Source organism: Streptomyces sp. 7N604 (genome assembly GCF_052245475.1).
Classification (GTDB): Bacteria; Actinomycetota; Actinomycetes; order Streptomycetales; family Streptomycetaceae; genus Streptomyces.
In genome coordinates this window covers 1-57,494 of sequence record NZ_JBQQBX010000041.1, presented here as the reverse complement: position 1 = coordinate 57,494, position 57,494 = coordinate 1, and the positions used below count along the sequence as shown (strand labels likewise).

At 71.9% G+C, this 57,494-nt stretch carries 52 protein-coding genes and 2 pseudogenes; 14 read left to right on the top strand and 40 right to left on the bottom strand.

All coding sequences use genetic code 11. The features are described from left to right. Positions 1–115 precede the first annotated feature (115 nt). Entirely contained in the window at positions 116–781 is a 666-nt protein-coding gene (locus ACTWP8_RS33590) for a hypothetical protein (protein WP_443325867.1), read from the top strand. Positions 782–976: 195 nt separating this feature from the next. Here ACTWP8_RS33590 and ACTWP8_RS33585 read toward each other — a convergent pair whose 3' ends face one another. After that, positions 977–1,162, bottom strand: a complete 186-nt coding sequence (locus ACTWP8_RS33585) for a hypothetical protein (RefSeq protein WP_443325866.1) — start codon at positions 1,160–1,162, stop codon at positions 977–979. 219 nt (positions 1,163–1,381) lie between these two features. Here ACTWP8_RS33585 and ACTWP8_RS33580 point away from each other — a divergent pair, with 219 nt between their 5' ends. Both ACTWP8_RS33580 and ACTWP8_RS33575 read left to right on the top strand, forming a co-directional pair. Next, on the top strand, positions 1,382–4,030 hold the full coding sequence (locus ACTWP8_RS33580) for a hypothetical protein (RefSeq protein ID WP_443325865.1): 2,649 nt from the start codon (positions 1,382–1,384) through the stop codon (positions 4,028–4,030). A gap of 741 nt (positions 4,031–4,771) precedes the next feature. After that, positions 4,772–5,365, top strand: coding sequence for a hypothetical protein (locus tag ACTWP8_RS33575; protein WP_443325864.1), 594 nt, complete (start codon positions 4,772–4,774; stop codon positions 5,363–5,365). Here the strand turns inward: ACTWP8_RS33575 and ACTWP8_RS33570 are convergent. Together ACTWP8_RS33570 and ACTWP8_RS33565 are read right to left on the bottom strand one after the other, a co-directional pair. Further along, a complete protein-coding gene (locus ACTWP8_RS33570) occupies positions 5,315–5,596 on the bottom strand; it encodes a helix-turn-helix domain-containing protein (RefSeq protein ID WP_443325863.1) in 282 nt (93 codons plus the stop codon). The genes ACTWP8_RS33575 and ACTWP8_RS33570 overlap by 51 nt on opposite strands. A gap of 153 nt (positions 5,597–5,749) precedes the next feature. Then, entirely contained in the window at positions 5,750–5,905 is a 156-nt protein-coding gene (locus ACTWP8_RS33565) for a hypothetical protein (RefSeq protein ID WP_443325862.1), read from the bottom strand. A 218-nt stretch (positions 5,906–6,123) separates the two neighbouring features. On the opposite strand from ACTWP8_RS33565, the gene ACTWP8_RS33560 reads away from it, so the two are divergent. The 5 genes from ACTWP8_RS33560 (at position 6,124) to ACTWP8_RS33540 (ending at position 12,051) form a co-directional block, all read left to right on the top strand. After that, a complete protein-coding gene (locus ACTWP8_RS33560; protein ID WP_443325861.1) occupies positions 6,124–7,161 on the top strand; it encodes a hypothetical protein in 1,038 nt (345 codons plus the stop codon). Between the two features lie 52 nt (positions 7,162–7,213). Next, the gene (locus ACTWP8_RS33555; protein ID WP_443325860.1) at positions 7,214–7,888 is read left to right on the top strand and encodes a hypothetical protein; all 675 of its coding nucleotides are present in this window, start codon (positions 7,214–7,216) and stop codon (positions 7,886–7,888) included. A 338-nt stretch (positions 7,889–8,226) separates the two neighbouring features. Then, positions 8,227–10,470: a hypothetical protein gene (locus tag ACTWP8_RS33550; protein ID WP_443325859.1), complete on the top strand. Its 2,244-nt coding sequence runs from the start codon at positions 8,227–8,229 to the stop codon at positions 10,468–10,470. After that, entirely contained in the window at positions 10,467–11,000 is a 534-nt protein-coding gene (locus ACTWP8_RS33545) for a hypothetical protein (protein ID WP_443325858.1), read from the top strand. The genes ACTWP8_RS33550 and ACTWP8_RS33545 overlap by 4 nt, the downstream gene beginning before the upstream one ends. 238 nt (positions 11,001–11,238) lie before the next feature. Next, positions 11,239–12,051 (top strand): TIGR02391 family protein, encoded by an 813-nt coding sequence (locus ACTWP8_RS33540; protein WP_443325857.1) that lies wholly within the window; start codon positions 11,239–11,241, stop codon positions 12,049–12,051. A 172-nt stretch (positions 12,052–12,223) separates the two neighbouring features. Here ACTWP8_RS33540 and ACTWP8_RS33535 read toward each other — a convergent pair whose 3' ends face one another. After that, positions 12,224–13,657, bottom strand: coding sequence for a restriction endonuclease (locus tag ACTWP8_RS33535; RefSeq protein WP_443325856.1), 1,434 nt, complete (start codon positions 13,655–13,657; stop codon positions 12,224–12,226). Positions 13,658–13,812: 155 nt separating this feature from the next. Further along, complete coding sequence (locus tag ACTWP8_RS33530; RefSeq protein ID WP_443325855.1) at positions 13,813–14,037, bottom strand: hypothetical protein; 225 nt, start codon at positions 14,035–14,037, stop codon at positions 13,813–13,815. A gap of 80 nt (positions 14,038–14,117) precedes the next feature. On the opposite strand from ACTWP8_RS33530, the gene ACTWP8_RS33525 reads away from it, so the two are divergent. After that, a complete protein-coding gene (locus tag ACTWP8_RS33525; protein WP_443325854.1) occupies positions 14,118–14,426 on the top strand; it encodes a hypothetical protein in 309 nt (102 codons plus the stop codon). Between the two features lie 345 nt (positions 14,427–14,771). Here the strand turns inward: ACTWP8_RS33525 and trpA are convergent, their stop codons facing one another. Then, on the bottom strand, positions 14,772–15,671 hold the full coding sequence (gene trpA / locus ACTWP8_RS33520) for a tryptophan synthase subunit alpha (RefSeq protein ID WP_443325853.1): 900 nt from the start codon (positions 15,669–15,671) through the stop codon (positions 14,772–14,774). Positions 15,672–16,162: 491 nt separating this feature from the next. On the opposite strand from trpA, the gene ACTWP8_RS33515 reads away from it, so the two are divergent. Next, a complete protein-coding gene (locus ACTWP8_RS33515; RefSeq protein WP_443325852.1) occupies positions 16,163–16,885 on the top strand; it encodes a BlaI/MecI/CopY family transcriptional regulator in 723 nt (240 codons plus the stop codon). A 305-nt stretch (positions 16,886–17,190) separates the two neighbouring features. Here the strand turns inward: ACTWP8_RS33515 and ACTWP8_RS33510 are convergent, their stop codons facing one another. The 3 genes from ACTWP8_RS33510 to ACTWP8_RS33500 form a co-directional block, all read right to left on the bottom strand. Then, positions 17,191–17,394, bottom strand: a complete 204-nt coding sequence (locus ACTWP8_RS33510) for a cold-shock protein (RefSeq protein ID WP_443325851.1) — start codon at positions 17,392–17,394, stop codon at positions 17,191–17,193. A gap of 274 nt (positions 17,395–17,668) precedes the next feature. After that, positions 17,669–19,552, bottom strand: a complete 1,884-nt coding sequence (locus ACTWP8_RS33505; protein WP_443325850.1) for a hypothetical protein — start codon at positions 19,550–19,552, stop codon at positions 17,669–17,671. Between the two features lie 493 nt (positions 19,553–20,045). Next, positions 20,046–20,666: a hypothetical protein gene (locus ACTWP8_RS33500; protein ID WP_443325849.1), complete on the bottom strand. Its 621-nt coding sequence runs from the start codon at positions 20,664–20,666 to the stop codon at positions 20,046–20,048. A 1,464-nt stretch (positions 20,667–22,130) separates the two neighbouring features. On the opposite strand from ACTWP8_RS33500, the gene ACTWP8_RS33495 reads away from it, so the two are divergent. Together ACTWP8_RS33495 and ACTWP8_RS33490 are read left to right on the top strand one after the other, a co-directional pair. After that, complete coding sequence (locus ACTWP8_RS33495; protein WP_443325848.1) at positions 22,131–23,330, top strand: pyridoxal-dependent decarboxylase; 1,200 nt, start codon at positions 22,131–22,133, stop codon at positions 23,328–23,330. Further along, positions 23,327–24,019, top strand: coding sequence for an NUDIX hydrolase (locus ACTWP8_RS33490; RefSeq protein ID WP_443325847.1), 693 nt, complete (start codon positions 23,327–23,329; stop codon positions 24,017–24,019). The genes ACTWP8_RS33495 and ACTWP8_RS33490 overlap by 4 nt, the downstream gene beginning before the upstream one ends. 135 nt (positions 24,020–24,154) lie before the next feature. On the opposite strand, the gene ACTWP8_RS33485 is transcribed toward ACTWP8_RS33490, so the two are convergent. Beyond that, positions 24,155–25,726: a hypothetical protein gene (locus ACTWP8_RS33485; protein ID WP_443325846.1), complete on the bottom strand. Its 1,572-nt coding sequence runs from the start codon at positions 25,724–25,726 to the stop codon at positions 24,155–24,157. Between the two features lie 462 nt (positions 25,727–26,188). Then, positions 26,189–26,779, bottom strand: a complete 591-nt coding sequence (locus ACTWP8_RS33480; RefSeq protein WP_443325845.1) for a hypothetical protein — start codon at positions 26,777–26,779, stop codon at positions 26,189–26,191. Between the two features lie 1,069 nt (positions 26,780–27,848). Here ACTWP8_RS33480 and ACTWP8_RS33475 point away from each other — a divergent pair. Further along, positions 27,849–28,202, top strand: coding sequence for a hypothetical protein (locus tag ACTWP8_RS33475; protein ID WP_443325844.1), 354 nt, complete (start codon positions 27,849–27,851; stop codon positions 28,200–28,202). Positions 28,203–28,254: 52 nt separating this feature from the next. On the opposite strand, the gene ACTWP8_RS33470 is transcribed toward ACTWP8_RS33475, so the two are convergent. Further along, positions 28,255–28,980 carry a hypothetical protein gene (locus tag ACTWP8_RS33470; RefSeq protein ID WP_443325843.1) on the bottom strand — a complete coding sequence of 242 codons (726 nt, stop codon included), beginning with the start codon at positions 28,978–28,980 and terminating at the stop codon, positions 28,255–28,257. Between the two features lie 2,452 nt (positions 28,981–31,432). Then, a pseudogene (mobF, locus tag ACTWP8_RS33465) lies at positions 31,433–33,688 on the bottom strand (MobF family relaxase); the annotation flags it as partial. A 460-nt stretch (positions 33,689–34,148) separates the two neighbouring features. Between mobF and ACTWP8_RS33460 the strand changes: the two are divergent. Next, positions 34,149–34,763: a hypothetical protein gene (locus tag ACTWP8_RS33460; RefSeq protein WP_443325842.1), complete on the top strand. Its 615-nt coding sequence runs from the start codon at positions 34,149–34,151 to the stop codon at positions 34,761–34,763. An 88-nt stretch (positions 34,764–34,851) separates the two neighbouring features. On the opposite strand, the gene ACTWP8_RS33455 is transcribed toward ACTWP8_RS33460, so the two are convergent. The 27 genes and pseudogenes from ACTWP8_RS33455 to ACTWP8_RS33325 all read right to left on the bottom strand — a co-directional run. Next, the gene (locus ACTWP8_RS33455) at positions 34,852–35,301 is read right to left on the bottom strand and encodes a hypothetical protein (RefSeq protein ID WP_443325841.1); all 450 of its coding nucleotides are present in this window, start codon (positions 35,299–35,301) and stop codon (positions 34,852–34,854) included. A gap of 351 nt (positions 35,302–35,652) precedes the next feature. Next, the gene (locus tag ACTWP8_RS33450; protein ID WP_443325840.1) at positions 35,653–36,231 is read right to left on the bottom strand and encodes a hypothetical protein; all 579 of its coding nucleotides are present in this window, start codon (positions 36,229–36,231) and stop codon (positions 35,653–35,655) included. A gap of 190 nt (positions 36,232–36,421) precedes the next feature. Continuing rightward, positions 36,422–36,712: a hypothetical protein gene (locus ACTWP8_RS33445; protein ID WP_443325839.1), complete on the bottom strand. Its 291-nt coding sequence runs from the start codon at positions 36,710–36,712 to the stop codon at positions 36,422–36,424. Positions 36,713–37,425: 713 nt separating this feature from the next. Then, on the bottom strand, positions 37,426–37,761 hold the full coding sequence (locus ACTWP8_RS33440) for a hypothetical protein (RefSeq protein WP_443325838.1): 336 nt from the start codon (positions 37,759–37,761) through the stop codon (positions 37,426–37,428). A gap of 204 nt (positions 37,762–37,965) precedes the next feature. Then, a complete protein-coding gene (locus ACTWP8_RS33435) occupies positions 37,966–38,361 on the bottom strand; it encodes a hypothetical protein (RefSeq protein ID WP_443325837.1) in 396 nt (131 codons plus the stop codon). Positions 38,362–38,598: 237 nt separating this feature from the next. Then, positions 38,599–39,261, bottom strand: a complete 663-nt coding sequence (locus tag ACTWP8_RS33430; protein ID WP_443325836.1) for a hypothetical protein — start codon at positions 39,259–39,261, stop codon at positions 38,599–38,601. A gap of 520 nt (positions 39,262–39,781) precedes the next feature. Further along, a complete protein-coding gene (locus tag ACTWP8_RS33425; protein ID WP_443325835.1) occupies positions 39,782–40,264 on the bottom strand; it encodes a hypothetical protein in 483 nt (160 codons plus the stop codon). A 167-nt stretch (positions 40,265–40,431) separates the two neighbouring features. Continuing rightward, a complete protein-coding gene (locus tag ACTWP8_RS33420) occupies positions 40,432–41,070 on the bottom strand; it encodes a DUF6927 domain-containing protein (RefSeq protein WP_443325834.1) in 639 nt (212 codons plus the stop codon). Positions 41,071–41,462: 392 nt separating this feature from the next. Then, complete coding sequence (locus ACTWP8_RS33415; protein ID WP_443325833.1) at positions 41,463–41,723, bottom strand: hypothetical protein; 261 nt, start codon at positions 41,721–41,723, stop codon at positions 41,463–41,465. 151 nt (positions 41,724–41,874) lie between these two features. Continuing rightward, positions 41,875–42,144: a hypothetical protein gene (locus tag ACTWP8_RS33410; protein WP_443325832.1), complete on the bottom strand. Its 270-nt coding sequence runs from the start codon at positions 42,142–42,144 to the stop codon at positions 41,875–41,877. 276 nt (positions 42,145–42,420) lie between these two features. Continuing rightward, positions 42,421–42,588: a hypothetical protein gene (locus ACTWP8_RS33405; RefSeq protein ID WP_443325831.1), complete on the bottom strand. Its 168-nt coding sequence runs from the start codon at positions 42,586–42,588 to the stop codon at positions 42,421–42,423. A gap of 16 nt (positions 42,589–42,604) precedes the next feature. Beyond that, a complete protein-coding gene (locus ACTWP8_RS33400; protein ID WP_443325830.1) occupies positions 42,605–42,781 on the bottom strand; it encodes a hypothetical protein in 177 nt (58 codons plus the stop codon). A gap of 333 nt (positions 42,782–43,114) precedes the next feature. Then, entirely contained in the window at positions 43,115–43,360 is a 246-nt protein-coding gene (locus tag ACTWP8_RS33395) for a hypothetical protein (protein ID WP_443325829.1), read from the bottom strand. A 348-nt stretch (positions 43,361–43,708) separates the two neighbouring features. Further along, entirely contained in the window at positions 43,709–44,071 is a 363-nt protein-coding gene (locus ACTWP8_RS33390) for a hypothetical protein (RefSeq protein WP_443325828.1), read from the bottom strand. A gap of 536 nt (positions 44,072–44,607) precedes the next feature. Continuing rightward, a complete protein-coding gene (locus ACTWP8_RS33385) occupies positions 44,608–45,663 on the bottom strand; it encodes a hypothetical protein (RefSeq protein WP_443325827.1) in 1,056 nt (351 codons plus the stop codon). A 409-nt stretch (positions 45,664–46,072) separates the two neighbouring features. After that, a complete protein-coding gene (locus ACTWP8_RS33380) occupies positions 46,073–46,987 on the bottom strand; it encodes a DUF4097 family beta strand repeat-containing protein (RefSeq protein ID WP_443325826.1) in 915 nt (304 codons plus the stop codon). 409 nt (positions 46,988–47,396) lie between these two features. Further along, on the bottom strand, positions 47,397–47,906 hold the full coding sequence (locus ACTWP8_RS33375) for a hypothetical protein (protein WP_443325825.1): 510 nt from the start codon (positions 47,904–47,906) through the stop codon (positions 47,397–47,399). A gap of 349 nt (positions 47,907–48,255) precedes the next feature. After that, positions 48,256–48,762 carry a hypothetical protein gene (locus ACTWP8_RS33370; protein ID WP_443325824.1) on the bottom strand — a complete coding sequence of 169 codons (507 nt, stop codon included), beginning with the start codon at positions 48,760–48,762 and terminating at the stop codon, positions 48,256–48,258. A 308-nt stretch (positions 48,763–49,070) separates the two neighbouring features. Next, on the bottom strand, positions 49,071–50,015 hold the full coding sequence (locus ACTWP8_RS33365; protein ID WP_443325823.1) for a hypothetical protein: 945 nt from the start codon (positions 50,013–50,015) through the stop codon (positions 49,071–49,073). 235 nt (positions 50,016–50,250) lie between these two features. Further along, the gene (locus tag ACTWP8_RS33360) at positions 50,251–50,439 is read right to left on the bottom strand and encodes a hypothetical protein (protein WP_443325822.1); all 189 of its coding nucleotides are present in this window, start codon (positions 50,437–50,439) and stop codon (positions 50,251–50,253) included. A 586-nt stretch (positions 50,440–51,025) separates the two neighbouring features. Further along, the gene (locus tag ACTWP8_RS33355; RefSeq protein ID WP_443325821.1) at positions 51,026–51,943 is read right to left on the bottom strand and encodes a DUF6197 family protein; all 918 of its coding nucleotides are present in this window, start codon (positions 51,941–51,943) and stop codon (positions 51,026–51,028) included. Positions 51,944–52,467: 524 nt separating this feature from the next. Further along, positions 52,468–53,109 carry a hypothetical protein gene (locus ACTWP8_RS33350; RefSeq protein ID WP_443325820.1) on the bottom strand — a complete coding sequence of 214 codons (642 nt, stop codon included), beginning with the start codon at positions 53,107–53,109 and terminating at the stop codon, positions 52,468–52,470. Between the two features lie 460 nt (positions 53,110–53,569). Next, positions 53,570–54,043, bottom strand: a pseudogene (locus ACTWP8_RS33345) (HU family DNA-binding protein); the annotation flags it as partial. A 344-nt stretch (positions 54,044–54,387) separates the two neighbouring features. Next, a complete protein-coding gene (locus ACTWP8_RS33340) occupies positions 54,388–54,732 on the bottom strand; it encodes a hypothetical protein (protein WP_443325819.1) in 345 nt (114 codons plus the stop codon). 119 nt (positions 54,733–54,851) lie between these two features. After that, a complete protein-coding gene (locus tag ACTWP8_RS33335; protein WP_443325818.1) occupies positions 54,852–55,319 on the bottom strand; it encodes a hypothetical protein in 468 nt (155 codons plus the stop codon). Positions 55,320–55,597: 278 nt separating this feature from the next. Continuing rightward, positions 55,598–56,338 carry a GP88 family protein gene (locus tag ACTWP8_RS33330; protein WP_443325817.1) on the bottom strand — a complete coding sequence of 247 codons (741 nt, stop codon included), beginning with the start codon at positions 56,336–56,338 and terminating at the stop codon, positions 55,598–55,600. Between the two features lie 410 nt (positions 56,339–56,748). Further along, positions 56,749–57,494 (bottom strand): hypothetical protein (locus tag ACTWP8_RS33325; RefSeq protein ID WP_443325816.1); only part of this gene is annotated, 746 nt, incomplete at its 5' end.

Genomic DNA, 57,494 nt, shown 5'->3' with positions numbered 1-57,494 from the left:
CTACCAGAGCTCCCCCGAAGAAGCGTCGCCCACCGCCTGATCCCCTATACCCCGTGGTGGCACGGCTTCGTTCGTACGGTGCAGGGAGCGCCCGTGGCGGCCCTAGAATCCGGGCATGACTTCCGATACCGCCCACGCCATCAGCCCAACGGCCGAGGAGGGGTGGCGGTTGGTCGGCCATTACCTGCACCGGCTGTCGCATGAGCTCCCCGAGCAGTGGCGATTGCGCGATCATGAGGCGTCGCAGTGCCGTGAGCGGGTGTGGTCGTTGCCCACCGAGAACGGGCAGGACGTGCAGGTGGCGTTGTGGCTGCGGTTGGCCGACACCGAGGTGTCCTGTGACGATCCCGGGTGCGCGGCGCGCGAGATGTACTTGACGAGTGACGGCAGCGGCAGGGTGCCGGCGTCCGGCCCGCTGCCCGCGTTCGCCCGGCGCGACGGCTTCGGCTACTTCGAGTACCGGACGCATCCGCACCACGACGGGTGGGCCTGCGACGTCGACCCGGTGTCGGTGCAGTGGATGTCGACGGCGCTGGCCTTGTACGGCGGCTGGATGCGGATCAACTGGTTCGACATGGGCGGCGCGGACTCGATGGGGGCGGGTCACTCGCTGTGGGAGGTCTCCGCGCACCAGGTCCGTGAGGTCAGCCGCTGGTCGGCCGTCGCCGGGCCCGACGGCGTCCGTGACGAGGGACCGACCAACCCGGGCGCCGCGCCGGTTCTCCCGCTTCCGCCCGAGGTCGAGGCCAAGCGCAAGGCGGCCGCGGAAGCCCGCCGCTGACGGACGAGCGCGGCGGGCGGCTTCGAGTGCGCGGGGCACAGATGGCCGTCGCCGCCTGAGTGCTCCGTCCAACTGGTCGCTTCCAGCTCCTCCTCCGCGTGCTCGACCGTGGGCTCGATGGCCTTAGGGCATCCGCGGCGGCGGCAGATTAGTCGTGGAGTTCGAGGACGACGCGCAGCGCGGTGGCCACTCGGGTCATGAAGGTGTTGTCGGCGGTGCCGAGGAGGTACCGGCGGTGATGCGCTTGGTGGTCAGCGCGGTGACGTCCACCGCAACCGCGGCGCCGGTCACCGGGGCGCTAAGCGAGACAGTGACGACGGTGTCGGGTGCCCCTCCGGTCTCGTAGATCATCATGCACAGGGCGGTGTTCGGAGCGGACACAGCCCTCTGCAGGGAGGCGTTCCGGATATCATCGGGCGAACGCACTTCACCGTGAAGCGTGCCTTGCCCGGACCCACCTCCGGGCTCTGGTGAATCCAGCTGCCGCTGGGAGGTGACGCAGCGGTGATGCCCGGCGTTTTTGTCGTCCTTTGACCGCCCTTGCGCACTCTGGCGTTTGTCGTGGTGGGACGGCATGACGCAGAGCGTGCAGGAGCCGTCTTGTCACCGAAGAACACCACCAACCGCCAGCAGATCGCCAGGGCACTCAACAAGGCGACGGGCTGCGGATATCAGCGGGCTCTGGAGCGCGTCGTCGACGCCGCCGAGCGCAACCTGCTGCCCCCGGTCCTGGACGCGGCCGGTCGTGCCGAAGCCGTCCGGATCCTCACTGACCCGACTGCGGCCGAACCAGCCCCGGGCCCCATGCTCGCGAAGGACTACCTACAGGCCCTCATTGCGGAGTTCCGTCTCCTGGGGTGGGGTGCCGGTCACCATGAGCCAGACGTGGACTGCTTCGGCCTCACGGCTTACGCAGGACCCGTCGCCGGACTGAGCTTGTCCGTGGGACGTGCAGACCACGACGCCAGCGATGAACTCGATCCGGACGACCCGGAGCAATCCGACCTGACCAAGCCGCTGTACCTGACGTCGATGTGCCCGTCGGGCAACGCCACCGTCGAGGACTTCGAGGACGGCCTCGCGGACTGTTCCACCGAAGCCGTCCGCGTCACCGCGCGCCGCATGGACTCCAAACTCGGAAAGACCCGGCTCCGCAGGGTCCGGGACGCGGAAGTGCGATCCACCATGCCGTGTCCGATCTGCGGAGACCGGTACCCCGAGCACCATCTGCTGAAGAACGCGCACGGCGCCGTCCCTGTGTGCCCCGCGTGCATCTTCGACGGCGACCAGGCCTACCGCACCGATCTCCCGTACCTCGCAGTGGAACTCGACCGGCTCCTCAACGACGACCTGGCTGCTCCGGCGGGATGGGACGCTGTCGCGGCCGTCCTCGCACTGACCTGCGGGCCCAACCTGGGTGCCCGGCTCGACCGCGCACTGAAGGAGCGCGGCGGCTGGCCGTTTGTCATGGAACGCTGGGGTGAGCCGCTCCATCGTTCCTGGATCTGGCTCCCGCCCCCCGCTCACCGGCACGAGGCGTTCAAGCACCTGGGCGCCGGCGCGACCCTGGCCGCGCTCGTCGACGCCGTCGACCGCCACGACCCCACCGCCCGCGCCGCGGCGAAGGCCCTGTGCCGGGCATCTGAAGTGCGCTGGAGGGACGCCCTGTGGCCCGCCGCCATCGCCTACGCCGTGGCCTTCACGACCCAAGGCTATGAGCGCGACCGCCACCGCATTCCCTTCCACGTCGTCCAGTCCCTCAGCGACGGACTCGAACAGACCATGAAGCCGTTCGCCGTCACCGGGGACGCCTCGAACGTCGAGTACGGGCTCGAAGCGCTCCTCAAGCACCAGCTGTTCCCGATGCTCCTCGGGCACAGCCTGGACGAAGCACCCGGCGACCCCCGCCGCCGGTACGGAGCGCAGCCCGACGACGACCGATCCGCCCGGAGCCGGGCCGACGCTCACCTCACCCACAGCATCGACCGCGCGAACCAGGTCGCTGTCGTCCTGGGCAAGATCCCCTTCACTCCGCCCGGCGTCCCGGTCTGGGACGGAGCAGCAGTAGCCGGAGCCGATGCTCAGGGCCTGGGCAGCACCGCGCCCGCGAACGACCTGTGCCGTGCGGTCCGGGACGAAGCCCGCCAACAGGCGGCTGAAGCCCTCTACGACCTCGACGGATGCGACGCGGTCGACGCCGATCAGGCGTGGGCCCGCAACGGCTGGTGGATTCCCTCTGACCACGCCCCCCACGCGGTGCGTCAGGCGCAGCAGTTCCTCGGCACGAAGACCAGGGTGCACGTGCTGTGGTTCGGGCCCGACGCGCAGCTCCCCGACCCCGTGCAGATCTGCGTCGACACCACCAGCGTCCACCCGCACAGCACCGGCCCCCAGGATCTGCCGTGGCTGGAAGCATGGGACGGCCGTTCCGTGTTCGGGCTGACGCTATCCGACATCGCCCTGGTCCGCCGAGCCGACCCCGGAGACGACCTCACCCAGGTCTGGCCCTCCCCCAGCTCCTCTGACCGCGAGAACGACGAGCCGGAGAAGGAGACGGGCCCTGGCACGACGGACGGGCCGCTCCCCACGCTCGACGAACTGTCCCTGCTGACCAACCAGTTCCTGCATCTGGCAGGACACCGGCTCGGCGAGGGCTGGAAGAGCGTCGATGAGAAGGCATACGCCGCCCACCAGCGCCTTGAGAAGGCTCTGGAAGCCGAATACACAGGCTTCGCGGCCACGCGCGTCAAGGTGTGGATCAACCTGTTCGACACCGCCCACCCCTGCCCGAGCGGACGCACCCAGGCCCTGCCCGCCTACGCCCTGATCGGCAAGCCCTACGAGGTGGAATTCGACGTCCACGCCCATGACCCGTCCTGCGGCTGCGGCCAGGAGTACGGCTTCGGCGAGTTCTCCGACCGCGTCTGCCAGCTCCTTATCGTCCTGTGCCTGTACGGCGGACTGATCGAGGCCCATCCCATGATCGAGACCGCCACCGCGACCGACCCGAACGAGCACCAGGTCGCGCTGCGCGACATCACCTGGGAGGTCGACGGACCCGACGGCTACAACTTCCGGGAGGTCCAGCGCCGAGTGATCCGGGACGTCACCGACCCCGACTCGAGCCTGAACACCGACACCAACCCGACCTACATTCCGCCGTACATGGCCGCGGACGGCTGGTACCTGCCCGAAGGTGGAACCTCCATGATGTTCCACGGACGCCGCCCCGAAGATGAGACGGACTGACCACACCTGTGGGTAGGAACGGACCAGGAAAACGGTGTCGCTGTCAGAAGTTCTGACACCTCGTGGTCCGCCCGACGCGCGGGAGCGAAGACGACGCTGCCCGGGATGCCTCAGCTTCCCGGGCAGCGTGCATGAGTGGCCGCCTCCTGTATGGAGGTACGCAGAACGTACTGAAACGAGGCCGAGGCCTCGGTGCCGCCGTGTACTGGGGTTGTGTCGCGCAGCCGGTAGAGGGTGCGGGTGTCCGGGCATAGCGGGAGGTCGGGGCGTACCCGGGAGCGGGGGATGGCACCCCGCCCGCCTACCGCCTCAACATCGACGTCGGCCACTGGCGCGACCTGGTGACCGCCCACCGCACCGGGGCACAGGCGCAGGTTGGCGGTGACGCTACGCAACGCCGTGGGGAAAGCAAATCCTGAACGATGTACGGAATTTCCCGCGGCGCCGAGCCGCAAAAACCAGCCCCACACCAACGACGACAGCACCCGTCCCGAGCACACCTCAGGAACGGCAGACGGGGCACCGAGAACGGCTCCCGGCGAGCCAGTGCGGTGGACGCCATACTCGAGCAGGCGCCTGAAGATCCCTGCGCCGCCCCTGCCAACAGCCGCATGGGCGGGGTGGCCGACATCCGGCGGACTGACACACCGGCGGCGAGCAGCAGGCCAACACAGAACAAGATCCGGTGAGTTCACGGCGTTCAAGTCAGCGCTGTCAGTGCCCGACGCCATGATGGGCACCATGACCAGCCTTCCCCCGCCGACCAACCACGCCACCTTCGATCTCACCGCCTCGCCCGAGACCGGCCAAGCCATCCCGGTCGTGATGTCCTGGTGGAGCCACCCCGAGCCCGAGCACCCCCAGGTGCGCGCGAACGCCGACGCGATGCGGGGCTTCGTCCGCCACTACCGCATGCACGAGCACATGCGGCACTACCTGCAGGACCGGGACCGCGAGCGCACCGTACTGAACCTGACCGGCGAGTCGGCCCAGGTCCTGCATCATCCGCTGGCCCGGGAGTTCGGCGACTTCCCAGTGCCGCACCCGTTCCCGGACGACATCGGCAACGCTGTGGTGACCGCCGGCATGGGCATGTGCGTAGTGGTGGCCGTCCCCCTGCCCAGCCAGCCGTCGGTGAGGGAGCTGGGCCGTCTGCCGGCCGGGGACTTCGGTACGGCCCGGATCGATCTCCGCTTCGACGACGCCGCACACGAGCGATACGCAGAGCACCCCGACGACCGGATCGAGCGGATGGTCTGGGAAGAGACCGACCCCGAGCTGGGCTCAGCACTGCGGTTCCTCTACGGGCTGCCGCCGGAGGGCCGCCCGCTGTAACCCGCGATCCGCTCGCCCTCGCACGCATTCTGTGCGGCGGCGGGCGTACGAGCCGCCGCGCGTGCGCATGGCGGTGCCGGCCTCGGTGAGCACGCGGTGCACGAACCCGTACGAGCGCCCGCAGCCGTGCGCGAGAGTCCGGATCGAGGCCCCCCTGCTGTACGCCTTCTTCAGCTCGGCCCCGAGCTTCTGTCTGGCCGGCCCTTTGATGTGGACGCGGCTTCCCAGCATGTCGGCTCCCTCTCCGTCGCATCGCCGGACTTGTGAAAGTTACTGGTGCCGCTCGGCGCCAACGTCTGCCGGGCGCGACGCCGGGCGGCGTCAATGTCGCTGGCGTCCCACCAGTGCCGTCCTCAACTCCCCAAGTACGGCCGGGCGTTCGTCCTAGGGCGGGCCATGGAACTCCTCGGGCTTCAGCCCCGGCACCTGGCCGACCTCGCACACGGTCTGGCCGAACGAAGCCGTGAGCGCCCCGCCCGCCACCATCGGCACGGCCGCCGCCGCGTCGGTGGCAAGGACCTTGGCGTGGACATCACTCACACGTGGCATGCCGCCCGGTTGACGGCCCCGCTAGGCTGTGCGCATCGCGCCGTAGGGGGCGCGCTCTTGCTGGCCATCCCACCGTTGGTCAGGCGGGTGAACCCATTGCCGACGCTGGGCCCCGAGATCGACATGCTGTGTACGCGCCCCGGCCAACGGCCCTGACGGCGCGCCGAGGTGGGCGGCGCGGACCGCAGGGTCGCGACCAGGAGAGCGCCATGCCGGCCACCGTCTCGCGGACCAATGAAACCCACCGCTCCGCCATCGCGCGCCGTCTCGACAGGGAGACCGGCGTGGGCTATCAGAAGGCCCTCAACACCGTGCGGGAGCAGGCGGATGACCTGCTACGGCAGTTGCCGTTGGAGCGGCTGGACGGACCGGGATGTGATCTGCTGCTGCGCGCCCTGATGCAGCAGGACATCGAATTCTGGGGGCCGGGAATCGGCGCCCACATGTGGCCTGAGTCCTACCACGGGCTGTTCATGCTGTTGCCCGGCCCCATGAGCGATGCGGCGTCGCAGGCGGGCAATCAGGTCGCGCGGATCTTCCCCGAGCAGGCCCGCAGCAGCGGCACGTTCGACCCGTCCTGGCTCGCGACGGAAGGCGTGGAACCCACCACCCCCTACGCCGCACCCGACGACTACGAGGATGAGGACGGTGGCGGGGCCTCGCCCGCGGAGTGTGAGGCGCTGGACGAGCCAGACCGGTGGAAGCGTCACGTCCTGGCCGCCGGTCCGCGGCCCGCGTTCACGATGCCCCCGCAGCATCTGCTGACGCCCGGCGAGCGCGACGCGCTCGGCCAGCCGGGCGACGCGCCCGCGGCGGCCCGCAAGGCGCTGTTGGAGCAGATCACGCAGGAGCGGCCGATGGCGGTGGAGGCCTACGTCCTGCGCGCCGGACTCGTCTTTCCCGGTCCGGGCATCATCGACCCCCAGTGCGACGACGCGGCCGGCCCCGCTCCGTCCGCCCGCGAACTCGCCGAGGCTCGGGATTGGTTCGAGTGCGCGGTCGTGGTCGGCGAGCAGGCCCTGCATTTCTTCAGCGGCGCGCTGCTGTGGCGCGAGAAGAACAACCGGCCCTTCCTACACGCCCTGTATGGGCTGGCCCAGGTCCACTTCTTGCGGGGCAGTTGGAACACCAGCGAGCAGATCCTGCTCAACCTGCTCTCCCTCAACCCGCACGATGAGCAGCTGGCAGACGCCCTGCTGGCCAGAGTCCGCAAGGCGGCCGGCCTGCCCGCGCCTGGTGGCGGGTGAGCGGATCGCCTCCCCCGTTCGCCTGCCCGCACTGTGCAAGGAGACCCCGCTCGTGATCGCCCTCCACGCCCACGCCCGCCCCGTCGTCATGGTCATCGGTGCCGACCGTCCGCTCGCGGCGCGGGTGTGCCAGGAGCTGGCCGGTGCCCACCACTACACGGTCATCGCGACGGCCGCCGACGCGCGGAAGATTCCCCAGCGGCTGAAGGGCCACGGGGTGCAGCGCGTGCGCCTCGATGTGAAGGACGAGGCGCGGCTGCGGCGGTTCTTCATCGAGCACGCGAACGCCTGCCAGCGTCTGGACGCTGTGGTCTACTGCCCGGACCCCGTCGTTGACGCTCCCGCGGGCCTCCTCGACCTCCCGCACCAGCTGCCGGCCCTGCTGGCCGCGAATCTCATCGCCCCGTGGGCCTGCCTGGCCCACGCCGTCCAGTGGCTCACTGAATTCGGCGGCCGCGCTCTCGTGCTGGCGACCACCGACTGCTCCAGATTGCGCCGACAGGCTCCGGGCCTGCAGATGTCCCAGGCCGCCCTGGCCCGATACGCCGAGCTCCTCACCGCCGAGCTGACCTGCACCGCCGACGGCGGGGCGCCGATCGGCTTCACCACCGTGCCCGTCGACCCCTGGCAGGAGAAGGAGCCCGAAGGACTGGAGCACCTGGCCACGCAGCTCGTCCAGGCGGTGCTGCAACCTCAGCAGGCCGGGGTGTGTCACCCGGCTCCCTAGCCCGTTGCCCCGGTTCGGGCCTCGCGCCCTGCGGCAGCGTCACTGCCTGCTCGGTCCGGCCGGCTGCGACCACATCGCACGATCTGGGCGTTTTGTCCGCTTAAATGAACTCGATGTGGTTCGGTGCGCGTTGGCGTACACTCGGGGGTTGCCGGTTCAGCGTTGCTGTGCCGGCCGCGCACCGCTCTGGCTACACGGAAACTGCATGCCACAGAGTTCGAACTGAGGCATGAGAGCAGCTGGCACCCGTCATCGACGGGCGTTCGGTCCTCGGACCGGCTGACCAGCAGCTCGCCGGTGACCGTAGAACGCCAGTCGGCACGGGACATCACGGAGACATGAGCCGCTGGTGGAGCGTGACGGCGCTCGCCGCCCCCTTCGGACGGCGCGCAGTGGAGGCAGGGACGACCCTGCCCGCGGGTTTTCCTGCTGCGTGCTACGCCCGGGAGGGCGAGACCATGACCTCGATCGACGCATTCGACGGCCGGGACGTGCAGGAGCCCGACGACGGCCTTCCTCCCCTGCTGCGCCGCCCCTCGCCGGTGGCGGACCCGCAGCCGGTCACCAGGCTCCGCGGTGCACGCAAGGCACTCCTGGCGAACCCCGACACCTCGCTGGACGAGGCCTCGGCGAACGCCGTCACCTCGGGCGCGGTGGATCCCGCGCGGCTGCGTGCTCTGGTGGACGGTGAGCCGGTCAGCCTGCTGACGGCCAAGCCGGTCGTCGGCGGCACGCTGTACGCGACCGCGCCGCACGACCGCTACCTCGACCTCGACGTCCTGCCCGACTTCATCAACCAGCGGTGGGCGGACCAGCTGCGCACGGCCATGGACGCGGCACCGCCCACGTCGCTGGTGACCTCGTACGAGACGCTGACCGATCCGGAGACCGGCGAGCCGATCGCGGTCTTCACGGTGCGCATGCGCGACCGCAAGGCCCTGGCCAGTGCAGTCTCCGAGAGCATGTTCAACACGTTCTACGCCCAGAAGGGCGAGAACGACTACACCCAGAGCGTGCTCCAGCAGGGCGTGAAGGAACCGCTGACGCTGTTCGTGATGCGCGTCGTGTACGACGACGGCAGCGAGGACACCTTCCTGATCGCGGGCGACGGCAACAGCCGGCTGGTGAGCATGTGGCTGGCGCGCACCGGCGGCGACATCTACCAGGCGATCTCCGCCTGCATCAGCACCGTCATCGGCTCGACCGACCAGCCCGGCGGGCGCAGCCGTGCCGAGCAGGGGGCCGTGCGCCGGCGGGTGACCGAGCTGACCGCGCGCACCCGCAAGAACCTGGCCGCGCCCACGCTGACGGAGGCGACCCGGCGGGAGGGCCACACGCTCGCCTTCCCGGCCACCGTCGTCGTCGGCGCGCGGTCCGACAGCGGCGGGCCGCTGGCGGACCTGGTGTCGGCCCGGGACGACCTGCTGGCCAATCTGCACGTGCACGTCACAGCCTGGACCCCGGGGGCGCAGAACACTCAGGGCATGCAGCGGGTCTACCGGCACGCCCACCGTGAGGGCCTGATCACCCCGGACGTGCACTGGGTGCTGTCGGGCACCGTGGGCGCGCAGGCCATGCACGAACTGCTCGGGGTTCCGGCGCACCGGCTGTGGTCGGCCGCGGTCCATCAGCACGCGGTGCTCGCCGGGCCGCACACGGACGCCATGAACCGGCTGATCAAGCAGGAATTCGGGATGGGCAAGGCCGACCGGCAGCGGGTCAGCGAACGGCTGGCGCCCATGGCGCTGTCGGACTACCGCAGCCAGGAGGGCATCGAGCAGCCGCTGCGCGCTTTCGGCAACGGCGGCACGATCACCGACACGGTGTGGAAGCAGCCGTGGGAACTGACCAAGGGCGAGGACACGTTCGAAGTGCTCGACGACATCCTCGAGCGCGCTCTGGCCGGCGAGATGGGCGCCGTGGCGGAGCTGACCGTCCTGGGCGGCACCGCGGCGATCCTCGACAGCTACATCACCCGCGACCGCGGCTCGAAGGAGGGCACCGACCGCGAGGCCCGCAAGGCGCCCTTCCGGGCGACGCCGGTGAAGCTGCTGGATCTGCTGGCGCGGACCGACGGAGGGCTGCGGATGCTGCACTCCATCGCCCGAGCCCACGTCGCCGCCGACCCGGCCGTGCTGCCCAAGCAGTTCCACACCCAGGAGCGCGAGGTCGACGGCGTCCTGGTCCGCGACGGCGAGCCCATGCTCGACAAGGCCGGCCAGCAGATGATCATCGACTACGAGTGGGACCTCGTCCACGCCGCCGACCCGGCCCAGGCCCTGGACACCATCGCCAAGAACCGCGCGGAGGCCAAGGCCAAGACGGGCGGCAAGCAGCAGGAGCCCGAGGCGGAGGACGTGCGCCTGCGCCGGACGCTCGAGCAGGGCATCACCTCGGCCGCCAAGGCCGCGCGGGCGCTGGCCCGCATGAGCCAGAAGCGCGGCAACCAGGTGTTCGGCACCTTCGATGCCGTCCAGGGCCAGCGCGAGCAGCTGGGCCAACTCTCCGAGATCCTCACGAAGTTCGGGCCGGCCGACACCTCCCTCTTCGTGTTCGACGAGGACGAGGAGGACAACGAGTGAGTGCCGGTCTCACACTGCCCGCGCAGATCGGCCGGGCGCTGCGGCCGGTGCTGCGGCTGGTGGGCCCGGTGCTCGACGACAGCGTGGTCCGGGGCGACGACAGCCATTCGCCGGTCGTGGTGTGCCCGGCCCGGCCAGGTGCTGTACGCCGCCGGGTGGGGGCGAGCTGCGCGGTCTATGTCGCGTGGGACAGCCGCCGCGGCTGCCGGTACGTGGGCAGCGTGTGCCGCCAGGGCGCCGGCGCGGTCGGCGACCGGTTGGCCGAGCACTACGCGCACCCCAGGACCGGCGTGGTCCGGCGAGGGGCCTGGTTGCTGCTGACCGTCCTGCCCCTGGCCGACCAGACCGCCCTGGAGGTGGTGCGCAACGCCGAGGGGTGGACAGCCCGGCTGCTGAACCCGCTGGACGGATCCGCTCACCCGCGCGTCGACCTCACGCAGACACCCGCCGCGCTGGCCCTGTACGCCGTCCGGCAGACGCCGTTCACGGGCCCCGGCGCGGGGGCGGTGACGGGCGCCGGGGCGGCGTAGCCGCCGTCGGGGCACGTAAGCGGCCCCCGGGTGTCCACGGCGCCCGGGGGCCGCTATGCGGTGCAGGGCGAGCACGGGACATCAATCCCTGGCCGGGCCGAAGCTGAGGTCGACCGCGGCTCCCAGGCGAGCGTGCCGGGGTCGCGGACTTTCGTAGGCGCGGAAATGGGGCAGCCGCCTACCCGCGCCCGTGTCATCCTGACCGGTTGGCCATATAACGAGGGGAAGTTGAGAAGGCGTGGCAGCGCGTAGACACGAGCCCTGGCCTGCACCGGTCGTCACTGCGGTGGCGGGTGTGCTCGGCGACACCGCGCAGGGGCTGACCGGGCGGGAGATCGGACAGCTGCTGACGGCCGTGAAGGTGCCGGACGTGGAGGGCGGCAACAAGCGGGACCGGCTGGCCGGGGCGCTGCTGGCGCACCAGGCGCGCCAGCAGGCGTCGAACTGCGTGATCGCGTTCATCAGCGCAGCGATGGCCCCGGTGCGCTACGCGCAGCAACCGCACACGTTCTCGCGCCGGCAGGACGACCTCAACGAGGTCCTCGTCCATGTCGGGCTGCGGGTGAACGACGAGGGGCGTCTTGCCAAGGGGCCGGCCGCGGCCACGCTGAGCGAGGCCGCCCGGCACGCCAGTTCGCTGCGGTCGGAGCTGCGCCGCCGCTCCACGCATCCGGAGGTGCTGCGCTACTGCACGCTGGAGATCTTGGCCAAGAACCCTTTCCACGCCAGCCTGGAGGCGGTCAAGTCGGTGGCCGACCGGCTGCGGCAGCTCACCGGCCAGGGCCTGGACGGAGCGCGCCTGGTCGACTCGGTGCTCATGCCCGGCCAGGGCACGGCCCGGGTGGCCATCAACGCGAACGTCACCGGTCCGGAGCTGGATGAACAGAAGGGTCTGGCAAACCTGGTCAAGGGACTGTTCAGCATGTACCGCAACCCTGCCGCGCACGAGCCGCGGCTTCACCGCACGGTCACCGACGAGGAGTTGCTGGAGCTGCTCACCACGCTGTCGATGGTGCACCGACGGCTCGACGGCGCGCACGTCACCCCCTGAAGCCGCTCGCGGGCCGCCTCAGCTGGCGCCTACGCGGAGTCGCCGTCGGCCGGGCTGCGTGGCTGGCACGCTGCCCGAGGAGGAACGCCGCGGTGTCGTGGTCCATCGTCGAGAGGGCGGCAACCGTGTCAACCGGCTCCCAGCCCACTTGACCGGCGAGGGCTCCAGCTCGCTACCAGTCGGCCACGGGTCGCAGGGCCAGGGCATCGGAGGTACGCGCGTACTCCCACCAGTGCAGGTGGTACGCCTCCTTGGGCTCATGGAGCTGATGGTGCGACCGCAGGGCACAGACGAGCAGTTCGCTCTCTGCGACCCGGCCCGGCCACTCGTCCGGGAGATGCCGGGCCTCGCCTCGGTGCGGATATCTCACCACAAGGCCAGTGACCCACTCTGCAGGCGCACCATCGGAGTCCGGCAGGTCCAGCTCGCTGTGCGAGACGACGTAACCGACGACCTCCAGCGGCACCCTCTGCTCAGGGTGGTGCCGAACGACTGCCGGGCTGTTCAGCGGACGGAAGTAGCTGAATGTTGCGGCGTCGAACTGTTCGAACAGGTGCCGGATCGGCTGGAAGTCCACGGGTACGCCGGGCAGCTGGAACGACAGGTGACAGTCGTAGACCGCCCGAGAACGGTGGCTGGCGATGCTCGCGGTGAGGGTGTAGAAGCCTCCGCCCTGGCACGTGTCGAAGTAGGTGACCTGCTCGGTGTGGTGGGCGTCCTCCAGGCTCTCTTCGCGCTTCTTCCAGGCACGCAGCGCCTCAACGAACTCCCGGGCGCCGACGCCGTGCCAGTTCGCGCCTGACTGCTGGATGTTCCACTGCGGTTCGGCACTGGTCCAGCCCATCGAGTCCAGCCCGTACAGCAACTCCACGATGCCGTCCTCGTTGTACGGCCTGACCGGCACATCGAGAGAGACACCGCTGCCGCTGCCGAACGCCCAGTCCACGTCCGGCAGCTCCGGCACGAAGACGAACTCCCCGAACCCGCCCCCGGACGTGACGTACGGCAGCGGCTGCAGGTCGAGGTCGAGCAGCCGCGCCTCACCACCCGGCAGGCCGGTGGCCGGCCGGCGCCGACGCCGGGGCTTCGGGCCAGCAGCGAGATGCACGCGGCCGTGGGTGATCAGTTCCTCCCGCTTCACCTGCAGGAGGTTGACCAGTGACCTCGGTGTGCTCAGGACCTGCGTCAGCTCGTCTTCACCGAACAGCAGGATCGGCCCCCGATCCCGGCGCACCCGCAGGTCCTCCACCGCCGAGTCGGTGAAGCCGTTCACGCTGATGATGACGCCGATGACAGCGGATGAGGCGGCCCGCTCCATCCGTGACCGGACGGAATCGAAGACGTTGATGTCGGCTGGCTCGTTGTGCCACTTGGCCTCGATCAGGTACCAGGTGTCGCCGTAGCGGGCCACCAGGTCCGTCTGCCGCGGTTTCGCGACGGATGCGTTGCGGTCGACCCGAAAGTGGGCCCGCCTGAACAACTGCTCCAGCAGCACCTCCAGCTGGTAGCCCCGCTTGTGCGCGGACGGCAGTGCCCCAAGCTGCTTGAAGTCCGCCAGCAGCGAAGACCCTCCCGCTCTGACGCGTTTCCCCTCACCGGCAGCCATGGGCTCCCTCCCTGTCTTGATCCTCGACGATGGACTCTCTCAGCTCCACCACGGGGTCGGGAGCCGCTTTCGACCGGAGAGGAACCCCCGGGGTGCGCACCGTGCGAAGGCCTTCACGCTCCTCAGTGCAGGACCGTGGCCGCTTCGGCCCGGCATCAATCGCCGAGCACGCCGACCAAGGCCGTGCCCTGTGCGGTCGCCTCCGCCACCACCGCGTCTTCGGCACGGCAGCTCATCCACACCAGGGTCGTGCTGTAGACGCTCTGGGGGTGGACGTACGTCCCCGCCGAGGAGGGAATCACCAGTGCCGGGCCGACCGCGGGCTCGTATCCATGGGCGGCGAAGAAGGCGCGGGCGCGGGGACGCACTTCGGCGACCATGACGCGCGCGCCTCGGACGGCGCGAAGCCGCCATCGACCGGCTGGCCGCTCTGACCGGCTGCGAGCGCCGCGGGGCAGCCGTGAGCAGGGCTCAGGGAATCCTCCGCGAGCACGACGCCCCAGCGTCCTGGGCCGACAGCGCCCGCGACAAGCCCGCGCTGAAGAGCAGCCGGAAGAAGCAAGCTGCCAGCCGCGCTCCACGTGGCCCGAAGTATCCGGACGTGGGCGAGGTCCTCAACGAACTCGAAGCATACGAGCGCCAGCACACTGCCGACCGGCATGTCCGCGCGCTGGCGGGCATGAGCGGCACCACACCACGGCCGTTCGACGCCGGCCGCGTCAACGGCACGGTCACCGTCGCCTTCGAGACCGACCGCCACCGCCACTAACCGCGTGTTCCTCCCCCCGGAGCAAGCCTGACCAGGCAGCCGTGGCGTACCGGCTGCCTCCAACCGCCGAGGTGCGGTGCATGTACCTCGCCGGGCTCGCCGACAGCGGCCCCGGCCCCGACACCACCGTCCACCGGCACGCGGCCGCCATGCGTGCCGTTCTGGCACCGCAGCAGATACCCGGCAGTTGGCGGCTGCGGGCTAGGGAAACCATTAACCCGGCCTCGCTCGATGAGCCGGACACCGAGCACGCGGCGTTGGGGCACAGCCCGGTTGCAGGCGGCAACGCCAGCCCTGGCCGGGCTGCCGGGGTCAGCGGCCCGTGGGCGGGTCGGCATGGCTGCCTCACGCGGCTGATGGCGTGCTCGCTGTCGGCTCCGGTGCGCGGTCGAGCGCCGGGCGGCGGACTTCTGCGGCGAGGCGGGCGGTGAGGGCACCCGCCGCGTCGATCTGCTCCGATGGGCCTTCGGCGGCGTCCACGCCGCGGATGAGGGCGGATCCCACGATGACAGCGTCGGCGATGCGGCTAGCGGTCGCGGCGTGTGCGGCGCTGGATACCCCGATGCCTACCCCGATTGGCAGGTCGGTGACCGTGCGCAGCCGGTTGACGAAGGCGGGCAGGCCGGTGTGCAACGGTCCGGTGGATCCGGTGACGCCGGGGACCGCGGGGGCGTAGAGCATGCCGCCGGCGGCCGCGCAGATGCGGGTCAGGCGGGCGTCGGTGGTGGTGGGTGCGACGACGAACACTGTGTGCAGGCCGGTACGGTGTGCGGCGGCCAGCCAGGCGTCGGCTTCCTCGATGGGAAGGTCGGGGAGGATCACCCCGGCGGCGCCCGCTGCGGCGATGTCGTCGGCTGCTCGCTCAAGCCCATAGCGGGCCAGCGGGCCGTAGTAGCTCATCACCAGCAGGCTGGCGGGCGCGGAGGCAAGGTCGCGGATAGCCGCGATGAGGTGGCGGGCGCGGAACCCGGCGGCGAGTGCCTGGGTGGCGGCCCGCTGGATGACAGGGCCATCCATCATGGGGTCGGAGTATGGCCAGCCGAGCTCGATGACGTCCGCAGTTTCGGCGAGGCGGTGGAGAATCCGCAGACTCTGGGACGGGGTGGGGTAGCCGACCGGCAGATACGTGGCGAGAGCTGCCCGGCCCTCGCCGCGGGCCGCCGCGAACGTGCGGTCCAGGCGGGCGGCCGGCCAGGCACCCGGAGGGGATGGAGGTGTGCTGCCCCCACGCCAAGTCGAGATCATGAGGTGAGGCAAACAGGTCCAGCTTCACTTCGGGGTCGTGGTCGGCCGTTCATCCCGTCTGCGGAGCCCGCGGTCGCGTGCTCTCTCCCGTCGGGTGGGAGCAGGCAGTTGACCGCGGGCTCGCCCTCCGTCACGGCGGCAGCGATGGCTACTCCTCCCATCAGCTGAGTCTGCCAGCTGTCATGGTCTCCCCGAGGGCGGGAGAGCGACGTACGGTGCCAGGCAGGTTGGACGGCTCACAGTGCCGGTTCAACCGGTAGGGACTGGGACCAGAAGCCCGGCTCCCGGCGCCGCAGACCGCTGGGAGAGGGGAGTCGGTGCCCATGGCCGAGTGCTGGGTCCTGGCCGACCGTGATGCCCCAACATTGGGCACGAATGGGGTCACCCGTTGGTGCCCAAGGGGGTTACTGCTAAGCGCAACGGCAACTGCCGCCTGTCCAGTGTGAGTAGCATCCGGCAGCAACACCAAGTACGAGGAGAGCGAGCTGTTCGTGTCCAACGAGCCGGACAACACCAACATCCAGGATCGGTATGCGGCGCGGCTTGCGGCCGACCTTGAGAGCAACGAGAAGGAGCGGGAGGCTATTCACTCGAAGATCGCGGACCTGCAGGCCCGTCTCGAGCAGCTCGACAACGAGCACGCGTGGCTGTCCACCATGCGGGGCACGGTGGTCGGGGCACCCGCCGCACGGGAAAGGGCGGCCCAATCGCCCGACGGCAATGCGGAAGCCGTCTTGGCGGAGCCAGCCGTGCAGGCCATTCCGCAGCCGCGGCGGGCGAAGAAGGCGGCCAGCGAGCCACGCGGGCGCCGGAAGAAGGCGGCGCAGGCCAAGCCCGCGGGTGAAGCGAAGGCGCCCAAGGCGGCAGCCAAGAAGAAGAGTGAGGGGCCCCCGCTGCGTGAGCTGATCCTGGACCTCCTCGCCCAGCACCACCAGCCGCGTATGGTCGGCGAGGTCGTCAACGAGCTGGCGGAGGCCCACCCGGAACGCGCTGCGAGCAACCAGGTGGTACGCAACACGCTGGAGGCGCTTGTCGCCAAGAACTACGTAGAGCGCGAGCGGAAGCAGGGCTCGGTGTTCTACACGGCGCGCGAGAACGACGCCGCCGCAGCTGAAACGGCACCCGAGACGGCCAGCGAGGCCGCGGCGCCCGAGGCGGCTGAGGAAAAGGCCGCCCCCGAGGCCGCCGAGGAGAAGGTCGCAGCTGAGGTCTAGCCGGGTGGTAGCTGGCGCCGGGGCGCGGCCTCCGGCGTCAGCCTGCGCAGTGTGCTCAACCGCTGCGCAGGGGCCCACGGTGCGCCCCGGTGGCCTGTTCGCCAAGGGGGCCCGAGACCGGGGCGGAGCACCGCTGGCGACCCCACCGCCCGCAGGGACCCGCGTCGCCGCCGAAGCTCGGCCACCCACCGCTGTGCCCACCGGCCCACGCCCGAGCGGTGGACAACGCCCCCCGATCCGCCGCCGGTCTGGACGCGCCGGTGCCCGCCCCCGGGCCGAGCGGGGACGGGCACCCGAGGTTCGGTTCAGGCGGGGGTGATGTTCTCCGCCTGGGGGCCCTTCTGCCCCTGGGTGACGTCGAACGTCACCTTCTGGCCCTCGGTCAGCTCACGGAATCCGCGACCAGCGATGTTGGAGTAGTGGGCGAAGACATCCGGGCCTCCCCCGTCCTGCTCGATGAAGCCGAAGCCCTTCTCCGAGTTGAACCACTTCACGGTTCCGCTGGCCATGCATGCCCTCCAAAGGCACTCGAGGTTGGCTCCCACACCGCGCGGGAACCGGAGGTGATCGCCCTGGTCCTCAAAGACGCTGAACAGCAAAACCGCCCGTGCATGTGCTCACGGGCGGAAGGTACTTCGGAACCACGACAGCTGGAGACGACGCTACACGGGCGGCGCTGCGGAAACCATGAAAACCCCCACGTCGGGCTCCCTCGCGGTGGGCGCGGTCATGGCCCGGGGCACGGCCTGCGGCGGCACGGTGGCGGGGGCAGGTCAGGTCACGTCAGGGCAGGTGGGCGATCTGCCCTGTGCCTGGCTGCTGGAGGTGGTGCGTGTGCTGGGTGTCGTCGGCGCGCAGTGGCTCGGTGGCGGCTGCCGGGGGCTGGACGGCGCGTTCGCGGGAGGGGGTCTTGATGCGCGCGGCGCGCGCGGCCAGGCTGCCGGAGGCGGAGGGTTCCATCCCCGCCACGCCGTCCAGCACCTTCACGGCGCGCAGGGTGGGCGGACGGCTCGCGCGCAGGTCGGCGAAGCGCTGCTCGGCGTTTTCGACGTCGGCGCGCGCCTGCTCGACCTGCTCGCCGGTTACCGGCTGGCGGCCGAACTCCACGTAGCCGCTTTGGTGGTTGGCCTCCAGTTCCCTGAGGCGCCGCCCGGCCTGGCCGATGGCATCGTAAGCGCGGGTGTATGCGTCGATGCCGAGACCGGAGTGCTCGATCAGCTGGGTGCGCAGCGTGTGCAGGCCCTGGCGGCCGGTCAGTTTGGGGAACAGGTTGTGCAGGGCGTCCCGGGTCAGCTGCCGCTGCTCGGCGAGGACATCGGCGATCCGGCGCTCTCCGGCCTCCACCTCGGCCATGAACGCCTGGTGGGTCTGCCGAGGGTGCTCACCGGGCTGGGCGCTGCGTTCGGTGGCCTGCGAGGCGGCGATGATGAGCTCGTGCGTGGCGGGTGTGGCGGCTTCCTCGGCGTCGGCCAGGATGCTCGCGTGCATCAGCATCGCATGCTGGGCATCGAGTTCGGCCAGCCGGTCCTGGTAGTAGTTGCGCCACGAGGCGGCGTGATCCTGTGCCGCGCGCTCGTCGCTGGTCGGAGGCTGGGCGAGGTCGCGGTGGGCGGTGACTTCGGCCAGGCGCCCAGTGGCATGGGTCAGGTCTTCCATGATCCGTTCAGCGGCGCGGCGGGCAGCGGGCGAACGCAGTCGCCATGCTGCGGCGGCCTGCAGATCGTCCAGGAGCGGTTTCGGGTAACCGGGGATGGCCGGGGGCTGCTGCTCGGGGTCGGTGGGTGTGGCCGCGGTGGCTGGGGCCGGGGCCGGGATGGCGTCGGCTTCCTGCAGGGCGTCATCGAAGGCGGCGCGGGCGTCGGCCAGCAGGCTCTCTTCCCCGGCTCCGATCTGGGCCAGGGGTCGTAGATAGAAGCGGGCGGCCTGGTGAGCGGGGTGGGCCGGGTCGGCGTACGCGACGATGACGGGTGCGGTGTCCGGGTGGTGGGAGATCAGGTGGCCCATCAGTGTCTGCTGCGCGGCACGGGCGCGGCCGTCGACTTGGCCGGCCTCGGAGCCGAAGGTGAGCCGTTCCAGCAGGCGCCAGGCGCGTATGAGTTCACCGAGCTGGGCCCCTTGCGGGTCGTCGGCCAGGGCGAGGGCGGTGAGGGTATCGCGGGCGGCCGCCTGCATCAGCCCCGGCCCCTCGGGCTGCGGATCGGTGTAGAGCGAGGCGAGGTGGGCCATGACGGCGGTGTCGGGGACGGTGCCCAGGGCGAGTGCCCAGATCTGGCCACCGCGCTGCCATGAGGACAACTCGGGTGTCTCGGGCAGCCATGGGCGGGGGCCGTCGGGCTGGAAGAACCGGATCCGGGCGTCGATCCATTCGGCGGCCTCGGCCTGCAGCGCGCGGTGCAGCAGCTGGGTGGCGCCGGTGGCGGTCTGCGCGGCGGAGCCGAGGTGCTGTTCGGCGTCGGCCAGCAGCTGGTGGGGGGCCAGCGGCTGCCAGGTGGCGCCGGCATCGTGGCTGACGTGGCCGGTGACGGCCAGGTATTGCTCGCGCTCGTGGGTGAGGTACCAGCGCATCGCCAGGACCGGATCGTTGATCAGCAGGCCGGGCCCGTCCGCGTCGAGCCAGGGGTGGGTGTATGTGCTGGACAGGGCGTACAGCCGGTCGGTGTCGGACACGCGGAGTCTCTCCCCTTTTCCCCGGGCGGTTGTGCCGCTGGGTGCTGTGGGGTTCAGGCTGACGGTCGCTCGGCGGCGGCAGCCGCTCGACGGGGTGCGGCTCCCGTGGGGCGGGAGCAAAGTTGGCCTGCGGGAGGCAGGGGACGGGAGGCAACCCGCCGCGCGCCTGCGGGCTACGCGACGCAGCCAGTCGGGTGGTGCCTCGGATCCGGTGGCACGTCATGACAGCGGGTTGCGCGGCGACCGCGGCGGTCTGGCCAGCGTTCCGGAACAGCGATGGCATGATGCAGCGCCTGCGCACCTCTCGGTTCCCTCTTCCACCAGACCGGAGTCCGGAATCGCGCGGGCAGTCGTCACCACCGGGCCAACGGAGTTTTGAAGATCAGTTCGGTACGGTCGCCGGGAAGCTCGACGATTTCGCTCAGTTCAACACCGATCGTGAAGAGCTGAGCCTGCGTTCCGCCTGGCCATGGCTTGCTCGGGAGTGGCTGGGTCAGTGGTGCCGGGTATCGGACTCGGATGCGCGTCGGCGGCGGCCGCCGACCCACACCGCGGTGCCCCCCAGGGCCACCAGCCCTACGACCGCGCCGATCCTCCAGGTGGCGTTGTCCGATCCGGCGTGGGCGAGCTGCGCCGACGGCGCGGGTGGCCGGGGCTGGTGCGGTGTCGGCGGCGGAGTGTCGGCGGGCGGTGTGCTCGGGGTCCTGGTGTCAGCGAGGGTGACCGTGACCTGGGCTGCGGGCTGGGCGGTGAAGCGCGGGGGTGCGGCATCCGCCTGATTTCCGGCCGGGTCCGTCGTCTGACCCGCCCAGGAGTCGGTGCCGTCCTTGAGCGCCACCTCCAGCTTGAGTTTGGCGGTTCCGTCCCTGCCGGTGGTGAGCTGGGCAACCTTCCTGCAGGGGCGGTGTTTGCCGACGGCGTCGCCGGTGTCGGTGTTGATGGTGATGACCGCTGCGGCGAGCGGCCGACCGGTGGTCTTCGGGTAAGCGGTGCCGTACGTGTCCGCCTGCCCGGTGGTCGCCTGCGCGGGCGACCAGGTCAGGGTGCCGACCACTCCGGCGGTGACGGCGATCGAGGCCAGAGGTGACGCCGCGCGGACGATGCGTGCGTGCATGGAGGGAAGGACCTCCTCGGTCGGGGAGGGTGTGGTGGAAGGCGCACAGGGCCGGGCACGGCAGCGCCCGCCCGGGAGGAGGGAGGAAGTGCCCGGGCGGGCGCTGGGGGAGGTTCCGGTGTCCGCTACGGGCGACAGGCGCGTGCGGCGAACGGACGGGACGGGCGTGGGCGCTGGGTCATGAGGCTCCTGGAGAACTCGAAGGCTGTCGGACTGGAGGGATCTCAGCAGGCTCAGCCCCTCCACGCCAGAGACAAACTGGGGTGAAGTTCGCTGATCCCTGGAGGTGGGAGACGGACTGCGATGGCGGTCTGGTGTGCGGGAGAAAACCGGCCCGGGCCATCGCATCCGGTCCGCCCGACGAACCCTCCCGGACGCGGCGGAGAACAGCGATGAGGGCCGCCCCGAGGACAATCGACGATGCCGGGTACAACGGCCGCAGAGCGAACCCGCCGCGGCCTGCGCCGGGGCCTGGGCGAACGGGGACGGGGCCGCACCCACGGGGAGCGCGGCGGACGCGGCGAGCGCCCGGGCGGAACGGTGCGGCGGAGCGAGAGACGAAACGGCACGGGCGATCCCCCTGGTATGTCGACGACTGGTGCGAGGAGCCTGCGTGCGCTGCCGGCGGCTGACCGTGATGACGGCGGTGCGGTACCAGGCGCCGGAACGGCAACCTGGATCGGCGTTGGGGGAAGTGGGAACAACGGGCCACCGCCTGTCGCGGGCGCCCGGAACACCTCACGTGGTGGGCGGGGCCGCCGGTGAGCTGGAACGCCATCCACGGGCGGGCGGTGCGCCGGTCCGGGCCCGGGCGGGGCCCGGGAATGTCGCGAACCTGCGCATGGGCCATCGCCTGCCTGCCTCTTCTGAAGGATCCGAGCCGGGGGGAAGCGCCGCCCGTACGCCTTGGCCCCGTAGGAGCGCGCACCGTACGGGCGGCACAACAGCGGCGCGGGGGCGGACCGCTGTTTGACGAGAAGCCCAACAGGGCGGGAACAAGGGCTTCAACGCCGCTTCCCCGTCGACGGGCGGGCTCGGCGTCATCTCCCACCAGGTGAGGCGACAACCCGGTGCGGCGGACCGTTGGCTGAGGCGGGCCCGCGCCGGTCAAAGCAGCCATGCGCCGACCAGGATGGATCCGCCTCGAGACCACTGCACGCGGACACGACGCAGCGGCGGCACCTCGCCCCATCGGTGCCGCCGCTGTGCTGTATGTAGTGCCGGATGCGTGGGATACGACTATGGTGCGGCGCGCCTCTCGCGGTCGTAACGGATCGGCACGCGGCGGTGAGCCCGCTGCTGTGGGCCGTCCGCGCAGTCCACCAGACGGGAGGCGCGGCGTTGTTGTGAGCCGCTTCCTCCCGTCCGGCGGTGCCGAGGAGGTTGGTGCGGCCCACACGGGCAGCAGGCGCGCGTAGATGGGCTGGCACCTGTCGTGACACCGACGCCCGTGGAGCCCATGTCATGAGCGCGAGCCCTGCCCCGATCCTGCCCGATGCGGGCCTGGCCATCGGGGCGCAGCCGTTCGATCCGGCGGCCGACACCGAGCACCTGCTGAAGCTCGCCCATGCCATGCGTGAGGAGGAGCGCCGTGTCCTGGGCTTCCCCGGGAACTTGGACTTCTCGCTGGAGGACCTCGCACCGCTGCTGGGGGTGTTCTTCAACTCTGTTGGCGACCCGGAGTCCTCCGATGCCTCCAATGTCGGTGCCAAGCCGTACGAGCAGGCGGTGCTGCAGTTCCTCGCCACCACCGCCGGAGCGGACTTGGTCGACACCTACGGGTATGTGGCCTCCTCCTCCAGCGAGGCGCTCCTGCACGCCCTGGCCGCCGCCCGCAGAGTGCTGCCCACGGCCTGCGTGTATGCCTCCGACCAGGCGCACTACAGCATCGCGCGGGCATGTGAGCTGCTGCGGATGGAGCTGGTGACCATCTCCTCGCTTCCCGAGGGCACCATGGATGCCGAGGATCTGCGCATCCAGGCATTCATCCGGCGCCGCCTCAAGCCGATGGTCGGCCGCGGCCCGGGCGCGATCGTGGTGGCCACCTGCGGCACCACCATGCGCGGCGCGGTCGATGACATCGTTGCGCTGCGCAAGGCCGCCTCGGCCGCCGGACCGGTGTATATGCACGTCGACGCCGCGAGCGGCGGCCTCATCGCCGCGCACAGCGATCCCGCGCCGAACTGGTCCTTCGCGCATGGCGCCGACTCGCTGAACATCTCCGGACACAAGATCCTCGGTCTGCCGGTGCCGGCCGGCGTGAGCCTGGTGCGGCGCGAGCTGTTGCCCGAGACGAATGCTGCGGAGTACCTGGCCGCCACCGACCGCACCCTGGCCTGCTCGCGCAGCGGGCTCGCCACGCTGCTGCTGTGGGCGCGGCTGCGCTCCCTGGGGCAGACCGGGCTGGCCGCGCTGGTCCGGCGGTGCCAGGACACCGCCGCCTACGCGGCCGGGCGGCTCGAAGACGCGGGGGCGAACCCGGGGCGCTTCCCCGGCTCGCTGACGGTCACTTTCGACCGGCCGCCCGCCTGGATGGTCGACAAGTGGCATCTGGCGTGCACCGGGCGGCTGGCGCACATCGTCACCGTCGGGCACGTCACGCCCGCGGCCGTCGATGAGCTCGTCGCCGACCTGGCCACCGCCCGCCGGGCGGTGGCCGCATGACGCTCGCTGTGCCGCTCCCCCGCTCGCTGTTCGTTCTTCCTGCCGAAGTCGGTGATCTGATGGACCACACGCCGCAGTCCGCGTACGCGCATCTGCGCGACCAGCGCCCCGAGTTGTTCACCAGCCCCACGGGCGACGGCGCGATCGAGCTCCTGGGGTGGCCGATGACACCAGGTGAGGTCGCCTACCAGGATGCCTGGCGGATGCTGGTGAAGGACCAGGTGCGCTTTCCCAACGGGCAGCAGGGCACCTACATACGTCTGCTCACCTCCCAGCGGGAGCCCGGCGTCGCCGTGCTGCCGCTGCTGGGCAGCGATGTGGTACTCATCGAGCACTTCCGGCATGCCACCCGCACCTGGCACTGGGAGATTCCCCGCGGCGGAGGCGCGGCTGGTCTGGCCGGTGCGGACAACGCGGCCAAGGAGCTCGAAGAAGAGATCGGAGCGACCGCCCGGGAGCTGATCCCGCTCGGGACGCTCCATCCCGACACCGGGATTTTGGCGGAAGCGGTGCTGCTGTACGCGGCGCGGATCGACACGGTCGGCGAGGTCGCACACGGCGAGGGCATCCGTCGGGCCCGCACCGTCTCCTTCACCACGGCGGAAGAGCTGGCCGGGGAAGGTGAGATCACCGACGCCTTCACCATCGCCGCGCTCTTGCGCGCGCGCCTGGCCGGGCTGGGCAAGTGAATCAATTTCCCCATCCTGCGGCCGAGGGCCTCCCCCACGATGAAGACCGGCCCCAGCACCTGCCGCGCCGGTGGATCGTTGGAACTCCTGGCGTGGGCGATACACGCCTGCTTCTCACAGAGCCGAGCACGTGAGTTACGGCTGCACCCCGGGCGTGAGTGAGCCCGCCGTGAGCGCCTGGGCCTGGCCCTGCTCGGCTGCGGATACCGCGTGCCTCGAGGCGGGGGCCGCAGGAATCACCGCGGCGGGGCGCGCCATAGCCGCCTCGAGGCGTTCGCGGATGCGGTCCTCGTCCAGGGGCAGCAGCTGATCCAGTTGCTGCCGTACGGCCTGGAGGCGCTCGATCTCTTCCGGTGTCGCTTCGCGCCGGTGTGGCGGCACGGGTTCCTGCTGCAGGTAGGTGATCTGGCCGTCCAGGATCTGGCGGGCGCGATCGATGCTGCCGAAGGCCTCCTCGACGCGGCGTGTTGTCTGCCCGGCCGCGACATCGGCGAGTTCCTGGGGAAGGAGTTCGGGCGGGGGGCCGGGGGCAGCGAGCCTGCCCAGCGCGTCATGCAGGATCTGTAGGTGCGCCTCGCGTGCGTGCAGGTAGGCGGAGGTTGCGTGGAGCAGGTCGGGGTCGGCGAAATAGTCCGGGCCGTCCTCGGCGAAGGATGTCTCACGCTGCAGGGCCAGCTGGTTCACCGCGTCGTCCGCGGTGAACGACTGACCGCGCCAGGCGGTGGCCGGACCGCTGGGCTGAAGGGCACGCACCGGGATCGGAAGCGCGTCCAGGAGCTGCTGGGCGGCCCGCGTCCGCCCGCCGTGGGCGGCAGCGGTGTAGGCGCGGACGGTCTCGCGCGCCTGCCCCAGTTGCGCGGCTCGCTGCGGATCCAGGCCGGGTCGGGATGGGCCAAGCAGGCGGCCTGCGGTGCCGCGCTGGTCGATGTGGTGGTCGGTGATGTCCGGCTCGAGGACGGCCCGCAGCTGTTGCGCGTGCGCGTCGCGCAGCGCGATCTGGTCCAGCAGCCAGTCGGAAGTCTCCTGCAGCACGGGGACGTCCGCGGTCAGCGCTACCAGGGTGCGCCAGTCCTCGACGAGTTCATCGCGGCTGCGGTACTCGCGCTCCAAGCGGTCGATGAGGCCCGTCACCTTCAGCCCCGTGTCGGTGATCAGGGCTTCGGTGGCGTCGTCCTGCTCCCCCGCATTCGCCAGTGCCTGGGCCGTCACAGCCGGGGGTGGGTAGCTGGTGAACTCGCGCATGTGGCAGGCCCAGGCGGTGGCCGCCGCGATCCAGCCGAGTTCGAGTCCCTGCGGGGCCTCGGCGTTGCGCCGGTACAGCCAGCTGCTCAGCAGGGAGGTCACTCGTGCCTCATTGGTCGCCGGGTCGCGCAGCAGGGCTGCGGTCAGCTCGCCCGGGGTGTACTCGCGCAGTCCACCGAAAGTGTTGAGGTCGGCGCCGATGATGGCCAGCTGCCGCTGCCTGTCCTCGAGCTGTATCCAGCGGCGCAGTGCCGCCTGCGGGCCGCCGCGCACGAGCTCCTCGAGGGCCAGTCGCCCGAGGTCGAAGTCCGGCCGGGCGACACCGGCTTGTCCCGTCACCGGGGCACGGTGCTGCTGGAGCGGATCCGTGCCCGGGCCTACCCAGGCCAGTGCGTACGCGTCCGTCCCCAGGTCAGACAGCCAGGCGGGAAGGTCTTCGGTGATGGGGATGGGCTGCTCGCTCATTACGGGGCGGCCTCTCTTTCGGCGGTCGGGCGCCACGCGGTCCGAGGACGGCGGCTGGCGGCAGCTTGCCTGCGGGTGTGACGGCGGGCGGCATGAGCTCGCGGGGAGTTCCGTGCGGCGGGAGGAGGGCTCGAACCATCAGCGCCAACGTCCCGCCGCGCGGGACGCCGGGGGCGGCACCGGCGTGCGCCGCGCCTTGGCAATCAGGGTGGCGACGAGAGCGCCCGTGGTCCGGCTCGCGGCGCCCGCCGCTGTCCGTAGCCGCCCGCCATTCGGCGGCCCTGGCGTCGGCGCCGCGGCACACCCGCCCCGATACAGCCTGAGAGAGGAACGTGTCTGGTGAATCTACGCCTGCTGCCGCGCCCGTATGGGCGGCGCACTCCGGCCCGAGAGGGACCGGCGACGGATACCGCGGAGGCCAACCCACCCGAGAGAAACGACGTGGCCCCCGCCGCAGCCGCCTTAGTGTCCCTGCCCGTTGCGCGGACGGCGCGGGCGCCGCGGCCCGGAGCGGGGACGGCGGCGGCGCGGAGGGTCGCCGGCGGCCGGGTCGGAGGGGGAGGAGAAACCGGTCGGCACGCTGGAACGCGCGGGCGTCGGAACCTTCTTGGCGGGCTTCGTGGTCGCGGCGGACCGGGCTCGGTCGGCACGGCCGACGATCGTGGCGTGGGCGATCAAAGGGGCGCAGCTCTCGCAGACTTCTTCCACGGTCCACTCCCGGCCGACCGTCGGGTCATGGCGCAGGATCATCACCACCCCACCAGCACAGCGCACCTTGGCCTGGTGGGCGGCGCAGTGCTGGGCGCGGCAGTGGCAGGAGGCGTTGGGCCGGATCGTGGCCGCCCGGGCATGGGCGGCCGCGTGTTGGGCGGCGAACGTGCGCAGAGCGGCGAGGTTCCTGGAGCGGGGCGGCATCCGGCACGCGACGGTGCTGCAACTGACGGAGGCAGTGCGGTCGCTGTGGCCGGTCAAGCGGACCGTCCAGGACCGTCCAGGGATGCGCTCGGTAGAGGATTCGTTGTACGCAGTCGTCACGGGCAGCCGTCCGTTCATGGTTGATCGCTGCGATGTCCGGTCCACTATGTGCTACCCGCGGCGTGCTTGGGCAGTAGGTATCCGGCGCGACGCGGCACGGTTCCAGGCGCTGAGTCGGATGGATGCCGTGGTGTCCCATCAGGCGGCCGGGGGGCCTGATGCCCAGTGCGGTGCGGACCCCGGCTCGAGGGCGGCTGTGACGAGGAGCGCTGAGATGACCTGGATGAAGCGGTCAAGCTGCTGACAGGGGACAGCGATGAGGTGCGCCTGGGCACTCTCGCCGTGTCGAGGCCACCGAACATGGCGCGTACGGCGAGGATGCTGTGGGAGCCAGCGGGTCGACTTTGCCGGAGCTGACCGCGGCCGCCGAGCAGCTGGTGGGCTCGCCACAGGACATTCCGGCAGGCGGTTCGCCGCCCGAGGAGATACCCCGGCGCGCGCCCGCGCCGGGCCGGACCGGTCCGCTGAGCACCCACTGGTTCCCGGCGCGTACGCGCTTCAGGAGACGTGCGGTCTGGCCTGTCAGGAGGCTCGTGGGGGCCGACATTCGTGGCCGCGGCCATCGGGCAAGGAGGCGTCGTGAGGCTGAAGTTCACGTGGGGGGCGACTCTTCGAGCCTGTTTCCAATCCCAGCGACCCAGCCGCGTCCTCTACACGCCGATACTGTGGCTGCTCAAGCCGAAGGAGGGACTTCATTGGAGGACCGATCAGAGATCCCGTCGGAAGCCGGTACGCCGTCTGACCTTCCGGGCATCCTTGACACGCTGGCTCGCGCAGGCCGGAGTACCTACCTCAGCGAAGACGATCACCCCGACTCGCGCCCACAGTTCATCCCGCATCGTCTTGAGGACTTCGACTGCGGATGAGGAGACCCGTTCGATTGGCGTCCTTGTGATGGCAACAACGAAACGGCGGCCTCCTCAGCAGAGGGCAGCAAAGAGCGGTTGACCTGTAGCAACTACTTCAAAAACAGGCACTTCGTGGTGGTGCGGACCGGGCTACACCGGCGGGCTTACGTCCGGGGCGTCGCGGTCGATGGCCGGGCCGCCGTGCTGGTCGCAGACCTCACCGAGGGGCTCGGCACCCGGTGCTGCTGGCCCGGCGTGGCGATGCAACGAACGTTTATCTCCTTGATGCCGCGGGCGAGCCGCTGGCCAACCACGATGGCGGGCCGGAGTCGGCGCCGCCGGTCTGGCCCATCGCGGTGGCCTCGGTGCCGGATGATCCAAAGGCGCTGATGGACATCTCCCTGGAGCCGGTGCCGGGCACCAGTGTGGGTATGGCCGGGAACCGCCGCGACACGGTGGAGGCCGCGGCCGAGTATCTGATTCGCCACTATCGGCCCGCGCTCGACCCCCGCCGCTCCGCCGTGGGAGTGGGACACCCCGTGGCGGCCGGCCCCGCCCGCGGACTGAGGTGCCCGCTGGCGAGCGGAGGTTGAAATGCCGCCTGTGGTGGAGAGAGTCGGGCCGTGGCAGCGCGACCGGCGCCTGTCACCGGGCCTGGGCTGTAGTGGTGCTGGTGGCTGCGCGGGGGTGGCGGATGAGGACACGCGGGTTGAGCGGGCCAGGGATGAACCCGCGGCGTACGTAGGCCCGGTGGGTCTCCGCGCTGCCGGGCACGACGACCAGGCCGACCTGCTGGGCATCGGCGCATGCGAGCGCGGCGCGCACGAGGCGGCCCGCTGAGAGCTGGTCGTCTTCGTGTGCGAGGAGCGTTCCGGCCTCCCACCAGGTCGATCCGGTCTTGCGCAAGTGGTGGACGGTGATGGCGGCGGGGACGGCGGCGCGCCCGCGCAGCAGCACGTTGCCCGTCTCCAGGAGCAGCGGGGCGATCGCGGCCAGCGCTATGCCGTAGGCAATGGCCGGCGGGATGTGATGGGTGACGGCGTATGCGGCAGCCTCCAACGGCAGCCAGAGCCAGAGGGAGGTGACCGCGGTGCCGAGGAGGAAGACGGCCGTATAGGCGGTGCGGCGCGGCCAGGACATGCGGGGCCCGGTGACGGACAGGGTGGCGCTGCCGTAGCCGAGCAGGCGCCCGCCTGCGTGCATGACCGCGAGTCCGAACAGCCATAGCCACCCGGCGGCGGGCCGGGTGAGCGGGTGCACGGGGCGCGGGCCCAGGCGACGCAGGGCGAGGGCGGCCAGGCGGGGCAGGTGACGCCAGTGGGCGTGCAGGTGGGCAGGGATCTGGGGGCTAGCGGGGCGGGTGGCGGTCATCGTGGGGCCTTTCTCAGCGGGTTGGGGGCCGGTGGCCGGGTCGGGTGATGTCTGGTTCGGACTGCGGGCGCATGGCCGTCGAGGGCGGCAGAAGGTCGGCGCGGGCCTGTGCGGTGCGCTGCCGTATCTCCTCCAGGCGGCGCTCGATGCGGGCCCGGGTGTACAGGTCGAGGGCGTCGGTGAGGTGGTCCCATTCCTCGCCGTCTGGGCCTGGTGGGCGCGGGCCGAGGATGTCGTGGCCGGCGCGGTGGTGGCGGCGCCGGTAGTCGCTGACGGCGGTGATGAGGCGGGTGTAGGTGCGCTGCTCGTCCTCGTCGTCCTCGCCTGGGGCGGTGATCTCTTCCATCCACGACTCGGGGGCGCGCTCTCCGGCGAGCGCGGCGGCCAGTGCGTTCTGGGCCATGCGGGCGTCCGCCGCGGCGTGGGTGAGTGGTGCGATGCCGTACGGGTCGCGCAGGGCGGGGTGGTCGGGCAGAGCGCCGGAGGACGGCGGCGCGTCTAGGTGGGCGAGTGCCGCGGCCAGTACCACCGAGGCGGGCGCATCGGGGGGCGGCAGATGGACCGGGCGGCGGTGGCCGGTCAGGGCGCGGATGCGTGCGTTCAGGTCGTCCCAGGCGGCGGCGGTGTCGGGGTCGGCGGGGCGGGGGCCCAGGCCGGGCACGGAGGTGATGGCGTGGCGGGTGCGCCACAGTTCCATCAGGGCGCAGGTGTTGGCCCAGGCTGCGCGCCGCTTCGGGGAGCGGGTGGAGGGGGGCGGGCCCAGTGGCCGGGCCCAGGCGGGCGGGCTGGAGGCTAGGGTCTGGCCGCGTTCGGCCAGTGAGCGGGCCAGGATGCGGTGGCGCTCGGCCAGGTGCATGCGCCAGTGCTCGGGGGTGTCGGGATGGGCCAGTGCGGTGCGGTCGGCGACCCAGTCGGGGACGTCGCCGCGGTGGTTGGGCCGGTGCGGCAGATGGTCGGGGAGCCTCTCGCGCAGCCGCAGCTCGGCGGCGATCTTCTCGGTGACGGCTTCGGCGCGGGCCAGTGCGGCCTTGGCCTGGTGCTGGCGCTGCGCGGTCGTCGTACGCCGGGCCTGGCTCTGCCGGCGGGTGGCGGCCATTGATTGGGTGGCGGTGGCCGGGCGGCTGGGGGCCTGTTCGCGTTGCCAGTCCTCGCGGGCCGCGTCACGCCAGTTCAGGGCCCGGCGCAGCGCGGCTTCGCCGGTGAGGTCGGCGATGGTGTGGCGGGCGGTGGCTGACAGGGGGGTGTTGGTGCGCTGGGCGCGGCGGATCTGGGCGCGGATGGTGGCCATCTGGGCGGCCAGTTCGCTGCGGGTGAGCGGGCCGAGCAGGCGGTCGGGCCAGGCCGGGTGGGTGTGGCCGGCGCGGGTGGTGACGGGGGTGGGCAAGGCGGTGTACGCGGCGTCGGCGGCCTTGAGTGCGTCGCGGGCGGCGGCGCGGTGGGCGGCGGCGAGGCGGGTGAGGGTGGCCAGCTGGCGCAGGGAGAGGGCTGCCAGTGGCCGTTGGCGGTCGTTGTGTTGGGCTTCGGCGGCATCGGCGAGGCGTTCGCGCAGCCGCCAGGTGAGCACCGCTGCGACGTCGTCGGCGTCGTGAAAGCCGCGGCGCCCGGCGGTCTTGGTCAGCAGCCGCGGAAGGTCGAACCCGGCGCGTTCGGCGTCGCTCATGGCCCGGATGAGGGCGGGGAAGGCGTCGGCGGCCAGGAAGGAGGCGGCCCGGTCCAGGCCGAGGGTGTGCTCCAGGACGCCGGTCAGGCGTGCGGCGGTGGCGCGCTCACTGACGTCGGCGTACTCCGCGGCCAGCTGTCCGGGCGCGGTGATCTCCCGCTGCAGCGCGGAGATCGACTCGGTCGCTGACAGCTGCGCGCGGCGCCGGGCGGCGATGGAAGCGAGGACGTCATCGAGGACATCGCCGTCCTCGATCGCGACGTAGAGGCGGTTGGTGCGAGCGCCTCGGGTCAGCTGGACGTAGACGCCTTCGCGGTTGGAGCGTGCGGAGGCCAGCGCGTGGGAGGTGTCCACCGTCATGCCCTGGGCGCGGTGGATGGTGGAGGCGTATCCGAGCTCGCAGTGTTCGGCCACATAGGGGGCGGGCAGCCGGATCCGGCCGCGGTGGGCGGTGTGCCGGGCGATCACATCGCCGCTGCGGGTGAGGCGCTGGATGGTCCACGTGTCGCCGTTTTTTACGAAATCCTTTCCGCCGCGTACGGTCATGCGGCGCCGGTTGAGGCGGGTGACGATGACGTCGCCGACGTGGGCCTGCTGCCCGGCGCGCAGCGCGACGGCACGGCTGGTGTCAACCTCGCCGGCGGCGATGTGCCAGTCCTGGGCGCGGACGTTGAGGGCGGTGACGGTCGCGGTGTCGGCGGCTGTCATCAGCGAGGTGACGCCCCGGGCGGTGTCCTTGGACCAGGAGGCGAAGACCGCGTCGCACATCGCTTCGTGGGAGCCGGCGATGATCCGGCCCTTGTTCCGGTACCAGGTGAAGACGGCCCGGTTGTCTTCGGAGTCGCGCAAGGCCAGGGACGCGTCGGCCTCGCCGGGGGTGCGGAAGCGGTGCAGGCGGTCCAGCTCGACTGCGCCGCCCGCCCGGGCGATCAGGCGCAGCGCGCCTCCGGCCTCGACGGCGGCCAGCTGGTGGGTGTCTCCCAGCAGCCGCACCACCGCCCCGGCCGCTGTGGCATCGGCCAGGATCCGGTCCAGCAGACCGGTGCCTGCCATCCCGGCCTCATCGATGAGGACGACGTCGCCGCGGCCGAGCCGGAACTCCTTGTCGACCGGTTTTCCCTGGGCGGCGCGACCGCGTTGGTGGATCCAGGAGTGCAGGGTGTGGGCCTGGCGTTTCAGGTCGCCGCCGAGCACCTTGGCGGCGCGGGAGGACGGCGCGAGGGGGATCAGCCGCCCTCCGGCGGCGTCCATGGCCCGGGCCACCAGGCGCATCGCCGTGGTCTTGCCGGAGCCTGCGGGACCCAGACCGGCGAGCAGGAGCCGCTCGGAGAGGACGAAGGACCGGGCCAGTTCGCGCTGCGCGGCATCGAGCGGGCCCCGGTTGAGGGCGGCGACGCGGTTGAAGGTGCTGCGCCCGGCGGGGGGAATGACCCGGGTGCGGGCGGCGGCCAGCAGCCGGTTCTCGGCGGCCAGCAGGGAGCCGGTGGTGTAGGTGGCGGAGCCGATGGGCCGGTAGATGCTGGTGCCGTCCGGCCGGAGGAGGTCGGGGTGGCTGGGGTTGATCTCGGGTGGGGTGATGTCCAGGCAGTCCTCATCGGCCAGGACCTGTCCGGTGATGGCGTCGGCGAGGTGCGGTGGAGCGGTGACGCCGCCGAGGGTGCGCATCAGGTAGCGGCGTGCCTCTGCCAGGACGTGGCGGCGGCGGAAGGTGGTGCGGCGTTCGGTGACGGCGGCGAGCACTTCACCGGCCGCCTTGGTGAGGTCGATGTCGGTTTTGGTGGGCCCCATGCGGGCGGCTGCGGCCTGCGCGGAGGCGAGCAGGTTGTCGACCGCGGGGCGGCTGGTCGCTGCGATCGCCCGGCTTCGCCAGGACTGAAGCAACTCATCCAGGCAGCGGGCCTTGCGCTTGGCCGGGCGGGTGGCAGAGCGTGCCCACTCCAGTAGTGCGTAGCGGGCCGTGGCATCCGGCTGCCGCCCGTGGCGGCGCCGGTAGTCGTCGAACAGGGCGTCGCCGGTGCTGCGTACGGCAGCTCCGCGCTGGGCGAAGACGGCGCGCAGCCGGCCGTCGATGCCCGCGATCCGCATCACCGGCCGCTGCCCGGGCGTGACCTCGACCGCTTCGGTGCGCAGGCCCAGCCGGGCACAGGCCAGCTCCAGCGCCCGCTGGTTGAACAACTCGCTGGCAGTGACCACTTCGCGGAACAGCAGACGGCTGTCGAGGTTGCGCCACCGGCCGTCGGGTCCCTTGACCCGCGGGCTGATGACCACGTGCTCATGCAGCATCGGGTCCCCGGCCCGCGATTCGTAGTGGAGGAAGACGGTCGCGAGCAGCCCGCCGACTGCCCGCTGCTGGGCGATGCCTCCCGGACCGGTGCGCACCGCGAGCGCGTGGTCCTCCAGCCACCGCACCGCCTCGCTTCTGGCTTGGGCCAGCACCTCAAGGACGATCCGCCGCACGGTTGCGTCGCCCAGGGCGAACAGCAGCGACAGCTCTTCGCAGGAGAACGTCAGGTCGAAGCCGGTGCGGGCCTGACGCTGCGGCCCGGTGCGCGCGGCCAGGAACCGGCCGAGCTCGGCGCCATCAGCTGGCTTGCGGTGGTACTCGACTTCGAAGGCGTGTGCGGCGGTGCGCAGCCGCAAGTGTTGTGTCTCGGCCTTCGTCAGCGGGCGGCACAGCTGCTCGGCGGCGAACTGCGTGACCCGGGCGATCTCCTGGTCCAGCGGCGAGATCTCGGACAGTTGCGGCACCGCCGGACCGAGCTTGGCCGCTTGTACCGCCTGCTTGAGGGTGGCGCCGGCGGCCTGCTGCTCGATGAGGATCCGTTCCGCCTCCGGGTGCATGCCGAGCCCGAACAAGGCCCGCATCTGCGGGTCCGTCACCGTTCCGGACAGGCCCAGGGCGCGCGCAGCCTGCCCGTGCCACTCCCCCGGCGGAACGCCGGGGACGCTCGAGGACACCGTGACCTCACTGCCTTGGGCACCGTCCCCGGCCGCGATGTTGCGCCGGTAGTAGCGGTAGCCCTTGGCGGTGATCCCCTTCGCCGTCATGCCCACAGGGCCAGTCGAATCGTCCGCGCGGGCCGAACGGCGGCCAGCCCCGGAACCTCCCGAGGCCTCGGAAACAATCTCCAACAGCGTCCCGTCACCAGGGAAAACCGGCTCCGGGGCCAGGTGCCGAGCAAAAGTGCCAGAGGTGCGCGGCGCACCAGGCTCCGCAGACCGGGGAACACTCCCACCCCCACCACGGCACCCGGCATCACCGACGACACCACGTCCACCACCTGGCACCCACGAGCGGGAGACCACCAGCTCTCCATACGGCGTTGCCTGGTGACACTCCCCCTCGTCAGGGCCCGCCTTGTCCCGTGAGCGGGACCGGGCGCAGCGACGGGTGTGCTACGGCGTGGGACGGAGGCGGCCGGGCCGGTTCGGGCCGGGGGCGGGCGGCTGAGACTGGCACGACATGGTCCGCGCAGGGCGGGCCCTTTTCGGTGAGGAGGTGGCCGCTGTGGCGAGGAGCAGGAGCAAGGGCCGGGGCGGGAAGGAGCTGGCGCGGCGCAGGCAGGCGCTGGAGCGGGTGGCTGCTCGGGTGGCCGACGACCGGCGGGCGGCGGAGGAGGCCGAGGCGGAGCGGCTGCGGCGGGAGGCTCAGTTTGATGAGCTGGCGGCCGACTTCGAGCTGGCGCGGGAGGACGAGGAGGTGATCGTCGCCGAGGTGGAGGACGAAGTCCGGCGGGTGCGGGAGCGGGGAGCTGCGCGGATCCAGAGCGCGCGGGTGGCGGCGGCGCGGGTGGTCGCGGCGATGGGTGAGGCCGGGGAGACGGTCGCGGGGTGCGGGCGTCGTCTGGGCGTAGGGGTGGATCGCATCAAGGAGCTGCGGCGGCTGGCCCGGGAGAGCGCGGAGGCTGAGGCGGCGGATGCGGGCAAGGCGGGCAAGGGCGGTTCGGGGAGCCAGGAGGCAGGGGGGTCGGGAACGGCGGAGGCGGCGCAGCGGCGGGAGGCTCCATCCGGCGCGGGCGCGGCGGCAGGGGCAGCTACGGGCTCGGGGCTCCCCGCGGTGCCGTCGGTCGTGCCGTCGGCTTCGGGCGGTGGTGGGCGTACGGGGGCGTGGCCGTCCCGTTGAAAGGGCCGGGTCCTGGCGGCGGATGAGCGGCGGCCCCGGTCGCTGCGGCACGGGGTGGCGCAGCGGCCGGGGCCGTCTGTGGTACGGGTCAGCCGCGGGGCTGTTGGGTCCAGGGGGCGGCGGGCCGCTGAGGGGCAGCGGGCCGCTGAACGGGCTGTTGTACGGGCTGCTGCGTGGGGTAGTGGGCGGGTGCGGGAGCCTGCTGGGCGGGTGCGGCCTGCCAGTTCGCCGCGGCGTGCTGAGGTGCGGCCTGGGCCTGGGAGACGTGGCCGGTGAAGCGGCCGGGGTCGACGTCCTTGTAGGAGACGGTGACGGGGGCCTGGTCGGCGACGAAGATGCGTTCGTGGATGCCGGGGGCCTGGAGTATCCACACGACGGTGCCGTCGCGGCGGGTGGAGCGGCGGATGAGCGGCGGGGGGAGAACGATCTCCTCGGTGATGTCGGTGTTGGGGTCGGTCTCGGGGACCTTGATGTGGTCGACGGCGCTGAAAAGGCCCTGCATCTCGAAGAGTTCGTTGATCGTGGTCTGGTGCTGCACGGTGCGGCGTCCCCCCTCCTTCGTCGTGTGGCGGCCGGTGGCGGCGAGTTCGATGGAACGGTAGAGGCGCGGCGGGGTGTGGGAGGGCCGGGGCGGGGCCGGGTGCCAGGAGGCGGGACGCGGGTTGCGGTGGAGGGTGCCGGAGGCGGGATACGGCGACGGCCCCGCGCCGCCGGACGGAGGGTCCGGGACGCAGGGCCGCGCGGGGTGAGTGGTGCGTCGGCCGGGAGCTGCTGCTCCGGCCCAGGGGAACGACGGTGGCGGGGCAGGGGCTTAGCGCCGTAAGCCCGTCGTGAGGGGTATGCGCAGCGGGCCTGTGCCCCCGTAGGCCGCGGGGCGCGGCGGGGCTGGCTAGGGCTCTTGTGCCGCGGGAGTGCCGGTGGCCAGCACGTGGAAGAAGCCGACGGCGAGGGCCCAGGCGGCGGGGCACGCGTCGCGGTTGTCGGGGGCCACAGCGAGAAGGGCGTTGACATCGCCGATGGTGTCCGGGAGTTCGGTGAGGGTCTTGGCCTGTACGTGGTCGGCGGGCTGGAGGCTGCCGGAGAGGATGCGGTCCTTCACGTGGGGGCGCAACGACCAGAGGGGGGTAGCGGGGTCGGTGGGCGCGGTGGTGTCTGCGCCGGGGCGGATGGAGTGGAGGGCACCGAGGTACCGGAGGGCGGTGAGCCAGCGGCTGCCGGGGGTCGTGTAAGCGCGCACGGTGAGGGTGCCGTCGGCAGTGATGACGAGGGTGCCCCTGGTGCGGGCCTGACCGGAGTGCGGCATGTCCTCGGCGAAACGCAGACCGGCCACCGGCTCGCTGCCCTGGTTGCGGTCTTCGTGGGCCTGGGGAGTCAGGCGCGGGGTGGAGGCGTGCACGGCGGCGTACAGGGCGCCGAAGGTACCGGAAGCAGTCAGTGCCTCGTGAAGCTCGTGGTCGGTGGAAAACACCAGCGTCCCTCTCGATGGGTTGGGGGGAGTGGCCCGCCGGGTGCGGGCCGGACGGGAGGGACGGTGTCGGGAGCGAGGGCAAGCCGCGCAATAGGCGGAAACGACGCGCGGCCCCGCCCCCGCGGGTGCAGGAGGGCGGGGCCGGTGCCGCCCGGCGGCCGCGCGCTCGGTGCGCGGCCGCCGGGCGGGGTTAGAGCCAGGGGCGGGAGTCGCCGGGGCGGACGCCGATGACGCCGACCTGAGCGAGGCGGGCGGCCTCGATCGCGTCGTCGCAGTAGTCCCAGCCCTGCGCGTGGCGGTGTTCGGCGTAGGTGTGGGAGTGGCCGCGCTCGCAGCACCATCCGGTGTCGGTGTGGTGGACGCGTGCGCCGCAGTCGCGGGTGGTGGGGCCGTCCTCGTCGTAGTCCTCGACGAGCCAGTCGCAGGCCTCGTCGGGCTCGTCGGTGGCGGTGGCGGTTTGGGGGGCGCGGAGCTCGGTCACGGGCGGTGCCTTGTCCTTCAGGCGAGGGCGGGCGGTCATGGTGGCCGGGCCGGAGCGCGGGAGGGGGCCGGTGCTCCGGCCCGGCGTGATGACCATGGCGAGGGCGGGGGCTAGCGGCTCAACCCTGGGTGGAACGGCGGCGGCCCGCGCCGTTTCTGGCGCGGGCCGTGGTGAGGCTGTAGTGGCGGTGGCTGTGGTGATCGGTTCGCTAGGTGTGGTTGCTGTTTGCTGAGTTGCCAAAGGGGTGGCGCAGGTGGTGGGGCAAGGATGCGCGGAATTGCCAGTAGTGGCGCATGGTGGTGACGGTGCGGTGGAGGCCAGAGGGGGTCGGGGGGGTCGGGGGGTGCGGGTGCGGCGGATAGGCGGGGTCGCATCCGTCGGTGCCGCGGCGGCCGCAGGTCTCGCAGCGTGCGGAGTGCTCGTCGATCCACTGGTTGGATTCGATGGTCTGCCTGTAGCTGGCCAGGCCCCGGCGCAGGCGGGTCCAGGGCGAGGGGGAAGCTGTGGAGGCGATGATGGGCTCCTTTGGTGGGTGCTGGTCGGGGTGCCGGGCCGCAGCAAGCGGGACGGGTCTCACCGCTGCTGCGGTCCGGGGTCGTGGACAGCGGCGACCGAGGGCCCGCGCAACCGTGGTGGTCGTCTGCCGAGAGTGCGGCTCTCGCGGCGGGGGTGGCATGGGCCCGGTCGGCAAGGCGGCTGCGGGGCGCGGAGGGTCATGTGGTGTCGTAGGTGCGCGGGTTGGAGAAGGCGGGCCGGAGGACGACGGGGACCGGTTCACCGGTGAGCAGCGCGCGGCTGATCAGGGCGAGCACGCGGCGGCGCGTCTGCACCGGAACGGTCGGGAGGTCGTAGATCATCTGGGCGAGTGACTCGGTGGCGTCGATGATCGCGCTGCACAGGTCGGGGTCTTTGTGCTCCGCGGTGGTGGCGAGCGTGAAGAGTTCGTCGGAAAGTGAGCGGAGCGCTTGCAGCATGGGCGCTCTGGGCCTGTCGGCGGTGACGGCCCACGCGGCTTTCCAGGCATCGTTGGCTGCGGTCTTGTCGGGCACGGTGTTCCCTTCCGTGGCGGAGTTCGGGCTGCGGTGATGACGTGGCGGTGGCGCGGCGGGTGCGGCCGTGCTGTGGGTTCACGGTCGGGGACCGGCGGGCTAGGGCGGCAAGACGACGGCCGGGCGTGCGTCAGCCCCCAGTGCGCTGGTACGGCGCCGGGGGCTGGCGGGGTGACGGGTCGGGCCGACTAGTGGCAGGGCGGGTCAGGCGGCGGGCCGGTCGATCGCGTTAGCGCCGGCGGCGAGTTGGCTGAGCGCGTTGTGGACCTCGGCCGGGGTACGCCTGGCTTCGAAGAGCCACGCGGCGTCGGATGCGGTCAGGCCGAGTTCAGCACGTGCGACGTGATCGACCAGGGTTGCCGAATGGCCGGGCTTGTGGGCGACGACGAGTAGGTCGGCGTCGAATACGACGGTGTAGTCGGTGAGATGGGCGGCGAACCCGGCGACACAGAGCGTGGTGCCGCAGTCGAGGGTGCCGGTGGTGAGGTCATCGGTGGGCAGCAGCACGTCGACTCCGTCGATCCAGTAGGACTGGTCGTGGTGCTGGGGGCGTTCGGTGATCTCGTGCAGGATGCGGGCGGCGAGTTCGGCGTTGGGCATGGCGTCTCCGTTCAGGGGTGGGCCGGGCTGGGTGCTGGGCGTTGGGTGCACGGTCGGGGCGGAGCGGGTTAGCACAGCAACCGGCTGGCGCGGGTAGCGGCTGGGGTGCGGGACGCGGTCATGGGGCGGCCCCCGGCACCGCGCACGGAGCGGGTGCCGGGGGGCGGGGTGTGCGGCGGACATGGCGCGGCCCCCGACACGTGGGGTACGGGATCGGGGGCCGAGGCGGTCGGGCGCTCAGGCTGTGGTGGGGCGGCCCGGCTGTGCGGCGGCGTCTGCGGCCTTCTTCCATCCCTGCTGGATGGCGGCGGCCTGGCGGAAGTAGTCGGTGGTGCTGATGCGGCTCTCGGTGTCGTAGTAGCCGCGGAGGCCGAAGTGCTCCGGGGGGCTGTAGATCGGGACGCGGTCGATGACGAGCATGGCGACGACGGTCCCGGCGGGCACAGTGCGCCGGGTGCCGTCGATGAAGACGCAGCGGGTGCCCTCCTGCTCGAAGAGGTACTCGCCGAAGTCGAAGCCGGGCAGCAGCAGATCGACGTGATCGTCTCCGTAGGCGGCGCGTCGTGGGGCGTCAGCGGCCAGGAGCGTGTGCCAGGAGCGCAGCCCTTCGGCCGCCACGGTGGCGAACAGCTCGGGGGTGTCGATCAGGGGGGTCAGCGAGGGGCCGACGATGCCGCCGTTGATGAAGCGGATGGCGCCGAGGGTCGCCTGGGTGGGGTCGGTGTACTGCCACCACAGAGCACCGATCTCCTCCACGTGGCGGATCATCTCGGACAGGGTGCAGATCGTCCCGGCCCGGCCCATGTTGTGCTCGCGCAGGTAGGAGTTCAGCGGGCTGTCCCACATCTCCTGGTCGGTCTCGGAGGGCTTCGTACGGTCGCGGTAGAGGATGTAGCCCACGAGGCTGCCTTTCAGTCGGACGACAGGGGGTGTGATGCGGGCGAGGCCGCCAAGGGGAGCGGCCCCGGCGCCAAAGGACGGTGGCCGAAGCCGGTGTTAGTCCCGCAACGGCGGGGCTTTCCGGTGTTCGGGGACGGCTGGGGTGGGCCGGTGCGCTGTGGCCCTGGCACTGCGACCCGCTGCCCATGTGCGCGTCCAGCCAGCACGCGATGGCCGTGTCCGTCGCACCAGCGGGGCGGGTGTGGCGTGCCTGGCCTGGGGGCCGGCGAACTGGAGGGTGGCAGGTGACGGCATGAAGGACGCAACGCCTCGGCACCAGAGCCCGGGGGAACCGCTTTTTCCCTCGGGGGGCGGCCGGGCGTGGATGATACGGGCTGGGCCCGCCCAGCGAGAGGTACGGCGGGGCGGGCCCTGGTCGAGCAAGGCGGTCACATGTCTGGGGCGGAAGTGAGCTTGTGGCGGCTGAAGGCGTGACGGATGCAGGCGGCGATGGCATCGCGTCGCGCAACGATGCGCGGGGCTACTTCCGGAAGGAGGGGCACGCGACGGTGTAGCTGCGCCTGTGGTGCAGGAACGGCTGATGGCACGCGGAGCACCGGGGGTTCGACGGGGTGTCTGGGCGCGGCTCGACGTCGAACGTGTCGCACGCCGTGCCGTTGGGGTTGCGGTGCTCGCTCTCCCACTGGCCGCACTCACCGCATGCCGGTGTACGGGGCGTGGGGAGCGGCCGGGCCTCCTGCACCATCACGTGGAACGTCCCGGAGGCGTAGGTGAAGCCCACGGTCTTGCTCAGGTCGTCCAGGGCGAGCGCGCCGCCGCACTCCACGGCGTTGATCAGCATGGCCCGCAGCAGCGCGCCGGAGACCGGGCGCGGGTTGGGGGCGTCCGGGTTCAGGTGCCGGGCGGCCGACGCGGTCACGGAGTACGCCGCGAACGTCACCTCCGACGGGTCGAGCAGCGGCCGGAACATCGCGGGACGCTCGTCATCACGGACAGCAGACATAAGTGAACTCCCAAGAGGAGGAAGGGTCTGAAGAGAGGCCGGAGACCCGGGAAGGCGCTGATGGCTCGGGGCCGGTGACGGCACACTGCTGGGGCGTAGGGCAAGCCGTGCAAGTGGCGGTGTGCGCCGTATCCCGCCCCTGCGGGTGCAGGAGCGGGATACGGGGGTCAGCGGGCGTCGGCCGTCGGCTGCGGCTCGGCGGCGGCCTGGAGCTGGGGTTCGTTGGTGTTGGCCTGGTGGTGCTCGCCGACGGGCGTGAGGGACTCGCTGCCGTCAGGGCGGATGATTGCGGCGACGCTGTCGCGCCAGTGCCGGACCTGGTAGCGGCAGCCGTTGTGGGCGAGGTAGCCGCGGCCGCGAGACCGGGTGTAGGTGAAGGTGTCGCGGGTGGTGTCGTTGCTGAAGCGCAGCGGGTGGGTGAGTCGGAGCCGCGTGCCCGGCTTCAGCTGCTTGCGGAGGAACGCGCGCTGGTCGTGGTGTCGGCGGCAGTTCGCCCGCCACTGAAGCGCGTACTTGTGAGTCGTCGGGGTCAGCGCGTCCAGCACGGCCTCGGGGGCCTTGCAGTCGCCGGGGCCCATGTTCTCGTCCATGTCCTTGTAGCCGAAGTTGTAATTGGCGTCGCGCCTCCAGTGAGTCAGGGCGACGTAGGCGAAGACCTTGCCGGTCTCGCGGTCGCGGACGGCGGCGTAGAAGACGTGGTCGACGGTGCCGTGCGCGATGATCTCGTACCGGTCGTCGAGTTCCTTCGCGAAGTGCTCAGCGTTGCTCTCGACGCCTTTGTCGCGGTGGTAGAACGTCCAGCCCATGCCGGGCCACCTTTCGGGTCGGGGATGCGGGGAGGGCCAGGCCCGTGCTCCCCACTCCCCCGCGGCCCGCAGATGGCGAGGGGACGGAGGGGTGGGGGCGGGCGGCCGCGGCTGAGACCTTGGCCGTGACGGGCACAAGCCGCGCAAGCACGACGGCATGGGCAGCGGAGCCGGCGCGCGGCCGACCGGAACGGCAACGGTGGCAGGGGGCGGCGGCGCGGAGCGGTCAGGGCCGGGGAAAGACCCACGGACGATGGCGAGGAGCGGGACAGGGCCCGCAACACGGCGCCGCCCCGTCCCGAGGATGCGGGGCGGGGCGGCGGCGTGGGGGCTCGTCCTCTTCGGCGGGGCGGGCGGCCCGGTGTCGGTTCGGGGCTCCCGCGCGGGCTGTGTCAGATGGCGGTCAGGTCGGCTTCGCGGGCATGGGTGGCGGCAGCTTCGACGTAGGCGCCTGCCATGTCGGCGGTGGCGGCCCGTTCTTCGCCGGTGTCGTCGTCGGCGCGTGCGAGGGTTTGAGCGGCCTGCCGCAGGTGGTGGGCGCACTGCCGGTACTGGGAGGCGGCCGACTTGCCGCCGTGTGCGTCTTGCGTCTCGGCGCGCAGGTCGGCGACGGTTGCGAGTACTTCGAGGGGGAGGGTGACGCCTTCTCCCATGAGCAGCTCGGCAATCTCCCGGAGCCGGGGGCGTGGGTGGGGTGTTGGTCAGTCGGCGCCCGGCACGGCCTCGTGCGGGTGAGCCCCCGGACAGCCGCCGAAAGGGGGTGTCAGGGGGCTCACGAACAGATCGGGCGGGAAGCCGCAGGGCCTACTTGCGCGACGCGGAATCCTGAGAGGGCTTCGCATCCGGCTGCCGTCGGGCGGCCCGGTACTGGCCGGCCGCGATGCCTGCGTGCAGGGCGGCGAGCAGCAGAACCAAGCCCACCACCCAGTAGAAGTGCGCCAGGCCGTACAGCAGGGCACTGGGCAGCAGCAGCACGGCGGCGGCAACCCTCCGCCGAGGCGTGGGGCTGCGGCGGCTGACCAGCATGAGGACGCTGGAGGCCAACAGCAGCAGCATCGCGAACAGATCGAGCACAAGGTCTCCTCGTGATGTGGGCGGGCGGGCTGCCCGCCGTAGGAATCCGCCCGCTTGTGGCGGCCGGGGATGGCCGGTGCAGGGCGTGCCGCCGACAGTGGTGGGGGGCGGAGCAAGCCACGCAACAGCGGCTGACCGGGCCGGATACGGCGGCGGTGTCGGACGCGGACGCGGCGGCGGGGGCGGGAACGCGAGGCGGCCCCGGGCCGGGACGGGTGTCCGGGCACGGGGCCGGTCGGCGCGGCGAGCTGGCGGGGGCGGTTGCCGCGTGCGGGGTTACAGGACGGGGATGTTGTAGCGGTCGGCGGCTTCGCCGGGGGTGAGTACCTCACCGTCGGGCATCCGGACGATCATGCGGCCCTCGGCGGGGCTGTAGACGTAGTCGCCGGGGCATCCGGCTTCCCTGAGGCGGTCGGACAGGGGCTTGCGTTCGAAGATGTGCATGACCGGTTCTCCTCGGTCAGTAGCTGCGGCCGGTCAGTTCCTTGTCGGCCTCGTCGGAGCAGATGGGGCAGAGCCCAGGCCAATCCGGTTCGGCCTTCTCGATGAAGGTCCGGGGGCAGTCGCGGCATTCGACGGGGACCACGCGGTGATGCGGGGCCTCGCGGGCGGGAATGTACGGGTCGCGGTTCGCCATGCGTATTGCCTTCCTTGGTCAAGTGCCGCCAGGGGTGGTCAGCTGGTGGTGAGTGATGTGCGGGTGACGCGGCGCGGGCGGCCGGGGGCGGGGTGGTGGTCACCGCGCCCCGGGCCGGTGTGCTGACCATGGCCGGGTGGGCGCCAACGGCCGCAACCCGTCGGGCCGGGCGGCGCGCGTTGCGCGGGGGGCGGTCTACGCAGTGGTGTCGGGGGCGGCGTGGCTGCCTGCCGGGAGGCTGCCGGAGGCCACTTGCGCGTCGAGCGTGTCCTGTGCGCGGCGGGTCCGGGGCCAGATCGTCACCCCGGCAGTGGGCGAGACGGTCTCACTGGGTCAGGGCGTGTCGGGGTTCATCTGACGGTAGATGTGGGCGATTCCGGCTTCGCCGTAGGTGATGGGCGCGCTGTAGGGGCCGCCGTCGGTGTCGAGGAGCTGGACCATGTGCTGGTGCAGGCGGGCCTGCATGGTCTTGCCCGCGGCGCGGATGGCGCAGGCGGCTTCGGAGTAGCCGACGGTGATCGTGATGACGTCGCCGGCCTTGTGGCCGGAACCGGCGGCGGTGGGTGTGGTGGTGCTCATGGCGGGTGCTCCTCCTGGCACGTGAGGCGGTACAGCGGTGACGGGGTCGATGCGGGAGCCGGGTCGCGCGGGGCGGTAGAGGGCCCGTGCACGGCCCGGCTGGCCGGTCGCTCTCAGCGCACGAGAGGGGATCTCGTGCGGGGCGCTCCCGGCTGAACGCACCGTCGTCCAAGGCAGGGTTAGCCGAGCAACCCCGCTCGAACGAGGGCGCGGGGCGCGGGAGGGCGGAGGCGGCCGGAGGGGCAGGGGCAAAAGGGGCTCCTGCTCGCCAGTCGGCGGGCAGGAGCCCCAAGAAGCATCGGTGGGGGCAGCTCACGGATGCTTCCGCGAGATCAAGGCAGTACGGACTCAGGCACAGCGCAGTACACGACCCAGCAGGGACCGGAGCGACCGGACGCGGCCGCGCCGCTCATACACCCGCACCATCGCGGCGATATCCGCCGGGTCCGGCGAGTCGTACCACGACATCTTGATGACCAGGGCCTCGCGCCGCTCCCCCTGCGGCCGGTCCAGCACGAGGATCGCCCCGCCCACGTCGGACTTCCATCGCAGCCAGACATGATCAGTCTCGGAGCTGAGCTCGAACTCCTCAGTGCGCAGGGCCGGGGGCAGACTCATCAGGCGGGCCACCTCGTCAGCGAACGACTCGAAGGTGTACGGCGACGGCGCGGCGGCGGGCAGGTGGGACTGGAGCCAGGACGACAGGGGCATGAGACTACGGGTCCTTCCTCTAAGCGGCGAACAAACCACAGGCGGGTGGTGGGTTCGCCGTCGGGTGTTGAGTGGTGCCGGGGCCGCGCGTGCGGCGGAGGCCGGGCCGGGCGCTCGCAGCGCACGTGAGGGGATTTCCGTGCGGGGCGTTCCCGGCCGACCTGAATGTCATGGATGGCGGGGTAAGCGTTGCAACTGTGCCCGCAGGGCTGGGACGCCCAGGTCTGGTGGATGTCCCGGTTCGGGAACGCGGCAGGGCCCGTCCCGGCAGGTGGCGGGACGGGCCCTGCCCGTAGGCCCCGTCCCGGCAGGTGGCGGGACGGGCCCTGCCCGTAGGCGAGAAGGCCGGGGGGTGCGTAGTGCGTGCGGGGCCGGGCAGCGAGACGAGCCGGGGTGGCCAGCGCGGGCCGCACACGGTTGTTCAGCGGCGGCAGTCGGCCGAGGAAGGAGCGTCGCAGCCGGGCTGGCAGGTGGACCGGCGGACGCCGTTCAGCAGGATGCGGACGGCGTTGGTGCCTTGGGCGCGGCGGGTTGTGTCAGATGGCGGCCAGGTCGGCTTCGCGGGCATGGGTGGCGGCGGCTTCGGTGTAGGCGCCTGCCATGTCGGCGGTGGCGGCCCGTTCTTCGTCGGTGTCGTCGTCGGCGCGTGCGAGGGTTTGGGCGGCCTGCCGCAGGTGGTGGGCGCACTGCCGGTACTGGGAGGCGGCCGACTTGCCGCCGCGTGCGTCTTGCGTCTCGGCGCGCAGGTCGGCGACGGTGGCGAGGACGTTCAGGGGGAGGGTGACGCCTTCTCCCACGAGCAGCGCGGCAATCTCCTGGATCTGGACGGTGGTTGGGCCCTGGTACTTGCGGGCCCCGGTTTCCGGCGCGGTCGGCACGGTCGCCGGGATTGCGGCCGGGGCGGGCTTCTTGCGGCTGGTGAGGGCGCGGGCGGCCTGCTGGCGGGTGTCCCATAGCGGCCCGGACATGCCGCCCTGGCCATCGGCCCACCCGTACCGGGAGACTCCTGCCTGGAGCGTGGTGAACGTCCAGCCGTGCACGGTGCTGGCGTCATCGCCGGTGACGGGCTGGAAGTGGTGGGCGGCGGGGTAGATGTCCCACGCGGTACGGCGAGCGTTGTCCGCGCGCCACACCAGGTCGGTCGCCTCGATATCCAGGGCCCGGCCACCACGGCGCACGATCCACCCGGCGGCGTGGAGCGTGTCCGCGACGCTGCGCAGGCCGACACTGTCACGCGTCCATTCCGGCTTGCCGCCTTCGAGGAACCACACCTGGGCGTGGCCGTCGTGGCCGGTGCGGGGGGCAACGAGGATGCCGCGCACGCTGGCGGCGTCATCGTCTTCGGGGTCGAAGGTGTCGCTGATGCGGGCCTTGACGATGGTCCCGGCGTCCGCGAGGGCGGCGCGCACCGTGTGGTTGGCGGCGTGCTCGGGGGCGCTGCCCTCGGCGGTTGCCGGGTGTCCGGCACGCTCGGCCAGCTTGCGCTCTTCCGTGCGGTCGGCTGCGTCCAGCACGGGGCCGCCGTCGGCTTCCTCCTGGGCCCTGTCGGTGTCCTGGGTGCCGGTGAAGCGGGTGATCTTGCTGATGGTCACGGTGGGTTCCCTTCCCGAAGGGTTATTGGTGGCCTGGCCGTTGGTGGCCTGGCCGGGCAGGACGATGGCCGGCCGCGGGGCTACCCGCGCAACCGCAACGGTGGGCAGAAGGGCGGCGGCGGGGAGGGTTGGAGCCGGGCCTGCGTTCGGCCCGCGCCCTTGAAGGGCGCGGGCCGAGGCGGGGGTATGTCAGTTGCGGGGCCTTGTGAAGGGGGTGCTGCCGCGCCCGGGTGCAGGTGCCGTCGGCGCGCCAGAGGCGGAGATAGCGACGCAACGCGCGGGCGGCGAGGAACGGCGGCGGGCCCGCCCGGCCGGGACGTGGCGGCGGGGCGGGCCTGGTGAGGTGGCAGGGGACTGGTGCGGGCTGGTGCGGTCGGCGGGGATCTCCGCAGAGCAACGCCCATGGCGGTCAGGGGCGGCGGACGGTTCCGGCAGACGCCTTGGCGGTGATGGTCATGTCCTGCCGGTGCGAGCCGTGCACGGTGACCGATCCGGCCGAGGAGCGGACGTCGACGGTGCCGGTGGCTTCGGCGGCGATGGTGAAAGTGACGGACCCGCCCGCCGCGCGCACGCGGGCGGTGTGGCCGGCGTGGTGGGTGACGGTGACTGATCCGGCGGCGGTGTCGATGTCGGTCCACTCGGTGACGGTGCCGATCCGCACCGATCCGGCGGCTGCCTCGATCTCGGCGCGGCCCACGCTGGCCAGGCGCACCGACCCGGCCGTTGCGTCGATCTTGGCGGCGGCCAGGTGGCCGAAGGTGTGGACGCTGCCGGAGTCGGTGTCAGTCTTCAGACCGGAGCCGGGCGGCAGCAGCAGTTCGATCTCGATGCCCTGGTGGCCGTTCACGGTCGTGCCGCCGGAGACGAACGTGGCGCCGTTGACCGAGCCGAACGTGATGCCGTCGGTGATGTGCATGTCGCCGACAGAGCTGAAGGAGTAGGTGCTGCCCGACCCGGAGACGTACGTGCCGCCCATGCTGGACCTGTGGCGGACGGTCCTCGGCGGTGCGGTCACGGCAGGCACGGTGACGGTGAGCTGCTGGCCGGTGTGCTGGATGCGGGTGTCGCGGGCGGCTTGGGCGTAGGGGCTGTCCGCGTCGGTGCAGTACACGCGCACCATCGGCACGGTGACGGAGGCGTCGACGGCGGCCCACACCGTGGCGGCGGACGCGGTGACGGTGGCCAGGACCGGGCCGGGCTGCTGCTCGTCGCCGGTGAAGGTGCGCAGCGGCTCGCTCCCGGCTTTGGCCGCCTCGGCGAGCAGGATGGGCTCGGCGGGCGCGGGCTGGCCGCTGGGGCGCTTGACGATCTCGAAGTTGCTCATCTCGGTTGCCTCCCGTGGGCGTTAGGGGCTACGGCCGCCGGGGCCGCGGGCCCCTGGTGGCGGGGCCGGGAGGACGGTCGCGGGGCAGGCGGTTAGCGCCGCAACCGTGGCGGCCCGCAGCCTCACCAGCGCCGCGAGTCCGCTCTGCGGCTGGGCGGCGCCCCGTGAAGTCTGGGCAGGCAGGCACGGGGGAATGTGACGGGGCGCCGTGCTGTCCCGGGGCGCGGGAGCACACTCCCGATCCGTCGCTTGGCGGCTCCGCCCCACGGGACCCGCCCAGCGGGGGAACAGCGGGCGAGCGCCGAGCGCGCGGGGCGGCAGAGCGGGCGGCGCAGGGCCGGACGTTCGGCGGGCCCGCCTCTCGGCCGGTGGCGGCAGGGAGGGGGCCCGCGTGGGTGCGTGCTCGTCGTCAGAGCGAGGGCTCGCCGTTGGGGTGGAAGAGCGGCTCGCGCAGGCGGCGGGTCTGGTCCTGGTGGCTGGTGAAGGTGGCGTTGTCGTCGGCGGGCCAGACGGGCGTGATCGACCGGATGACGCACAGGCCGTCGAGGTCGCTGTCCGGCTCGGCGGGCAGGACGAGGACGTTGCGCGTATGGGCGGGAAGGAACCGGGCCAGATCGGCGAGCGTGCCGATCGCGTACCACACGCCCGCTGCCCATCCGTTCTCGCGCTGCAACGTGGCGCAGGTGACCACGAGTTGGGAGGCGGTGGCGTCGAACAGCTCCACCACCAACTGGTCTTTGGAGCCTGCGGGCCGGATGAGGTAGCTGGTGATCTCGTGCCCGTGCTGCTGGAGGGATCGTGCGTAGCGCGCCAGCAGCTCGCGCCGGTCCTGTTCGTACGGGGTCACGGGCCGGTCGGCGAGGTAGTCGAAGTGCTCGCCGAATGGGGCTTGCTCGATGACCGGTTCCTGCGTGGCCATGGGGGCCATCCTTCCTGGGTGGAGGTGCACGGGGTTGTTCACGGTCGGTGCGGCCGGAGGGGACCGTGGGCACCGGGACAGGGACCGCCCCGGGCGGAGGGTGGAGTGCGCGGTGCACGTGCCGACCGGGTGCGGCGGGCACATCCGGCGTGCCCGGGGCGCACCGTGGCCGGGACGGGGGCTAGCCACGCCACCCGATACGCGGACGGGCAGGGTGGGCGGGCGGGAAACGGACAGCAAGCGCGGGCGCGGCGGCCGAGGGCCGTCGGCGGGCGGACAACTGGGCCGGGCATGGGTGAACCCCCGGCGGGGCCGGGGGTTCTGGGATGCCTGGGGGCCGCGACGGCCCTCACAGGTACGGGTTGCGGGCGGCCTGCTGGTCCCAGTACGCGGCGTCTTCCTCCTCCCGGCGTCGGATCAGCGCTTCGAAGACCGGCCAGCCGCCCAGAGCGTCGGCCGCGCCGAGGTAGCCACGTGCCCAGAGCGCGACAGCGGCGGTGTCCTCGGGGAAGTAGACGGGGGCGATCGCCCCATGCCCGGTGACCTGGAACCTCTCGCGCTCGGGTGTCGACTCGTCCTGGGACCACACCAGGCGGGCGATGACGAACTCGGCCTCGGGGAACCGGGCAGTGACCTCGGCGGTGGCCACGCCCCGGGCCTGGTCGTACTCGCTCGGCTCGCTCCACGCGATGGTGATGTCCGGGGCGTCCGAGTCGGCGCTGTGCCCGATCACCTCGGCAGGGCGGGCGGCGGAATCGGGGCCGGGGACGGCGGCCTGGGCGGTTTCGGCGGGCCCAGCCGCAAGGGTATCGATGCGGGCGGTGACGCTCGGCGCGCGGTGAACCGGAGAGGTCATGGCACATCCCCTACTTTGGTGGCGAGTTGGATACCGGACCGGCACCGGCCCGGCAGGCATGCACCCTGCTGTCGGACACAGCAAGCCGAGCAACCCGCTAGCGCACGGCGGTCCAGTTGCCGGGCCGCCGGGTGCACCGGCCGACGCCACGCCGCTCGGTCTGGACGCGCGGCGTGGCGGGGCACGGCGCCTGCGTACGCCGATGACCCGCACAACCGCGCACGCACCGGTCGGGGCGAGGACGCGAAAAGGGGCCCGTCCCGCCAACGTGGGCGGGACGGGCCCCAAAGGGCGGGGACGCGTGGCACTTAGTTACGGGGCGGGGCGGGGACCTCGATCTCGTAGCCGGTGTTGTTGAACGGGCGCTCGGTCTCGGCGATGAACTGGGCGCGCTGCGGCGTGTCGCACTCGATCGTGCAGGCCCCGCGGCCGGAAGCGTTGTACAGCGTGACGATGTAGCGAGCGTCGTCGGGGATGCCGCCCTCGAGGGGCCGGACGGTGTCCGGGGCGTAACCGCGGGCGGCCAGGCGGGCATTGACCACGGCGATGCAGCTGGCGCACAGCCACGCCCCGGGGAGGGTGACCTTGATGGCGCCGTATGTCAGGCAGCCGGTCTCAGTGCAGCGGATACCGGCCGCGCAGCGAGCGCGGGTCGCGGCACGCTCGGCGGCCTGCCGGACCAGCTCGGCGTCCACCTCGGGGTGGACGGCACCGGCCTCCTGGGCAGGGCCGTCGTCGTCGGCGCCAAGGCCCCATCGTGCGGCCCACTGCTGGAGGCGGTCGCTGGCGGCCCGGTCGTGGCCAGACCAGCCCCGGCGGGCGAGCACCGGCTCCACACGGGCGGCGTCGACCAGGTAGCGGCACCGCTCCTCGATGTCGCGGAACACCACCACTCGCACATCGTCGTCGGCGGCATCAGCCTGGGCGGCAGCCTCCCGGGCGGCGTTCGCGATGATCAGCAGCCGGGTGGTCGGGGCGTTCAGCTGCTGCTCGGCCGCGTTCAGCAACGAGCGTGCGTAGGCGGTCTCCTCGTGGCCGGCGACCCCGGGCAGGGCCAGCAGCCGCCGCGCCGCCGACAAGGCACGCGGAATACGCGCCATCGCGTAGGCCACGGTCGCGGCGTTGGCCTGCGGGTTCGCCAGCATCTGCCCGATCGGCTCCACTCGGTAGGCGAGGTAGTACAGGCGGCGGACCTGCCGGTCGACCTCGGCAGTAGTAAGGGCGGCGCGGGCGCGGTGGAGTATCTCAGGCATGGCACAAGCCCTCTCGTGAGGCGAAAGAAGGGGGGTGCCGGGCCGCACACCGCGGTGCGGGGAGGGGGTGCCCGCCCGGGGCGGCCCGGCAGGAACGACCCTGTGGCCGGGCAGGGTTAGCCCCGCAACACCCATTCCCCCACCACCCGCGCACAGCGGTATGCCCCCGGGGAGCGGAAAGGCCCGCCCGGCGCCGCGCGAGCGGCACAGGACGGGCCCAGAAGATGCAGGGGGCTTACTGCTCCCAGAGGCTCTTCCCGCGCGGCCACGGCGTCGTGATCGAGTGGGTCCGCCCCTGGTGGAAAGCCGCGGTGCACCAGGCGCAACGCACCTGCTTCTCGTCACGGCCCACTTCGTCTGTCACCGTGCGGCCGCACCGGTTGACGCACGTGTAGTTCTGCTCCTGGTCGTTCAACAACGCCATAGTTGCTCTCCGGAGTGGTCTGGGAAAGGTCGACGGGGCGCCGGGCCACCATGCGGTGCGAGAGGCGGGAAGGCCACCGCGGCACGACCGGCGAGAACGACCCTCGCCCGAGACGGCGTTAGCCCCGCACCACCCCACCCGCCGAAAGGGGGTGCCCCGGCCCGGCCCGGCACCGTGGACGGCACGGGCCGGGTACGGCCAGGAGCACCGGGTACGGCGACGGCCCGCGCCGGTGGGCGCGGGCCGGGCAGAGGCAAAGAGCCGGTCAGTCACGAGGGGGCCCAGGGTGATTCACCTCGACGCTTGCAGGTGCGGTCAGCAAGCCACACCACGACGAGGCGGCGGTCCTCGGCTACTGGCCTGCCGTCGCGGTCCCACAGGCGGGCCTCGGGCTCTTCGATCCCGCCGAGCCAGTCCGACGGTGGGGCTTGACACAGACAGGTGCGCAAGTCCTCGGTCTCATCGCGCCACAAGGCGGGCAGAACATGCATACGGACCCAGTCAGCAGCAGCGGGCCTCACAGTGGTCTCCGTTCGTATGATTCGGTGGTGAGTTGAGTGCCGGGTAGTTGGCCGGTCGGCACGGACTATGACCCCCCGGGTGCCAAGGCGCACAACCAACCAGCGTCGTCGGCCACGGAGGGCACGGCCGCGCGCAGCGCCTCAATCGCTTCACCGGTGCTGCGCCCCGGTTCGTTGCCCCACCCCAGGACGATCGCGCGGCGACGCCGCTCCACCTCATATTCCGGCTCGTCAGGGTCACCCTTGGCCGGCTCGCCCGCCAGGTGATCGGCCAGCAGGCGCAGCGCCTGCGTGCGGGACTGGCCGTAAGCCAGCCAGTGCGCGCGCTCGTCGGCCGGTATCGGCTTCGCGGCCCGCTGCGCCCGGTCCAATGCGTGCAGAAGCGTGCAAGGCGCGGTGTCGGTGAACCCGTCCGGGTCGTGCGTGAGGCCACCGGGCCTCATGGTCACGTCCTCCAGGTGGGCGGCGGCCCATCCCAGCAAGCTGGCCGTGGTGACCGGATACAGCGTGCGCGGCGGCCGACCCGGGCGACTCGCGGCAGCTACCGCCCGCTCGGCCAGACGAGCGGCCTGGCGGAACGCTGCGGCTGCCTCGTCAGCGGTGCGGCCCTCCTGCTCCCCCCACGTGTGCACGAGCCACCGCCGGTGGTGCTCGTCGTCGGTGAAGCGGGGGTCATGGGGCATCGCACCGCCTGCGAGATAGTCCGACAGCACGTCCAGGGCGAGACGCTGCGCGGCGTAGAGGGCCGGGTAGTCGTAGGTGCGGGCGCTGCTGCGCCGTCCATCACCGCCCGCGACGTTGAGCGCGCCGACCATGCTCGGGATCAGCTTGCGGGTTTCGGTGACGCCTGGGCGGCGGCCGTAGAGCCCGCCGTCGCGGCCGTCGTACAAGCCGAGGTTGTCCACGTGATCGGCAGCCCAGTCCAGCAGCGCGGAGGCGCTGGTCGGCAAGACGGTGCTCTCAGTGCTGTAGGTGATGGGCATGGAGCCTCCAAGTAAGTGGCGTGGGTGGCCGGGCTCGCGGAACAGCCCGGGACAAAGCCGCACCGCGAGCCCAGGACGGAGTGGAGCGGGTCGTGGTGCCGGGCCCCGCGCACACGGTGCGGGAGGGGCATGCCGCCGCAGAGGCGCAACCCGGCACCACGACGCTGACCCGAGGCCGGGTTAGCTCAGCAACACCCCGCTCCCCCACCCCCGGCACTGATGGACCGCCGCAGCGGCCGGGCCCGGGTAAACGGCAGCGGGCCCCGGGAGCCGCGCGTAGGCAGGCAGCCCGGGGGCCGGAGTGTGGCGGACAGAACTCAGATCCGGGGCCGTGGCGCAGCGGGGATCTGCGGCGCGGCGGGGGCCTTGCGGGACAGCTGGCTGTTTCAGGGCTGCGGGCCGGGGCACGGCCGGTGGGGAAACACGGCAGGCCCGCCCCAGCCGACGGGTCGGCTGGGGCGGGCCCGACACACACGCGGTGTCGGTACGAGCCCGGGGCACGGTGGGTGGAAGCGGGTGCTTCGCTACCCGCCGGCGGGGGCGGTGGACAGCACGAACACGTGCAGGCACTCGAAGGTGAACCGGTAGCCGGGGGCGTCGGCGCCCAGGGTGCGTTCGTAGCGGGCGTACAGCCGGCCCGCGGACTCCTCGTAGGACACCCGGGGCCGCTGCTGCTCGGCGAGGATGGTGGCGAGCACGTCGGCCATCTCGTCCAGGGGGAGCGTTGCCGCGAAGTCGTACGCGGCGTTCTCGTCGTAGAGGGCGATCAGGTCCGGCAGGGGCACCAGCCGGTTCTCCTGGTGGTCCATGAGGTACTGGGCGGCTGACCGGGCGGGCCCGAAGTCCAGGCGCTTCAGGCCCGAGGGGCTGTCGATCCGCGCTCCGGGGAGGAACGCGCCGGGCGGGCGCGGAACGAACCGGTGGCCCACCTCCCCGCGGACGGCGGAGCGCTGCAGCAGGTACCGGACATCGTCGTCAGCGAGCCAGCCAGCCTCACTGCCGGTCTGGGGCTCCCACCGTCCATCGGGGCCACCCCCGGGAGCACGCTGCCAGGCGCCTGCGTCGGCCTGCTCGTAGCGGTCGTCATGACAAAAGCGCAGGGGGGTGGACGGCGGGGGGAATCCGGCCGGTCGGGCGGGCGGGGCGGACAGGGCAGTAACGGGCACGGGGCAATTCTCCAGTGGGTGAGTGCGGATACGGCGGGGCGCGGCGCGCGGCGCGCGGAGTGCTGCTCGGACGCTGAGGAGGCGGCCGGGACGATGAAGCGCATCGGCGCCGGTGTCCGTGACGGCGCGGTGCGGCTTCTCGCCGACCTCGAGAGCCGGGAGCCGGGGGCCGGGCCGCACCTGGCGCGCCGTCATTGGAGCCGACCGCGTGGAGTGCGGTCCGGCAGCAACAACCGTGCCCCGGGGCCGGGGTTAGCCCCGCAAGCCGCGCTGGCCGGGCCGGGCCGGGGCGGGGAAATGGCTGCGGGCCCGCCCCGGCCGGTCTCCAGCAGGCGTACGGCAACGGCCCGTCCACGCGCCCCGCGCGGACGGGCCGTTGCCGTAGTCGTGGTGGTACGGGTGTGAGCATCCGGGCCAGGCGGACCGCCTTTGCCCGTTAGGCCGATCGCGGCAGACTGCGCGTCGGCGCCTCCTTCTTGGCCGCGGTCTTCTTCGCGGCCGTGCCCTTCCTGGCAGTGGACTTCTTCGCGGTCCCCTTCTTCGCGGTCGCCTTCTTCGCCGCTGTCTTCTTCCCGGCGGTCGCCTTGGTGGTGGAAGCCCCGCCGGACACGCTGCCTTTGGGCGCCTTCTTGACGGCGACACCCTTCTTCGGAAGCTTCTTCGCTCCGCTCACCAGGTCCTTAAAGCCCTGGCCCGCGCGGAAGCGGGGCACGGAGGTCTTCTTGACCCGAACACGCTCCCCGTTTTGCGGGTTACGGGCGTAGCGGGCCGGACGGTCCATCTTCTCGAACGAGCCGAAGCCGGTGACCGAGACCCGGTCGCCCGCGACGACCGCGCGGACGATCGCGTCCAGTACGGCGTCGACAGCCTCTACGGCCTGCTGACGGCCGCCGACCTTGTCGGCAATCGCTTCCACGAGCTGCGCCTTGTTCATCTCCAGCATTCCCCTCAAAAGTGGGTGACGGTTGCTTCGCCTGGCGCGGCCCGACCCCAACCCCGTTGCGAGGCCGGGAACTTCGTTCCGACCGGGCAAGAACGACCTTGACGGGAGGGGGAGTTAGGCCCGCAAGCTAGCGTTCCGTGCAGAGATGGCCCGGGGTTGGGGGGTGCCGGCGGGCGGGATACGAGGTGTGGGGCCGGTGCCGGTGGGCGGGATACCGGTGCGGCCGTGGGCGGGACACACCCATGGGGCGCGCTGGGAACGGCGGCGGCCCCTGGCCAGTCCAGGTGGACCGGCCAGGGGCCGCGAGGAGGGGGGAGCCGGGCGGGCCGCTGGGGTCAGCGGATGCGGGGCGCGGCCGGGGCCTTCGGGGCTGCGGGAACCTTCGGCGGAGCCGCCGGGGCCTTGGGCGCTGCGGGCCTGTTCTGGGAGCCGGAGGGCCTCTTGGTGAGGTCGGTCGGCTTCTTCGTCGTGCCGGATCCGCCGCCGTGGCGCTGCCGCCCGTCGTGGCCCGGGGCGATGCCGGTGCCCGCGCCGTACAGCACGCACGGCCGGGGACCGGCGGCGGGGACGAGGTCTACGGAGCCGGAGTGCGAGACGGGGCAGCGCGGCGGGGTGTCATCGTCCGCCGCGCTGACAGCGGTGAGCACCATCGCCAGGCCCATGAGGACGACGGCTGCCACCAGGAGGCCGTGAACGTGACGCGGCAGACGGCGGGTGTGCAGGTTGCGCACGGTGTGCCTTTCGATCGGTGCGGACCGGCCGGACCGGTCCGCGGGGTGAGTGAAGCGGAGATGGGGGGTCAGCGGTCGCTCGAGGTCGCGCTCGTCCCTTCGAGCGGCACCGTCGTGCGGGGCGGGTCGATCTCGGAGAAGGCCACCGAGTCGACGCTCAGGTGCACGGTCGTACCGTCGGGCCCGGTGACAGCCAGGACGTCACCGACGGACACCGACCGGACGTCTTCGGGCCAGCTCTGCCCGCTGTCGTCGCTGCCCTGCCGATTGCCGACCTCGAAAGCAGCTTCGGCGGCTTCGGCGGCGTCGGCGTGGGTGGCGGCGGAGAACGTCAACCGCAGCGGTGCGCCGTCGGCGGTGGTGACCTCGGCGACCCGGTGGCCGCTCTCGTAGCCGAAGAAGCTGTGCAGTGCGAGGTTCATGTAGACGGTCACGGTGTACACGGCGCTCGTACCGGTGGCGGGCGACTCGGCAGCAGGGATGCCGGTGTCGATGCGGGCCGTCACGACCGGCGAGTGCTGGATGGAGGTGGTCACGGCAGAGCCTTTCGGTGGTGGTGTGGGGCCGGGAGCGCGCCCGGCTGGCGGGAAGTGGCCAGGGCCGGAGCGGGAGAGAACGGGCGGGCTCCGGCCGGCGGCATGAACGGTGACGGGAGGGGGTGTTAGGGCCGCAACCGCCGGGCCGGGCAACGCAGACGGCCCGCACCGGCGACGGTGCGGGCCGTACAGGAGCGGCCGATCGGGCAGGCGGGCGGGCACGCCGACCCGGCCCCGCGGTGAGCGGGGCCGGGGCCAGGCGGCGGGCGGGCTGAGTGTCAGGTGGCGGTGGAGCGTGCCGCACGCGCCGCCTGGTGTCCACGCCGGGCAGCGCGTTGGGCATCCCGGATGCGCTGGAGCTGACCGAAGGAGTGCTCCCTCAGACCCACGCGTCGGCGGTTGGCCGCCATGCCAACGCGGGGCGGGCCGTGGACGGCCAGGGTGTCGGACGCCTCCTGGGAGGCGTACTCGGAATGCTCGAGTGCCTCTTGGTCAGGGAAAACATCCGCGTGCCGGTCATGGTCCAGGTCGATCAGCTGATCCTCCCGGCCACCGAGACTGTAGACCCACTTGAAGTTGCGGGGTGGATTCGGCTCGACCAGGCGGCGGAAGCGCGAGACCTCCTTGGTGTAGGCGTAGAAGGTGATCCCCTCCGGAGCGCCGCGCATGATGTCCAGCCACATGACCAGGTAGGCGTCGGAGAAGAAGTCCCCGGCATCGTGGATACGGATGTGGCGGCCCTGGTAGCGGGGGCGGCGCAGCTCGGCCGCCATCCGCTCCTTCCACACCAGCGGGGTCTCCAGCACCATGAGCAGATTGCGCAGGTGCGCGGCGCGCACGCTGGGGTAGCGGTAGGCGTTTTCCAGGGCGTAGCAGAACTTGGCGCAGACCCCTGCCTGGGGGCAGACGTTGATGGTGCGTCCGTCGGGCAAGCGGACGGCCCAGGCGGGCAGGGTCCAGTTGAAGATGCCCTGGGCTCGCATGTGGGAGTTCTGGGTGAGCAATGGCTTGGCGGCCATGAGTGCACTCCACGATCGTCGAGAGAAACGGGGTGGGGTGCGGTGCAGGAGGCCGTCGATGAACACGCCCCGGGGGGGCGGGTTCGGGGGCCGTGCCAACGCCCGCCAGCAGCGGGCTGCGCACTACCAGGCCAGACCCTGCGAGGAGGGAAACTCGGGAGTCCGGCCGGGCGGGATCAACCGTGACGGGACGGAGGGTTAGCCGCGCAACCGGCACGGAGCAGGTACGCGGGCCGGAGGGGCGGGTCTGCGGCTGCTCCGGTGTGAGCGTGTGCGGGGCCCGGGGACGGGGTGGTGTCGCTGAGCGGGCTGGTGTCCGCGGAGGTGGTGGCCGGATACGGCGGCGGCCCGCACCCCCAGGGTGGGGTGCGGGCCGTGAAGAACGGTCCGGCGAAGGAAGAGTTCGGCTCTCAGGCGCCGGAGGAGGCGGGGGCACTGTAGGAGGCCAGGACATCGCCGTACGAGGTGCTGACAACGCGTACCGGACCGCGCTTGGCCACGTCCGCAGCGATCTCGGCCAGCCACGCCACGCTGGAGCCCTGTCCTTCACCGACCCATCCCGAACCCTCGTTGACCTCGACAACAGCGAACCCGGACAGCACACCCCGATGGGCATGAGACTCAAGCTGGTGCGCGACACAGGCAACAACGGCCATACGGTCAGCGGGAGTAGCAACAGAGGGGCGCAGACACTCCGGCACGGTCTGGGCGTTCGTCCGGGCCTGCGCGGCGCAGTCCATTGCATAGGCCCACTCGCGGGGCAGGCCCAGCCTGCGCCAGCGGGCAGCCTGCTGGATCCGGTCACGGGCGTCGCGGATCCAAAACTGTCGCCATTCCTCAGCAGTGTTGATGATGCCGGCCTCGTCGTCGCCGAGGTCGACCGGAAGGGTACGGCCGTCGGCGAAGGTGGCATTGCCGCGTGTGGGATCCCACGCGAGCTGGCCGTTGGTGCCCTCGTACAAGCGGAAGGTCACCGACGCCGGGCGGGCGCCGTAGGGAGCTGCCGCGGCGCAGGCGTCCCGGACGGCACCCGGGAGCGCGTCATCGACGCGCGAGCTGAGAATCTCGGCGGCCTGGGTGTGTACCTGGAACAGCAGATCGTCGGGCAGCTGCTCCAGGTCGATGGGCAGCTCACGGCCGCGGATCGGGCCGTCGA

Coding starts and splice junctions, on each gene's coding strand:
- ACTWP8_RS33530 (WP_443325855.1), bottom strand. CDS start 14,037: ATGGTCGCCGAAGTGCGTCCCCGCGCCCGCGCCTTCTTCGCCGCCCAT.
- ACTWP8_RS33365 (WP_443325823.1), bottom strand. CDS start 50,015: ATGCCTGAGATACTCCACCGCGCCCGCGCCGCCCTTACTACTGCCGAG.
- ACTWP8_RS33560 (WP_443325861.1), top strand. CDS start 6,124: ATGCCGGCCACCGTCTCGCGGACCAATGAAACCCACCGCTCCGCCATC.
- ACTWP8_RS33570 (WP_443325863.1), bottom strand. CDS start 5,596: ATGCTGGGAAGCCGCGTCCACATCAAAGGGCCGGCCAGACAGAAGCTC.
- ACTWP8_RS33490 (WP_443325847.1), top strand. CDS start 23,327: ATGACGCTCGCTGTGCCGCTCCCCCGCTCGCTGTTCGTTCTTCCTGCC.
- ACTWP8_RS33575 (WP_443325864.1), top strand. CDS start 4,772: ATGACCAGCCTTCCCCCGCCGACCAACCACGCCACCTTCGATCTCACC.
- ACTWP8_RS33330 (WP_443325817.1), bottom strand. CDS start 56,338: ATGGCCGCCAAGCCATTGCTCACCCAGAACTCCCACATGCGAGCCCAG.
- ACTWP8_RS33435 (WP_443325837.1), bottom strand. CDS start 38,361: ATGCCCAACGCCGAACTCGCCGCCCGCATCCTGCACGAGATCACCGAA.
- ACTWP8_RS33425 (WP_443325835.1), bottom strand. CDS start 40,264: ATGTCTGCTGTCCGTGATGACGAGCGTCCCGCGATGTTCCGGCCGCTG.
- ACTWP8_RS33390 (WP_443325828.1), bottom strand. CDS start 44,071: ATGCCCCTGTCGTCCTGGCTCCAGTCCCACCTGCCCGCCGCCGCGCCG.
- ACTWP8_RS33375 (WP_443325825.1), bottom strand. CDS start 47,906: ATGGCCACGCAGGAACCGGTCATCGAGCAAGCCCCATTCGGCGAGCAC.
- ACTWP8_RS33380 (WP_443325826.1), bottom strand. CDS start 46,987: ATGAGCAACTTCGAGATCGTCAAGCGCCCCAGCGGCCAGCCCGCGCCC.
- ACTWP8_RS33495 (WP_443325848.1), top strand. CDS start 22,131: ATGAGCGCGAGCCCTGCCCCGATCCTGCCCGATGCGGGCCTGGCCATC.
- ACTWP8_RS33550 (WP_443325859.1), top strand. CDS start 8,227: ATGAGCCGCTGGTGGAGCGTGACGGCGCTCGCCGCCCCCTTCGGACGG.
- ACTWP8_RS33415 (WP_443325833.1), bottom strand. CDS start 41,723: ATGGGAGAAGGCGTCACCCTCCCCCTCGAAGTACTCGCAACCGTCGCC.
- ACTWP8_RS33590 (WP_443325867.1), top strand. CDS start 116: ATGACTTCCGATACCGCCCACGCCATCAGCCCAACGGCCGAGGAGGGG.
- ACTWP8_RS33395 (WP_443325829.1), bottom strand. CDS start 43,360: ATGAGCACCACCACACCCACCGCCGCCGGTTCCGGCCACAAGGCCGGC.
- ACTWP8_RS33360 (WP_443325822.1), bottom strand. CDS start 50,439: ATGGCGTTGTTGAACGACCAGGAGCAGAACTACACGTGCGTCAACCGG.
- ACTWP8_RS33370 (WP_443325824.1), bottom strand. CDS start 48,762: ATGACCTCTCCGGTTCACCGCGCGCCGAGCGTCACCGCCCGCATCGAT.
- trpA (WP_443325853.1), bottom strand. CDS start 15,671: ATGATCTCGACTTGGCGTGGGGGCAGCACACCTCCATCCCCTCCGGGT.
- ACTWP8_RS33480 (WP_443325845.1), bottom strand. CDS start 26,779: ATGAACGGACGGCTGCCCGTGACGACTGCGTACAACGAATCCTCTACC.
- ACTWP8_RS33500 (WP_443325849.1), bottom strand. CDS start 20,666: ATGCACGCACGCATCGTCCGCGCGGCGTCACCTCTGGCCTCGATCGCC.
- ACTWP8_RS33355 (WP_443325821.1), bottom strand. CDS start 51,943: ATGCCCATCACCTACAGCACTGAGAGCACCGTCTTGCCGACCAGCGCC.
- ACTWP8_RS33400 (WP_443325830.1), bottom strand. CDS start 42,781: ATGGCGAACCGCGACCCGTACATTCCCGCCCGCGAGGCCCCGCATCAC.
- ACTWP8_RS33535 (WP_443325856.1), bottom strand. CDS start 13,657: ATGGCTGCCGGTGAGGGGAAACGCGTCAGAGCGGGAGGGTCTTCGCTG.
- ACTWP8_RS33510 (WP_443325851.1), bottom strand. CDS start 17,394: ATGGCCAGCGGAACCGTGAAGTGGTTCAACTCGGAGAAGGGCTTCGGC.
- ACTWP8_RS33470 (WP_443325843.1), bottom strand. CDS start 28,980: ATGACCGCCACCCGCCCCGCTAGCCCCCAGATCCCTGCCCACCTGCAC.
- ACTWP8_RS33405 (WP_443325831.1), bottom strand. CDS start 42,588: ATGCACATCTTCGAACGCAAGCCCCTGTCCGACCGCCTCAGGGAAGCC.
- ACTWP8_RS33485 (WP_443325846.1), bottom strand. CDS start 25,726: ATGAGCGAGCAGCCCATCCCCATCACCGAAGACCTTCCCGCCTGGCTG.
- ACTWP8_RS33420 (WP_443325834.1), bottom strand. CDS start 41,070: ATGGGCTGGACGTTCTACCACCGCGACAAAGGCGTCGAGAGCAACGCT.